Source organism: Sphingobacterium hotanense, from assembly GCF_008274825.1.
GTDB classification, from domain to species: Bacteria; Bacteroidota; Bacteroidia; order Sphingobacteriales; family Sphingobacteriaceae; genus Sphingobacterium; species Sphingobacterium hotanense.
Genome location: NZ_CP030848.1, coordinates 2,304,791 through 2,362,461, shown reverse-complemented (window position 1 = coordinate 2,362,461; position 57,671 = coordinate 2,304,791). Strand labels below are relative to the sequence as shown.

General features: G+C 40.6%; 50 protein-coding genes and 1 tRNA gene (2 of these 51 running past the window's edge). 26 read left to right on the top strand and 25 right to left on the bottom strand.

The window, feature by feature from the left end; translation table 11 throughout:
- A protein-coding gene (locus DSM08_RS09825; RefSeq protein WP_149525989.1) for a DUF6807 domain-containing protein crosses the window boundary here: on the top strand, positions 1 to 159 show its final stretch. The gene continues 906 nt to the left of window position 1, outside the view; the window shows 159 of its 1,065 coding nt (coding positions 907-1,065); the start codon falls outside the window, past its left edge; its stop codon occupies positions 157 to 159.
- Positions 160 to 163: 4 nt separating this feature from the next.
- Here the strand turns inward: DSM08_RS09825 and DSM08_RS09820 are convergent, their stop codons facing one another.
- Both DSM08_RS09820 and DSM08_RS09815 read right to left on the bottom strand, forming a co-directional pair.
- Positions 164 to 835, bottom strand: coding sequence for a class I SAM-dependent methyltransferase (locus tag DSM08_RS09820; RefSeq protein ID WP_149525988.1), 672 nt, complete (start codon positions 833 to 835; stop codon positions 164 to 166).
- Between the two features lie 124 nt (positions 836 to 959).
- Positions 960 to 1,775: an alpha/beta hydrolase gene (locus DSM08_RS09815; protein WP_149525987.1), complete on the bottom strand. Its 816-nt coding sequence runs from the start codon at positions 1,773 to 1,775 to the stop codon at positions 960 to 962.
- 168 nt (positions 1,776 to 1,943) lie between these two features.
- On the opposite strand from DSM08_RS09815, the gene DSM08_RS09810 reads away from it, so the two are divergent.
- Complete coding sequence (locus DSM08_RS09810; RefSeq protein WP_149525986.1) at positions 1,944 to 2,378, top strand: hypothetical protein; 435 nt, start codon at positions 1,944 to 1,946, stop codon at positions 2,376 to 2,378.
- Between the two features lie 813 nt (positions 2,379 to 3,191).
- On the opposite strand, the gene DSM08_RS09805 is transcribed toward DSM08_RS09810, so the two are convergent.
- A tRNA-Ser gene (locus tag DSM08_RS09805) sits at positions 3,192 to 3,276 on the bottom strand.
- Between the two features lie 386 nt (positions 3,277 to 3,662).
- Here DSM08_RS09805 and DSM08_RS09800 point away from each other — a divergent pair.
- On the top strand, positions 3,663 to 4,541 hold the full coding sequence (locus tag DSM08_RS09800; RefSeq protein ID WP_149525985.1) for an OmpA family protein: 879 nt from the start codon (positions 3,663 to 3,665) through the stop codon (positions 4,539 to 4,541).
- A gap of 479 nt (positions 4,542 to 5,020) precedes the next feature.
- On the opposite strand, the gene DSM08_RS09795 is transcribed toward DSM08_RS09800, so the two are convergent.
- The 4 genes from DSM08_RS09795 to mazG are packed head-to-tail and all read right to left on the bottom strand — an operon-like array spanning position 5,021 to position 8,527.
- Entirely contained in the window at positions 5,021 to 5,791 is a 771-nt protein-coding gene (locus DSM08_RS09795) for a sulfite exporter TauE/SafE family protein (RefSeq protein ID WP_149525984.1), read from the bottom strand.
- Positions 5,781 to 6,449 (bottom strand): HAD family hydrolase, encoded by a 669-nt coding sequence (locus DSM08_RS09790; RefSeq protein WP_149525983.1) that lies wholly within the window; start codon positions 6,447 to 6,449, stop codon positions 5,781 to 5,783. Before DSM08_RS09790 ends, DSM08_RS09795 begins: the two co-directional genes overlap by 11 nt.
- A gap of 51 nt (positions 6,450 to 6,500) precedes the next feature.
- Complete coding sequence (locus DSM08_RS09785; protein ID WP_149525982.1) at positions 6,501 to 7,670, bottom strand: serine hydrolase domain-containing protein; 1,170 nt, start codon at positions 7,668 to 7,670, stop codon at positions 6,501 to 6,503.
- A gap of 53 nt (positions 7,671 to 7,723) precedes the next feature.
- Positions 7,724 to 8,527 carry a nucleoside triphosphate pyrophosphohydrolase gene (mazG, locus tag DSM08_RS09780; protein WP_149525981.1) on the bottom strand — a complete coding sequence of 268 codons (804 nt, stop codon included), beginning with the start codon at positions 8,525 to 8,527 and terminating at the stop codon, positions 7,724 to 7,726.
- Positions 8,528 to 8,597: 70 nt separating this feature from the next.
- Here mazG and DSM08_RS09775 point away from each other — a divergent pair, with 70 nt between their 5' ends.
- Together DSM08_RS09775 and DSM08_RS09770 are read left to right on the top strand one after the other, a co-directional pair.
- Positions 8,598 to 8,906, top strand: a complete 309-nt coding sequence (locus tag DSM08_RS09775) for a hypothetical protein (RefSeq protein ID WP_187773825.1) — start codon at positions 8,598 to 8,600, stop codon at positions 8,904 to 8,906.
- A gap of 214 nt (positions 8,907 to 9,120) precedes the next feature.
- A complete protein-coding gene (locus DSM08_RS09770; RefSeq protein ID WP_149525980.1) occupies positions 9,121 to 10,062 on the top strand; it encodes a hydrogen peroxide-inducible genes activator in 942 nt (313 codons plus the stop codon).
- Between the two features lie 241 nt (positions 10,063 to 10,303).
- Here DSM08_RS09770 and DSM08_RS09765 read toward each other — a convergent pair whose 3' ends face one another.
- Positions 10,304 to 10,894: a riboflavin synthase gene (locus DSM08_RS09765; protein WP_149525979.1), complete on the bottom strand. Its 591-nt coding sequence runs from the start codon at positions 10,892 to 10,894 to the stop codon at positions 10,304 to 10,306.
- 812 nt (positions 10,895 to 11,706) lie between these two features.
- On the opposite strand from DSM08_RS09765, the gene DSM08_RS09760 reads away from it, so the two are divergent.
- Positions 11,707 to 12,042 (top strand): hypothetical protein, encoded by a 336-nt coding sequence (locus DSM08_RS09760; protein ID WP_149525978.1) that lies wholly within the window; start codon positions 11,707 to 11,709, stop codon positions 12,040 to 12,042.
- A gap of 85 nt (positions 12,043 to 12,127) precedes the next feature.
- Here DSM08_RS09760 and DSM08_RS09755 read toward each other — a convergent pair whose 3' ends face one another.
- Genes DSM08_RS09755 through DSM08_RS09745 form a run of 3 tightly spaced genes read right to left on the bottom strand, consistent with a single transcriptional unit; the run spans position 12,128 to position 18,214 of the window.
- On the bottom strand, positions 12,128 to 13,630 hold the full coding sequence (locus DSM08_RS09755; RefSeq protein ID WP_149525977.1) for a DUF4886 domain-containing protein: 1,503 nt from the start codon (positions 13,628 to 13,630) through the stop codon (positions 12,128 to 12,130).
- 29 nt (positions 13,631 to 13,659) lie between these two features.
- The gene (locus DSM08_RS09750) at positions 13,660 to 15,189 is read right to left on the bottom strand and encodes a RagB/SusD family nutrient uptake outer membrane protein (RefSeq protein WP_149525976.1); all 1,530 of its coding nucleotides are present in this window, start codon (positions 15,187 to 15,189) and stop codon (positions 13,660 to 13,662) included.
- 19 nt (positions 15,190 to 15,208) lie between these two features.
- Positions 15,209 to 18,214 (bottom strand): SusC/RagA family TonB-linked outer membrane protein, encoded by a 3,006-nt coding sequence (locus DSM08_RS09745; protein WP_149525975.1) that lies wholly within the window; start codon positions 18,212 to 18,214, stop codon positions 15,209 to 15,211.
- A 456-nt stretch (positions 18,215 to 18,670) separates the two neighbouring features.
- Between DSM08_RS09745 and DSM08_RS09740 the strand changes: the two genes are divergently transcribed.
- On the top strand, positions 18,671 to 20,260 hold the full coding sequence (locus DSM08_RS09740; RefSeq protein ID WP_317131773.1) for a Na+/H+ antiporter: 1,590 nt from the start codon (positions 18,671 to 18,673) through the stop codon (positions 20,258 to 20,260).
- A gap of 474 nt (positions 20,261 to 20,734) precedes the next feature.
- On the opposite strand, the gene DSM08_RS09735 is transcribed toward DSM08_RS09740, so the two are convergent.
- Positions 20,735 to 21,397, bottom strand: a complete 663-nt coding sequence (locus tag DSM08_RS09735; RefSeq protein ID WP_149525974.1) for a helix-turn-helix domain-containing protein — start codon at positions 21,395 to 21,397, stop codon at positions 20,735 to 20,737.
- Between the two features lie 91 nt (positions 21,398 to 21,488).
- Here DSM08_RS09735 and DSM08_RS09730 point away from each other — a divergent pair, with 91 nt between their 5' ends.
- From DSM08_RS09730 to DSM08_RS09705, 6 genes are read left to right on the top strand one after another with little or no spacing between them, the layout of a single operon-like run.
- Positions 21,489 to 21,878: a YbjN domain-containing protein gene (locus DSM08_RS09730; protein ID WP_149525973.1), complete on the top strand. Its 390-nt coding sequence runs from the start codon at positions 21,489 to 21,491 to the stop codon at positions 21,876 to 21,878.
- A gap of 5 nt (positions 21,879 to 21,883) precedes the next feature.
- Positions 21,884 to 22,573 carry a PspA/IM30 family protein gene (locus DSM08_RS09725; RefSeq protein ID WP_149525972.1) on the top strand — a complete coding sequence of 230 codons (690 nt, stop codon included), beginning with the start codon at positions 21,884 to 21,886 and terminating at the stop codon, positions 22,571 to 22,573.
- A gap of 4 nt (positions 22,574 to 22,577) precedes the next feature.
- On the top strand, positions 22,578 to 22,769 hold the full coding sequence (locus tag DSM08_RS09720) for a DUF4177 domain-containing protein (RefSeq protein ID WP_149525971.1): 192 nt from the start codon (positions 22,578 to 22,580) through the stop codon (positions 22,767 to 22,769).
- A gap of 9 nt (positions 22,770 to 22,778) precedes the next feature.
- Entirely contained in the window at positions 22,779 to 23,471 is a 693-nt protein-coding gene (locus DSM08_RS09715; RefSeq protein WP_149525970.1) for an OB-fold-containig protein, read from the top strand.
- Positions 23,472 to 23,491: 20 nt separating this feature from the next.
- Complete coding sequence (locus DSM08_RS09710; RefSeq protein ID WP_149525969.1) at positions 23,492 to 25,606, top strand: flotillin family protein; 2,115 nt, start codon at positions 23,492 to 23,494, stop codon at positions 25,604 to 25,606.
- Between the two features lie 29 nt (positions 25,607 to 25,635).
- A complete protein-coding gene (locus DSM08_RS09705) occupies positions 25,636 to 30,459 on the top strand; it encodes a DNA repair ATPase (protein WP_149525968.1) in 4,824 nt (1,607 codons plus the stop codon).
- Between the two features lie 238 nt (positions 30,460 to 30,697).
- Here DSM08_RS09705 and DSM08_RS09700 read toward each other — a convergent pair whose 3' ends face one another.
- From DSM08_RS09700 to DSM08_RS09675, 6 genes are read right to left on the bottom strand one after another with little or no spacing between them, the layout of a single operon-like run.
- Positions 30,698 to 31,939: a sulfate adenylyltransferase subunit 1 gene (locus tag DSM08_RS09700; RefSeq protein WP_149525967.1), complete on the bottom strand. Its 1,242-nt coding sequence runs from the start codon at positions 31,937 to 31,939 to the stop codon at positions 30,698 to 30,700.
- Between the two features lie 21 nt (positions 31,940 to 31,960).
- Positions 31,961 to 32,851 (bottom strand): sulfate adenylyltransferase subunit CysD, encoded by an 891-nt coding sequence (gene cysD / locus DSM08_RS09695; protein ID WP_149525966.1) that lies wholly within the window; start codon positions 32,849 to 32,851, stop codon positions 31,961 to 31,963.
- Between the two features lie 11 nt (positions 32,852 to 32,862).
- A complete protein-coding gene (locus DSM08_RS09690) occupies positions 32,863 to 33,564 on the bottom strand; it encodes a phosphoadenylyl-sulfate reductase (RefSeq protein WP_394344167.1) in 702 nt (233 codons plus the stop codon).
- The gene (locus DSM08_RS09685; protein ID WP_149525964.1) at positions 33,558 to 34,139 is read right to left on the bottom strand and encodes a precorrin-2 dehydrogenase/sirohydrochlorin ferrochelatase family protein; all 582 of its coding nucleotides are present in this window, start codon (positions 34,137 to 34,139) and stop codon (positions 33,558 to 33,560) included. Before DSM08_RS09685 ends, DSM08_RS09690 begins: the two co-directional genes overlap by 7 nt.
- 4 nt (positions 34,140 to 34,143) lie before the next feature.
- On the bottom strand, positions 34,144 to 34,914 hold the full coding sequence (cobA, locus tag DSM08_RS09680; protein ID WP_149525963.1) for a uroporphyrinogen-III C-methyltransferase: 771 nt from the start codon (positions 34,912 to 34,914) through the stop codon (positions 34,144 to 34,146).
- Between the two features lie 14 nt (positions 34,915 to 34,928).
- On the bottom strand, positions 34,929 to 37,034 hold the full coding sequence (locus DSM08_RS09675; protein WP_149525962.1) for a HEPN domain-containing protein: 2,106 nt from the start codon (positions 37,032 to 37,034) through the stop codon (positions 34,929 to 34,931).
- Between the two features lie 170 nt (positions 37,035 to 37,204).
- Between DSM08_RS09675 and DSM08_RS09670 the strand changes: the two genes are divergently transcribed.
- From DSM08_RS09670 to DSM08_RS09655, 4 genes are read left to right on the top strand one after another with little or no spacing between them, the layout of a single operon-like run.
- Positions 37,205 to 38,200, top strand: coding sequence for a PstS family phosphate ABC transporter substrate-binding protein (locus DSM08_RS09670; RefSeq protein ID WP_149525961.1), 996 nt, complete (start codon positions 37,205 to 37,207; stop codon positions 38,198 to 38,200).
- A complete protein-coding gene (gene pstC, locus DSM08_RS09665) occupies positions 38,175 to 39,062 on the top strand; it encodes a phosphate ABC transporter permease subunit PstC (RefSeq protein WP_246172197.1) in 888 nt (295 codons plus the stop codon). Before DSM08_RS09670 ends, pstC begins: the two co-directional genes overlap by 26 nt.
- 1 nt (position 39,063) lies before the next feature.
- A complete protein-coding gene (locus DSM08_RS09660) occupies positions 39,064 to 39,918 on the top strand; it encodes a PstA family ABC transporter permease (protein ID WP_149525959.1) in 855 nt (284 codons plus the stop codon).
- Positions 39,873 to 40,682, top strand: a complete 810-nt coding sequence (locus DSM08_RS09655) for a phosphate ABC transporter ATP-binding protein (RefSeq protein ID WP_149525958.1) — start codon at positions 39,873 to 39,875, stop codon at positions 40,680 to 40,682. Before DSM08_RS09660 ends, DSM08_RS09655 begins: the two co-directional genes overlap by 46 nt.
- 65 nt (positions 40,683 to 40,747) lie before the next feature.
- Here DSM08_RS09655 and DSM08_RS09650 read toward each other — a convergent pair whose 3' ends face one another.
- Together DSM08_RS09650 and DSM08_RS09645 are read right to left on the bottom strand one after the other, a co-directional pair.
- A complete protein-coding gene (locus DSM08_RS09650) occupies positions 40,748 to 42,244 on the bottom strand; it encodes a dicarboxylate/amino acid:cation symporter (RefSeq protein ID WP_149525957.1) in 1,497 nt (498 codons plus the stop codon).
- Between the two features lie 796 nt (positions 42,245 to 43,040).
- Positions 43,041 to 43,391: a 4Fe-4S dicluster domain-containing protein gene (locus DSM08_RS09645; protein ID WP_046672889.1), complete on the bottom strand. Its 351-nt coding sequence runs from the start codon at positions 43,389 to 43,391 to the stop codon at positions 43,041 to 43,043.
- A 160-nt stretch (positions 43,392 to 43,551) separates the two neighbouring features.
- Here DSM08_RS09645 and DSM08_RS09640 point away from each other — a divergent pair, with 160 nt between their 5' ends.
- The 5 genes from DSM08_RS09640 (at position 43,552) to dnaJ (ending at position 47,343) form a co-directional block, all read left to right on the top strand.
- Entirely contained in the window at positions 43,552 to 44,565 is a 1,014-nt protein-coding gene (locus DSM08_RS09640; RefSeq protein ID WP_149525956.1) for an acyl-CoA reductase, read from the top strand.
- 59 nt (positions 44,566 to 44,624) lie between these two features.
- Entirely contained in the window at positions 44,625 to 44,828 is a 204-nt protein-coding gene (locus tag DSM08_RS09635; RefSeq protein ID WP_149525955.1) for a fructose-6-phosphate aldolase, read from the top strand.
- A 6-nt stretch (positions 44,829 to 44,834) separates the two neighbouring features.
- Positions 44,835 to 45,515, top strand: coding sequence for a cell division ATP-binding protein FtsE (locus tag DSM08_RS09630; protein WP_149525954.1), 681 nt, complete (start codon positions 44,835 to 44,837; stop codon positions 45,513 to 45,515).
- A 129-nt stretch (positions 45,516 to 45,644) separates the two neighbouring features.
- The gene (locus DSM08_RS09625; protein WP_246172195.1) at positions 45,645 to 46,181 is read left to right on the top strand and encodes a nucleotide exchange factor GrpE; all 537 of its coding nucleotides are present in this window, start codon (positions 45,645 to 45,647) and stop codon (positions 46,179 to 46,181) included.
- Between the two features lie 10 nt (positions 46,182 to 46,191).
- A complete protein-coding gene (dnaJ, locus tag DSM08_RS09620; protein ID WP_149525953.1) occupies positions 46,192 to 47,343 on the top strand; it encodes a molecular chaperone DnaJ in 1,152 nt (383 codons plus the stop codon).
- 457 nt (positions 47,344 to 47,800) lie between these two features.
- Here dnaJ and kdsA read toward each other — a convergent pair whose 3' ends face one another.
- Entirely contained in the window at positions 47,801 to 48,616 is an 816-nt protein-coding gene (gene kdsA, locus DSM08_RS09615; RefSeq protein ID WP_149525952.1) for a 3-deoxy-8-phosphooctulonate synthase, read from the bottom strand.
- Positions 48,617 to 48,625: 9 nt separating this feature from the next.
- Entirely contained in the window at positions 48,626 to 50,815 is a 2,190-nt protein-coding gene (gene recQ, locus DSM08_RS09610) for a DNA helicase RecQ (RefSeq protein ID WP_149525951.1), read from the bottom strand.
- A 104-nt stretch (positions 50,816 to 50,919) separates the two neighbouring features.
- Between recQ and DSM08_RS09605 the strand changes: the two genes are divergently transcribed.
- The 4 genes from DSM08_RS09605 (at position 50,920) to DSM08_RS09590 (ending at position 54,503) form a co-directional block, all read left to right on the top strand.
- Positions 50,920 to 51,885: a KpsF/GutQ family sugar-phosphate isomerase gene (locus DSM08_RS09605; protein ID WP_149525950.1), complete on the top strand. Its 966-nt coding sequence runs from the start codon at positions 50,920 to 50,922 to the stop codon at positions 51,883 to 51,885.
- 120 nt (positions 51,886 to 52,005) lie between these two features.
- Complete coding sequence (locus tag DSM08_RS09600) at positions 52,006 to 52,380, top strand: DUF1573 domain-containing protein (protein WP_149525949.1); 375 nt, start codon at positions 52,006 to 52,008, stop codon at positions 52,378 to 52,380.
- A gap of 121 nt (positions 52,381 to 52,501) precedes the next feature.
- Positions 52,502 to 53,692 carry a pyridoxal phosphate-dependent aminotransferase gene (locus DSM08_RS09595; RefSeq protein WP_149525948.1) on the top strand — a complete coding sequence of 397 codons (1,191 nt, stop codon included), beginning with the start codon at positions 52,502 to 52,504 and terminating at the stop codon, positions 53,690 to 53,692.
- A gap of 517 nt (positions 53,693 to 54,209) precedes the next feature.
- Positions 54,210 to 54,503, top strand: a complete 294-nt coding sequence (locus DSM08_RS09590; RefSeq protein WP_149525947.1) for a hypothetical protein — start codon at positions 54,210 to 54,212, stop codon at positions 54,501 to 54,503.
- Positions 54,504 to 54,537: 34 nt separating this feature from the next.
- Here DSM08_RS09590 and cmk read toward each other — a convergent pair whose 3' ends face one another.
- The 3 genes in view from cmk to topA are tightly spaced (at most 3 nt apart) and all read right to left on the bottom strand, a layout consistent with a single transcriptional unit that may run on beyond the window.
- Positions 54,538 to 55,221: a (d)CMP kinase gene (gene cmk, locus DSM08_RS09585; RefSeq protein WP_149525946.1), complete on the bottom strand. Its 684-nt coding sequence runs from the start codon at positions 55,219 to 55,221 to the stop codon at positions 54,538 to 54,540.
- Complete coding sequence (locus DSM08_RS09580) at positions 55,221 to 55,634, bottom strand: hypothetical protein (RefSeq protein ID WP_149525945.1); 414 nt, start codon at positions 55,632 to 55,634, stop codon at positions 55,221 to 55,223. The genes cmk and DSM08_RS09580 overlap by 1 nt, the downstream gene beginning before the upstream one ends.
- Positions 55,635 to 55,637: 3 nt before the next feature.
- Positions 55,638 to 57,671, bottom strand: partial view of a type I DNA topoisomerase gene (gene topA / locus DSM08_RS09575; protein WP_149525944.1) — the 3' portion only. The gene runs 354 nt beyond the window's last position; 2,034 of the gene's 2,388 nt are visible here — the last part of the coding sequence; the start codon falls outside the window, past its right edge; its stop codon occupies positions 55,638 to 55,640.

Here is a 57,671-nt window from a genome sequence, read left to right as displayed (position 1 = left end):
CTCGGTCAAAGAGTGTTTAGCAAAGGCCAAGAAGAACTGAAATATAAACTCGCAAAAGGCGAGTCCGCAGTGTTTAAGTATCAAGTTGTGATCCATTCCGGAAGCCATCTCGACTCTCAAACTGCTGATCAGTTTTCGAGGGATTTTGCCAATCAGTAACCTTTTAGTTTTTCTTTCTTGCCGTCCAACCCATGTAGATTGTGCTCTGAAAGAACTTGGTCGGCTCTTCGAATCCGGCTTCAGTAAAAAGCTCTATTATCCTTTGTTCCGAGACATGGTGTAGCTCACGATAAATGCGGTCCAAGCGTTTAGCAATTTCATTTTGATCCATATCGGGAGGAAGCAGTTGCTCGAGGATCTCTAAATTCTTTCTGATTTCCATGTCGTTTCCTGTAATATCTAGCATGATCAATAAAGCTTTCGGCTCTAATCGGATAGAAATATCGCGAAGTAAATCCAGCTTGTCACCATCATCCTTCAGGAAGTGAAGCACCAATATCAGTGTTGCAGCATTAAATTGATGATCTATGGTCAGTTGAGAAACCAAGACTTCTTTCAGTACGATATCTTCATAGTCTTTTAACTTATGAGTGGCCTGAGCAATCATTTCTGGGGAGGGGTCAATGCCCATAATTGAGCCATTATAACCATTCTGCTTGAGTACCAAAATCTCATTTCCTGTTCCACAACCGACTGCTAATAGTTTATCATTTGTCGAATCGTTGAAAAGATGTGGGATCATATTGAGGAAAACATTATAGTTTGGTATCCAGTTCTTGACGAAACTATCGTATGCTGTTGCCCGCTCATTTTCGAATAATTCAAACTTCTCCATTTATATAAAACTTAATTCATTGTAAATACAATGTAATATTAGTTAAAATATTAATACAGTTGTTCTGTTGTGGAAAATAAAACTGTTAATGTGTGAAAAGGAATCGTGAGTATAGAATATTATCTTATCTACTAGGATTAAGTGTCCACAAAATAGCTTTCTCTTTCGTTGCTCTAAAAATAGTCGCATGGCTTTCTTTAGGTTCATCAGCATAATGCCATTGGATATTGGACGATTTCTCCTTTTCGAGAATGTCAGCTAATTGTTTCGTGAATGTTGAAATATCCTCCGCACCGGAACCGGCAAACCAGATTCTTTTTCCGTCTTCGGGAAATTTAGATAGATGATCCTTGGCCGTTCCCACCAAATAATGATTATTCCACCAAAGTGAGGGGTCAAAAGCAATGTAGTTAGTGAACATAGTTGGAGCTAGAAAAAATGTCTCCATCACAAAAAGACCCGATGCTGACTCCCCAATAATGCTTCTCTCAGAGGTTGTTCGATAGCGTTTATCGATCTCGGGGAATAGTTCCTTCGCTATAAATGCTCTAAATTTATCCGCCCCGCCTACTACAGGGGCGATCTCTTTATCTTTTTCTACTTCCGTAAATCCAGTTAGGTCTCTTCTGCGTTCGGTATTTTCGATTCCAACCAGAATCAAAGGCTCTATTTTCTCTTCTTTGACAAGTTTTGCTAAGGTATTCGCGATATGAGGAAAATCTTCCTTGATTCCGCCGTCCGCCATATACATCACCGCTAAGGAATCTTGACCGGCGTTATAGGAGTCCGGCACCCAAACATTGATCGTCCTAACTTCGCCAACCTGTGAGGAATTGATTGTGAAAGTTTCGTGAGTGGGAATAGGATCGCTGGGCGCTGTCGGACCAGAACAGCTTGTAAACAGGGTGACCATTATGAGTAATAGATAGTGTAATTTCATAATAAAAGTTTTTTGAAAATTAGTTTATTTTCAAAACGTTTCCAAAAAATGAAACGTTGACATATCCATCCTCATTTATTTTATCTTTGGAAACTGCTGGATCCATATTCAAGAAAATAATATCGCTTCAGCATTTTCGTATAATTCAAAATCTTCATAGGCGCGTAAATGATGGGTTCGAAATATTTATCAATACTCTTGTATAGTTTAATTGTATTACTTTTTCAAAACGGTTGCACCAATAAGCAGGAGGTTCAAAACAACGAGAAACAATATATTTTTATTGATGGAAGAGATACAACCCGAATTAGAATCACAACCTATCCAACTCGTTTCCATGGCGAAATGACAAGTTCCGGGCCGGGCGGTTTCTTTGTTTCTGGTGAAATTCAAGGAAATGCAAAAGGAGACACCCTAGTAGGAGATTATAACTATAGGCCATACAAATGGCGAGAGAAGAAAAGGGTGCCATTCGCGATATTGTTGAAGGATGGTAAGTATCTAGAAGGAAAGGGTAAACAACTTATTTATATGGGAATTCCATATTTTGTCGAAGGAACGATTTCTTTTGACGATCCGGAAAGGGTCTTTGTCCCTGAGTGAGGGATTGGTTCAGCCCCGCAAGCCCCATACACAACCCTGAACCTTCCAGAATCGAACCCCCGGCCGACGCAAGGTCCGAACCCTCACTACGCAAAAAATCCCTCATCTTGCGATGAAGGATTTTTCTGCGGAGAGTGAGGGATTGGTTCAGCCCCGCAATCCCCATACTCAACCCTGAACCTTCCAGAATCGAACCCCGGCCGGCGCAAGGTCCGAACCCTCACTACGCAAAAAAGCTCCAATCTTTCGATTGAAGCTTTTTCTGCGGAGAGTGAGGGATTGGTTCAGCCCCGCAATCCCCATACTCAACCCTGAACCTTCCAGAATCGAACCCCGGCCGGCGCAAGGTCCGAACCCTCACTACGCAAAAAAGCTCCAATCTTTCGATTGAAGCTTTTTCTGCGGAGAGTGAGGGGTTGGTTCAGCCCCGCAATCCCCATACTCAACCCTGAACCTTCCAGAATCGAACCCCGGCCGGCGCAAGGTCCGAACCCTCACTACGCAAAAAAGCTCCAATCTTTCGATTGAAGCTTTTTCTGCGGAGAGTGAGGGATTGGTTCAGCCCCGCAATCCCCATACTCAACCCTGAACCTTCCAGAATCGAACCCCGGCCGGCGCAAGGTCCGAACCCTCACTACGCAAAAAAGCTCCAATCTTTCGATTGAAGCTTTTTCTGCGGAGAGTGAGGGATTGGTTCAGCCCCGCAATCCCCATACTCAACCCTGAACCTTCCAGAATCGAACCCCGGCCGGCGCAAGGTCCGAACCCTCACTACGCAAAAAAGCTCCAATCTTTCGATTGAAGCTTTTTCTGCGGAGAGTGAGGGATTCGAACCCCCGAACCTGTGACAGTTAACGGTTTTCAAGACCGCCGCATTCGACCACTCTGCCAACTCTCCGCGACAAAAGTAGAAATTTTTATTCTCTCTCCAAAACTTATTTGATACCGTACTGAAAATGAGCCTGATTAATTTTTTAACCCGTTTTTTTCGCTCATTTTTTCTTGTTTTTTTCTTTATTCATGGCCTCTCTAGCATATTTTTTAATCCATTTTATGGAAAAATTTAAGGAAACTGACCCCTCGCAGAGAGTAATGCTTTCCGAATCCGGATAGGACACGGTTACAGATTAGCCTTACAATTAACCCCATTCACCTTCTGATTAACGAAAACACTGGCGTGTAACGCTGAAAACCTGTCTTTTATCGATATTAAATAAAGTGTTTGATATAAAAGGCACCGCTTTTGCTTATCTTAGACGTAATAAGAATTTAATATATCAAGTTATGATCAAACGTATAAGTATTCCATTAGTCTTGTTGAGCGTTTTATTTATCTCCTCTTGCGGGGTAAGTAAGAAAACGCACCAAGCATTAGAACAGCAACATAGGGATCTTGCTGAGCTATATCAAAAAAGTCAAGTAGATCTAGCAGAAAGTCGTTCAAGAGTAAAAAGCTTAGAGGATCAGCTAGAACAGGAACGTAAGAACAATGCTTCGCTAAAAGAGGCTCTAGCAAGATTGCAAGCTACGTTAGACAACAGTATCAGCAATACTTCCCAAGGAAATGCGAATATCTCTAAACTGGTAGACGAGATCAACGCATCCAACAAATACATTCAACATTTAGTAAATACCAAAGCGAAAAGCGACTCGCTTAATATGGTGTTGACAAACAACTTAACGCGTTCATTGAGCCGTGAAGAAATGAAGGATGTTGATGTACAAGTATTAAAAGGTGTTGTTTACATCTCTTTATCGGATAATATGCTTTACAAATCCGGTAGCTACGAAATCTCTGATAAAGCAGGAGAGACCCTATCGAAGATCGCCAAGATTATTCAAGATTACAAAGATTACGATGTGCTAATCGAGGGTAATACGGACTCCGACCCGATTAATAAAGCGAATATCCGCAACAACTGGGATTTAAGTACATTGCGTGCATCCTCTGTTGTACAAGCATTACAAAACAACTACGGAGTAGATCCTAAACGCTTAACTGCCGGTGGTCGCGGTGAATATAACCCAATCGCCAGCAACGGTACGCCAGAAGGAAAAGCTCGAAACCGTAGAACACAAATTATTATTACGCCGAAGTTAGACCAATTCATGGAATTGATCGATAAGGCACCGGAAACAAATGATGTTCCAGAAACAGAATAAATAAACAAAAAGGGCCGTTCGAAGAGAACGGCTTTTTTGTTAGTAGTTAGTATTTAGTAGTTAGTATTTAGACCTATGGCGGATATCTGATCCTGCCAATCCTAAAATCCTTTTTTTCCTGGTTCAAAACAATTTATCCTCACTTTCCTAATTCAAAATATTACATTCTTATTTTTCTAAACGGAGAAAGGAAGGATTAGTATCTACTCTGCGTTTACTCATTCCCCTTTCATAACCCTTTCAAAGCCCTTCTATAACCCTTTCAGAAGCGCTCGCAAACGGGTTAGAAAGGGGAGACAAAAGATTATAATAAATGTGATATATTATCCAGTCATATTCCGCAATCCTGCTAATCCTTGCATCCTTCCTTTGCCGGTTCAGAAAAATTTTTCTAAACCAACGATTGAAAATATGGGCAACATAAGATCGGAAATAAAGCGGTCGCAGTGCTCTAATATCTAAAATCTAATGTCTCCTATCTAAAAAACAATAAGCATCAAAGCAGATAACACCACTAGGCTTAGGATCACGATTTTAAATTCTCGTTCGGGTAGTATTTTTACGAGTTTGATTCCTATAAAGCCGCCTAGCAATATAAAGGGGATAGCTAAAAGATTAAGGACGAAGCCTTCCCAGGAAAGATTCTTCCAGACGAATAATTGGAGAGGGATTTTTGAAAAGTTGAGGATCATAATAAACCAGGCGCCGGTTGCGACCAAGGTGTATTTATCCAGTTTCTTGGAGAAGAGGTAAACAGTTAAGGTTGGGCCTGCTGCGTTGCCTATCATGGTTGAAAAACCGGTTATAAGTCCAAATAAAGGCGAGTACCACCATTTCTTGGTGAATTCTGTACTTTGGTTTATTTTGTCTTGCCGATTGCCCCAGAGCATGATTCCAACGCCTAGGATAATACAGGCGCCCATTAAAATTTTGAAGATTCGATCATCTATATAATCGCCAACGATTAGTCCGATGATCAAACCTATAGCGGCAAAGGGCAGGAGTTTTTTGACTTCCGACCAGTTGAATTGCTTTCTATAGTAAATAACAGCAACTAAATCAGCAATACACAGCAGAATGAGAACAATACCGGTAGAATATTTCGCACCAAATAGCAGGGCGAATAAGGGTACCGCCAGGGTGCCAACATTTTGGATTCCTGTTTTTGAGGTACCGATAAGCATGGCACAGAAAAAATAAAGTACCCAGCCCATCGGTGATGGTATTAATGCTAATGCATTATCCCACATAAGAATGGATCATATGGAGCACTTGTTTAGCATCGATATGTTTATAATGAGGGATATAGCTTGTACATACAGGCAGTTCCTCTTGCTTATGCGAGCTCAATACGCCTACAACCTGCATCCCCGCGTTCAAACCTGCCGTAACGCCTGAAAAAGAATCTTCGAAAACCATACAATGGTGTGGATCTACGCCCAAATTAGCTGCTGATTTCAAATAAACCTCCGGATGTGGCTTATGCAAACTGACATTCTCACTGCCTAAAGTGGATTGAAAAAATGGGCGGATCGCAAGTGCATCCAGAATAAGATCCATATTTGCGCGAGGCGCCGATGTCGCCACTCCAAGTTTAAAATCGTGTTCTTTAAGATCTGTGAGAAACTCTTGCAGATAGGGAAGGGATTTCGCCTCCGATTTATAAATCTCACGGAACAAGCCTTCTTTTTCATCTTCTAAGCTCAGCAGTTCCTCACCCAAGATCTTACGCCCGAAAAAATGGGAAAATATATAGCTGTTATGCTTGCCATACATATGCTGTTCAAACTGCTGCTCGTTGTAAGAAATCTTGTGACGATCAAAAAATACTTCAAAGGCTTTGGCGTGATATGGATTAGTATGTGCGATAACGCCATCCATATCAAAGATTGCTGCAAAATTTTTCATTGCAACAAAGGTATGAAACTTTCGGTATTTCGCTAAAAGCCGAAGTTAATCCTACTGAATACGAGACCCTAGCATCTGATAAGCCTGATCGATAAAGTTATAGAAAGAAGATTGAGGGTTATTTCGGCCAATCTTATCAATGCCATGACCGAGGCGTACGATTATCAGTTCATCTTGCGGCACCACGATTACATATTGCCCCAAATGCCCATCCATATAGAAATAACGTTTATCCTTATATTGGCCCATCCACCAACCATAGCCATACTGTGGTGACTCGGGATATCTAGGTTGTATCGATTTGGCAACATAAGCCGAATCAAGCAACTGCTGTCCGTTCCATCGACCATGGTTTAGATATAGTTTTCCAAATCTCGCAAAGTCTTTGGCGTTGCTGGCAATGCAGCAATAGGCCTTTTCAATTCCGTATTTCTCACTATCCACCTGCCAGATAGCGCTATGTTCAGCGCCCATCGGCTTCCAGAAGTAAGTGGACATCAATTCACTCAAGGTAGATTTTGTAGCGCGTTGTAAAGCGATTCCGAGCATCTGCGTATCGCCACTTTGGTATATAAACTTCAAACCAGGTTGTTTGTCAACAGGAAGTGCAGGAATGGCGCCCTGAATATCCTTATCGAAGTATAATCGGGTAGTAATGGAGAAGGGATTATAATAGCTCTCATCCCAAGTGATGCCCGAACTCATGGAGACTAAATTTTCCATAGTCAAGGCCTCAGCGAATGGACCAGCCAGTTCGGGCACAAAATCCTTCACCTTTTGCTGCAGGCTGCTCACTTTTCCTTCTTCCAGTGCTTTTCCTAAAAGAGCAGCAGTAATGCTTTTCGCCATCGAAAAGGAATTGGATTTTGAGCTGTCTGAATAGCCTCCATAGTATTCCTCGAACCAAACGCTATCTTGATGGATGATGACGTAGGCAACAGATCCCCAACGTTCGTGAATGCGTTTTAAGGAATCCGTCAGCGGGACGGAGTTGTAAGCGGTAGATTTTGCCCAAGACTGTGGGGTGCCAGCGTCGATCTTATGGTTGTCGAAATAGCGATAATCGTCGAGATAGGCGGTCTGATGACCCTGCATATAGATGACATAAACACCTTTTAATATATAATCTACCCCAAAGGCATACATAGCAATAAGCAAAACGAGAACAAGGCTAACAAGAGAGATTGCTAACCATTTAAGAAACTTGAAGAAGTAATTCATATTGGGAAACCTTGGTACGCTTAAAGTTATCAAAAAGAATGCGTAATAAGATATTATTTTACGCTTTTGGCCTCATTCCAATATACATCCATTTCCTCCAACGTCATGTCTTTCAATTCTCTACCATGCTTCTTTGCTTTCTCTTCTAAATAGCTGAAGCGGAAGATGAATTTCTTGTTCGTTTTTTCCAGCGCATTCTCCGGATTGATGCCGATATGACGGGCATAGTTTATCAAAGAAAACAGCAGATCGCCGAATTCCGATTCCGCACGTTCTTTATTTATCGCTTCCTGATTGATGTCAAATTCGGCCTTGAACTCTGCAAGTTCCTCTTCCACCTTTGCCCAAACCTCTTTTTTATCCTCCCAGTCGAAACCAACTCCCCTAACTTTGTCTTGGATTCTGTAGGCCTTTACCAATGCAGGTAGACTCTTCGGAACACCCGATAAAACCGATTTATTTCCTTCTTTGAGTTTCAAGCTTTCCCAATTCTGCTTTACGTCTTCCTCGTTTTCTACGACCGTATCGCTATAAATATGGGGATGTCTAGAAATCAACTTATCGCAGATAGCATTCAATACATCAACGATATTGAATTGTTCTTCCTCTTCAGCAATGCGAGCATAAAAAACCAAGTGCATCAATATATCACCCAATTCTTTCTTGATCTCCGGCATATCATTTTCCAAAATAGCGTCGGCCAGTTCATACATTTCTTCGATGGTCAAATGTCGCAGACTTTCCATCGTCTGTTTCTTGTCCCACGGACACTCAGCACGCAGGGTATAAAGTACTTCTAATAATCGTTCGAATGCTTCAGCGGGTGTGTTTTTAGCTGTAGGAGGGATGATCGCCATGAATATTGTGGTTTCTTTGATAAAACAATAAGTAAAGTTAGCTGTTTTTAATGTAAAGAAGATTAATACCATGGAGAAATCAACTTACAAGTACGCTTCAGCATCGGAAGCATTAAAACATCTTACGGACTCAGGCTATACAGTAGATTTTAATATCGAATTTGACGAGCTGTCTGTAGAAGCGGGAGACTATGAGATCGACTATCTATATCGTTATGAAGGCATGACAGATCCCGCTGACGAATCAACCGTATACGGAATTAGAAATATCCACAACGGGAAAAAAGGAGTTTTCGTTGCTGGTGATCTTTCCCTTATCGAAGGAAAGAAAAGAGATATTATTCTAGAGTTAGAATTGCGCTATAGAAATAAGCAATAGTCAATTCTGATAAATACTTAAGTGAGCTTAGGCATAGCATCGATTGCTGTGCCTTTGTTTTTTCAGAAATTGTCTGTCTTTAAGGGCCTTTAAGAACTTTCTTTCTTGTCTTTGTTTCAAGGCCAACATAAAAGTTGTTTTAATGTCTTATTTGAGTGTTGCAGTAGCATTTCCGTAATCACCTTCGTACATTTGTATAGTTAAAATTTATAGCATGACCCTAGTTCAATTAGAATATATTATAGCGGTGGATACCTACCGCAGTTTTGTAGCCGCTGCTGAGAAATGTTTTGTGACGCAGCCTACGCTGAGTATGCAGATTCAAAAGTTGGAGGAGTCGCTAGGGGTTAAGATTTTTGATCGAAGCAGGCAGCCGGTTGTACCGACTGAGATCGGCGAGAAAATTATTGAACAGGCGCGTACCGTGCTGACCGAAAGTAAAAAGATCGCTGAACTATTGCAGGCTGAGCGCGGAGAACTCACCGGAGATCTTCGAATTGGTGTGATTCCTACTGTTGCACCCTATTTACTGCCCAATGTGATTTCCAACTTCCTAAAGAAATATACCAAGCTAAAACTTCATATTTGGGAATATACCACCGAACAGATAATTCAAGAATTGAAACTCGGAACATTGGACTGTGGGATTCTGTCGACTCCTTTACATGAGCCCTCTATTCAAGAAACGCCGCTGTTTTATGAAACTTTTGTCGCCTACGTCTCCGAACGTAGTGGATTGTTTGGCAAGAAAGCGGTAGGACCTGATGAGCTGTCTGAGGATAAGCTATGGTTATTGAATGAAGGACACTGCATGCGTGGACAGGTGCTCAGTATCTGTAATTATAAGCATAACCATTCGCTTGAAGGTACTTTCGATTATAATACGGGAAGCGTGGAAACGCTTAAACGCATGGTTGATCTAAATGGAGGGATAACAATTCTGCCTGAGATGAGCATCGTCAGTTATAATGATGAGCAAATGCAACATATTCGTTATTTCAAGTCACCAGAACCAGTCAGAGAAATAAGCTTAGTGACTCCTCAGAATTACGTGAAGAAACATGCGATCAATACGCTGAAGAACGAGATTCTCAATATCGTTCCGGAACGATTTAAGTCTAGAAAGAAAAAAGAGGTGATGGGATTTTCGTTGTAGGGGACAAAAAATAGTACGCCAATGCGTAGAGCCGTTTTACGAAACGGCTCCCAACACAATTTTTATATGAAAGTGTCTGTTTTCAATGGCCATCAAGAACTTTCATTCCTGTTGGTGTTTCAAAGGAAACATGAAAGTTTTATATGAAAATGTATTTTTTGAATTCCAATATGCCATTTTAGATTTCTAGCTTCAGCTTTTCCAATCTATAATTTCAGACCCCTAGAATTCAGTTTCGATATTATCCTCTCAATTCCATGATACGGGTTACATATTTCCCGATAATATCAAATTCCAGATTTACTGTTTGGCCAACTTGAAGGTCTTTCATATTAGTATGTTCCAATGTAAATGGAATAATCGCTACAGAGAAACTATTTCTTTCCGAGTTTACTACTGTTAAACTTATTCCATTAACTGTAATGGATCCTTTTTCCACAGTTATATTCTTTGGTCCCGGTTCATATTCAAAAGTAAACAGCACACTGCCATCTTGCGGGTCAGCTGCGACACAGATTGCGGTTTGATCTACATGGCCTTGAACGATATGACCATCTAGTCGGCCACCGATTTGGGTACAGCGTTCTAGATTGACCGCATCACCTTCCTTGAGTAAACCTAGGTTGCTTTTTTCTAAGGTCTCTTTTATTGCAGTAACTTTATGAACTCCAGGCTCCAATTGTACAACCGTTAAACAAACGCCATTATGCGATACGCTTTGATCCACCTTTAGCTCGTCACTAATGGCAGATTCTATATAGAAATGCAGGTTTGATAATTCTGACTCTATTTTTTGAACAGTTCCAATTGTTTCAATGATTCCTGTGAACATATAACTCCTTTTTGTTTATATACAAATATACGGTATTGCTTTCTATTAGGCTAGGAGGGGGATTCTTAAAATATTTTAAAAAATCTTTGCAAAAGTGTAAATTGTACACTATCTTTGTGTCATCATAATTTAGGTTTATAATTGGTTATTAAAGGTTTTCATTCTCCCCGTTTGAAAACCTTTATCTTTTAAAATTAATAACCTGATTTCCAACTGGTTAATGTTTTTGCATTAAAGTACAGCCTTTAATTACACAAATATATTTGCGATTTTCAAAATAATTTATCTACCTTTGTCTTAGGTTTAGGTTGATTACCTCGATAAGAGGTTTTATTTAAAGCTTGAGCGGTCGCCCGATTGTCTCAAGCTTTATTTTTTTATTACAGTTTTCAATCGAAATAATCGTATTTTTTCATGAATTTATATAAACCCGCTGTTTAGACATATAGTAAGGGTTAAAATGATGTGGGTTAAAAGTTCAACTATCAATTGATTTCTCATATATGAAATGTAACATATTAATAATCACTCTTTGGATATTTACAATTGGATTGTTACTCTTGCTAGGGTTATTATTGTCCCGTATCCCATCATTCTCTTTTCCTTCGCAAATTGGTGCTGTAGTAATACTGGTTACACTTTTTATTGGTTCTGCTGCTATTGCAAAACTGTTTTAGGAAATATTCGATAATTTAAAATTCACACTCACGTTCGCTGTTATTTTATCATTAGCGTCAATTATTCTATCATATAAGGTTTATACACCCAAACTAACGATTACAGTCCCTAAAGGATTTACAGGTCGGATAACTTTGATACGATCTAACTTATCTAAAAACCTCTTAAATGTAGATAGCAACGGAATTGGATACATTCGAAACCATAATTTTAAACAGTTTGATATGAACCCAGTTGTTCTGGAGGTAGATGGGACTGATATAAGTAGTCGAGCTGTAGGGTTTATCCCTAGTGAATTCTGGGTAGACACTGTTATTCGTGCCCATCCCGAACTTAATGGTCAAAGGATGTTAAAAATCTCCTATGTGCATTTTGAGGTGGTCCCTAAAGGGCAAGAGGGGCGTCGTCAAGACTATGGAATTGATTTGACGGGTCTAGTAGATACAGCAAAACTGTATCGAGCGGATTGATATTTTACTCATCAATGCACAAAGGCTGCCTTTGTAGACAGCCTCATGCAATTGACTTTCACACTACAATATTGTTCTATCAATCTTAATTGCTTGACATCAATCGAAGCGCTGAAATGTAGAAGAATCCTGTACCATTATTATTGTTCTCGCCCGCAGTGATAGTAATGGTTATTTTTCCATTAGCATCTGGTTGTACGTCTTTTGCTACAGCAATGTTGCTGGAGTTGCTTGAGGTATTTAGTGCCACAGAAACTTCATTCAAGCCTTTACAGATGTATTTGGTTTCCCGATTATCGCTTACATTTCCACGAGCTCCGAAGAACGATAGATTGTATTTTAAATCTTTATCGAGTCCTGTAAGTTCAACTTTGGACTGAACAATACGCATGCCACCAAAGTCAGCCTTCGAGTTTCCGAAATAAGAATATTTAGAAACGTTTGCAGGCATGTTTAGTGGAGTCGTAGTCGTAGTCGGTCCATCAGCATTAACGCTGTTAAAACGCTCTGTAATGGTTGCTTTAATACCGGTATAAGAGCCCAAGCTATCTTTCAGACTCGCAGAAGTTCCGGCCAAGAATGAGCTTAACTGGTTCCAACGTTCTGAAGCGGCATTATTACCGAAGTCGATAAGCACCGCGCTTGTCAATGGTCCACCGACACCACCTTGGAAATCGGTCATCTGAGTTACTTCATAGGGTTTTAATACGGCTAAATGCGCAGCATTCTGCGCGATAGAGCTTTCGAAGGCAGAAAGTCCATCTGGCTTATAGGCCATGCCCACTGCTGACTTCTTAAACAAGGTTTCAAACCAAGTGCATGCAGCTATATAGCGACCAAATGGAATTGTTAGATGATATCCGTCGCGAGTAAAGTTGTCGCCTACAAGTGAAGTGCGCGCATTTTGGATTGCTGTTCCTGCAGGTATGATGATGTTAATAGGAGCGACGTCTTTAACCTGTTTAGATACATCCACAATCGCTTCATACATCTTCATCTGATCTTTGTCGTAGTTTGCAAAGCCTTCATGCGTGGAGTTCTGCTGATAAGCCCAAGTCTGATGATAAATGTACTGTACATTTGGATTTAATGCCTTTTCTTTGACCATATTAAATACAGTCGGAAGCGCATCTTTTATTGTCTGTAGCTGCCCAGAATTTTGACTAACTTGTTGGAAGGAAATGTAATCCCAATGCTCGTCCATTAAAGCCGTTTGTATTGAAACTTTTGGAAACACTTTCCTCGCCCCATCAGCACCTATCTTTCTATATTCGTAGGCTGCTCCGTTGTTTTCGATGTTGCGTTTGTGCAGTTCTAATGAGGCACCACCGATATAAAGATTTCCGATGATGACAGTTTTGCCGCTTTCTTTCGCTAGTTCATAGAGATGAGATTCAATCGCATCTTCCGAAAAGCTATTTCCAATAGCAAGGATACGGATGTAGCCATCGGTTGGTGCAACTAGGGAAGGGGATATATCTGCATCCGGTAATTTATTGGGATTCCCGTCTTTTTTACAGGAAAAAGCTACTGTCATCATCATGATGATCAGTAAGCTTTGTGATATTTTATAGAATAACTTATTCATGTCGTTCAAATTGATTGGTTAGAATCGGACTAGTATCCAGGATTTTGTGTTAATACTCCTTTTGTTAAGTCGATCTGTGTCTGAGGAATTGGCAATAACACATCGCGCGAGTTTTGGAAGTTAGTTTTTCCGGCAGCATGTAAAGCTGTTTGTGCTGTGCCCCAGCGCACTAAATCAAAGAAACGATCATGTTCCATTGCCAATTCGATTCTTCGCTCATGACGAATTTTATTGCGTAAGGCCGCTTGGTCGGTGTCAGTGACATCAGGCAAGACGCCTGCTGCTGCACCGCGACGCGCACGTTCTCGTACTGAATTAAGTAAAGTGCGTGCTTCATCAGTCTTTCCAAGCTCATTGGCAGATTCCGCCAGCATCAAAACTACGTCTGCATAGCGGAGAATGCGAATATTCATCCACCAGGAGCCGCGACTGATGCTATTTCTCATGGCAGGATCACTTAAGACCTTGTGGTTGTACATAGGGTTAGGTACATCCGCTGGATAAACCGGCATAGGCTCATTATACATTGAGACGTTTGTTTTACCAGCAACGCTGGAGTAAAGAATAGTCCGCGCTTTTCGCGGATCTCCTGCCTCGTAGGCCGCTTCAAGTGCAGCACTAGGTGTATTCCATCCCCAGCCTAGATTCCAGTTACCAGCACCACGAACGCCCTGTAGATTGGCATATTGGATACCGTTCTTAGTGGTCTCATCGGGGGATGCTGTACCCTGGATTTCGAAAATCGATTCTCTTCCATTTTCACCTTTTTCCGAAAAGATATCAGCATAGTTTTGAGATAGGTCATATAAACCTGAACTCTTTACTGTATTAGCTGCATCATAAGCTTGCTGCCATTTCTTCTGAGTAATATAAACCTTGGCTAATAATCCGTTCGCAGCTCCCTTCGTCGCACGACCTATAAATTTACTATCCCAGGTATCCGGAAGGTTTTGTGCCGCAAATTTAAGGTCTTCTTCAACGAATGTATAGATTTCCGCAGCACTGCTCTGCGGTATATTGTTTTGTGTTGCAGGGTCCGACGACCAAGTCTCAAATTTCGGAACTCGACCAAATAAACGTACGAGCATAAAGTAAGAGTATCCACGTAGGAACCTCGCTTCAGCAGTAGCCTGAATTTTCAATTGTTCATCTTGGCCTTCCTTTGATATACTATCGATTTGATACATCGCACGGTTGGTTTGATTCACTAATCCAAAATAACCTAACCATAGAGCGTTTGCACGTCCGCTGGTCGCTAATACCGGGAAGTTATCCATCGAGATCACGTCTGCACCACCATCGGAAGCTGTACTGCCTTTGTCAGCGTCGTCGCTACGAATACTTGTTGCATTTACAAATCCATCAACATGGACATTGTAGCTACGAAGATCATTATATGCTGCAAAGATAAATCGGTCGTAGGGCGTACCGCCCTCTGGATATGGATAAGTATCTTCTGTATATTTTCCTTGAGGCGGAGTGTCTAAAAACTTCTCACAACTACTGAAAAGAACGATTGAACATCCTATACTCAGTGCAATTTTTATATATTTTGACATCTTTAATTTTCTTAAAAAGTTAAAACGATAGGTTAACACCGAAGGAGTAAGTTGTCGGGATTGGGTAAGTTCCATTATCCGTACCCCCGGCAATCAAGCTTCCGATTGCTGCTTCCGGTGTATATCCAGTGACTTTGCTCCAGGTTTTTAAGTTCTGTACATTGACGAATAATCTAGCCTTTCTGATGAACGTTCTTGCTAAAAGATCATCGTTGAAGCTATAGCCTAACTGTACTGTTCGGATACGGAAGAAATCTCCAGGCTCCAAAAAGTAGGAGCTAAACTTGTAGTTGTTACCACGGCTATTATCTAAAATTGGCTCTACATTGCTGCTTCCAGGGCCTGTCCAAGCATTAAGACGATTAACCTCATAATTCAAGTCGGCAAAGTTTCTTGTTCTTCTTTGCGCGTAGATCTTGTTTCCTGCAACGCCATTACCTTCCAATTGTAAATCAAATCCTTTGTATCCTACGGTGAAGTTAATTCCGAAATTATGAGGTGGGAAAGGCGTACCTAGATAAGTTCTGTCTTTTTCGGTAATTGCACCATCCCCATCTATGTCGGCAAAGGCAATATCGCCAGGAGCAGATCCCGGTTGTACAGCCATATTCTCAATGTCATCGATGGTTTGGTAGATTCCTATCTGCTTGTAACCATAGAAGTATCCAATGGATTGACCCGTTTCGGTCACATTCGCTCCGTCATTTCCTAATATTCTGAAATTAACGTTATCACCGATCGAGTTGACAAAGTTTTTGTTGTAGGAATAGTTTGCATTGACACCATAGCGAAAGTCGTCCATTTGATTGTTCCATCCCATCGATACCTCGATACCACGGTTCGTAATCTCACCTAAGTTGGTGAAGTAACGATCATCCGTAGCTGGAAGCGTCAGTATGGTTAGGATATCTTTGGTCGTACGGTCATATAGGTTAATCTCCGCGTTAAATTTATTGTTGAAAGCTTTTATGTCAAGTCCTAAATCCATCCCTTGTACAATTTCCCAATGTAAATTCGGGTCAGGAATGTAATCTGCCTTCACAGAAGTATAGATATTGTCTCCAAAGATTGCAGTATTCGCATTGACTAGTCCTGGCAAGTAGACGTTATCCGGAACACCATTTTGATTTCCAAGTTTACCCCATGCAAAACGCAATTTCATGAAATTGATTTTTTCGATGTTTTCAAAGAATGCTTCTTCTGAAAGTACCCATCCTAAACCTACTGATCCGAATGTACCCCAACGATTTTTTGGAGCAAATTTCGATGACCCATCACGTCTAACCGTTGCATTCAGTAAGTATCGGTTTTTGTAAGCGTAGCTAGCGCGAGCAAAAGCACCCATTACGGTGTTTTGTGAACCTCTGCCGGAATAGCTGCCTTTAGGATTTGAATCCTGATTGATGATATCCAAATACCAGAAATCCGAGGTCGGAGGGACATTGGTTGAAGTATCGCGTCTAGAACCTTCCAAGGCCGTATTATCATTGAACACTGTCGTAAAACCACCAACAGCTGTTAAACGATGATCTTCATTAAAAGACTTGTCCCATGTAAGGGTATGGTCTTGCTGGAATCTTCTGAACTCTTCACTTTTTTGGTTGACTGATGTAAACACGCGGTCATCTTGAAAGAAAGTATCTTCGCCGCCATTCTCACCCAAATAGATGAATCTTGCAGCAAGCGGTGAATAACCACGGCTGTTATTGAAACCAAGGTCGGTATAAACCGTAGATTTCCATTTCAAGCCTTCCATGATTTTTACTTCGGCAAATAAACTCCCTACAAAACGATATCCCCTAGGCATAGAAGTACCATCCAAACGATTCAATGTTGACATTACGTTTCCTACTTGCGCACGTTGGAACGAAGGCATACCATAGAACGTATTCTCGTCGTATTGAACTCCAACAATTGGAGCCGACCAGAGCGCATTTGTAAGTGTTACATTCGTTGGGTTCATATTCCAGTATGAGCCGGAAATGTCTCCACCTATTTTAACGCGTTCCGATACTTTCAACTCTTGATTTAAGCGTGCTGTAAAACGTTCGTAATCACCGTTTCTAACAACACCTTCCTGTTTGTTATATCCTAAGCTGAAGTGGGTAGATGACTTTTCGGTGGAATTTGAAATGCTTAAGTTATTGTTTGTCGTCATGGCTGTTCTTAAGATTAAGTCCTGCCAATCCGTGTTTGCCGTATATTTTGTATAATCAAATGGTGCTTTCCCCAAGTTAACCAACTGCATATCATACAATCTTTTAAATCCCTCAGCATCAACCACTTCAATACGATCATTTACTTGATCGAATCCTACGGAACCTGAAAAGTTGATTGCCGTTCTTCCTTGAGCTGCTTTTTTAAGCGTTACTGCAATAACACCGTTAGCACCTCGTAAACCATATATGGCAATCGAAGAAGGATCTCTCAATACGTCTAGTGACTCAATATCCTGCGGCGAGATAAAGTCTATATTATCATGCAGAACTCCGTCGACCACATATAATGGATTCGAGTTATTGGTACTGTTGACACCACGAATACGCACTGTAGGCGAACCGCCTGGAGTGCCTGAGTTGGATATGGTCAAACCCGCAACTTTACCTTGTAAGGAGCTAATTGGGTTTGCATTCGGCATATTGGCAATGGCTTCGCCTTTTACCTGAGCTATAGATCCAGTCAAATCCACCTTCCTCTGCGTTCCGTATCCTACGACAACGACTTCTTCCAGTGTCTCATCAGCGCTTTGCAGAGAAATATTGAAGAAGGTTTGGTCACCAACAGGCATTGTCCTCGTGACATATCCGATAAAGGTGAATGTGATTGAATCAGTAGGGGAGGCTTCTAAAGTAAATTTACCTGCTTCATCGGTTTGCGTCGATACAGGTTTTTCTTTGAGCGCAACAGTAACCCCCGGAATAACTGTTGAGCTTTGTCCGTCTTTTACTGTTCCGGAAATTGTGGTTTGGGCATACGACATTTGTACCCCAAATACAATACATAAGAACATAAATAGATGCTTCATATGATTTGGTTTTATAGATTTATAAAAAGGTAAACAAGTAATAGTATTTCTATAACAAAGGTTGTGATGTATATGTTTGATTACAAATTATTCATTAACACATTTCTACATCAGTGATAACACTATTGCTCAAATTAACTATAGATAATTCATAATATCTTGATATTATTTGATTTACAGATAAAAAATACCTCTCAAAATGTTCTTCATAGTGTGTGATTTACACTTAATATGTCGTGTGGTAATGATGTAGTAAAACTCGCTAAAAAGTGGATATTTCTTCCTCAAAATGGATTCTACATCACACAAATATTTTTCCCTATCTAAATGTGGATGTCAGCATCTAACCACAAACGAAATAAGTTTGCTATTCGACTAGCCACGTTAGCTAAAAATATAACAGATAATAACGTATTTAGTGTCCCTATTTTTGAAAAAAACTATCACACTAACTACATGATGCATAAGCTGCTACCTTTTGTTTTGGTCCTTATCCTATTAACCGTATTCTTGACGATATGGGCTAATAAGCTGAAGATCGCCTATCCGATTTTATTGGTCGTTGCAGGTTTAACAATAAGTTTTATTCCGGGCCTCCCCATTATCAAAATCGATCCGGACTTGATATTTTTTATTTTTCTGCCTCCCTTGTTATTTGAAGCGGCCTGGGGCGTGTCTTTCAAAGAAATGAAGAAATGGTGGCGCATTATCGGAAGTTTTGCGTTTTTGGTCGTTTTCTTTACTGCGCTTCTAGTTGCCATCGTTACAAACCATATAATCCCGGGCTTTAGCATTGCCTTAGGTTTTGTTCTCGGTGGAATCGTGTCACCGCCTGACGCGGTAAGCACGGGAGCAATTACCAAGTTTGTTAAGATTCCCAAATCCACACAAGCCATTCTTGAGGGCGAGAGTTTGCTTAATGATGCTTCATCCTTGATTATTTTTCGATTCGCGTTGGTAGCTGTCGGCACGGGTCAATTCATCTGGCAGGAAGCTGCTGTTGATTTCCTTTGGATGCTATTTGGTGGCGTAGGTATTGGTTTGTTAATAGCATTGATTTTCATGTGGATACATAAGCGTTTATCAACTGATGCTCCATCTGATATCGCACTGACGTTGATCGAACCATATTTTATGTATTGGATTGCCGAGCAAGTGCATTGCTCAGGTGTTCTAGCTGTTGTCGCCGGAGGGTTATTTCTTTCTTCGAAACGACTTAGCTATTTATCCAGTAGCAGTCGAATCAAGGGATACAGTGTCTGGGAGAGCTTCGTATTCCTATTGAACGGCATGGTGTTCTTACTTATCGGGCTTGAACTTCCTGAAATTGTGGCTGGAATGCGTTCGAATGGTCTGCCATTATCAACAGCGATTGGGTATGTTGTTTTAGTTACGATCGTATTGATCGCTGCTCGTATATTATCGGCTTATGCTGGTATGTTAGCAACCATTATTTTTCGTCCGCAAGTTGCTCACCAGCAACAATTCTCAAAACGGCGCTGGACAACACCCTTATTAATGGGGTGGACCGGAATGAGGGGGGTGGTGTCGCTAGCGGCGGCTCTTGCTATCCCGCTGACCCTTCCCAATGGAGAAGCTTTTCCTTATAGAAATTTGATTCTCTTTATCACGTTTGTCGCTATTCTTTTAACCCTTGTCATACAAGGCTTAACATTGCCTTACCTAATTGAAAAGACTAAGCTTTTTGTAGGACTGGAGAATGAAGGTGAATTGGAAAGAAATACGCGGTTAAAAATGAAAACCGGCCTTAAGCAACACGTTTATGCTTTTGTAAAGGAAAAGTATGAGCAACAATATCTTGGTCATGCAGGAATGGAAAGGATATTAAAACATTGGGAGGATCAATCGAAAGTACAAGACAGTTCTTGGATGGATGAGACCAGTAGGGAGATTCTATTGGATATCTTCGCCGAACAGCGCGCATATCTGACTACCCTAAATAAAGAAGCCGAGTTTGACGAGGATATTATCAGACAGCAGATTTATCAAATTGATCTGGAGGAGGAGCGGTTGAAGTATGTGTAGATTAGATTTTAGATGTTAGATGTGAGATGTTAGAATATGGTCTAAGGATTGGGATGAGTGATAATCTATTGACTTCTTTTTCTCTGCCCTTACAGGCCCATAGCATAACCCTTTTCAAGTGGGTTTGATTGGGTTTTAAAAGGGTTATGAAAGGGCTTTACAAGGGGTTTAAGTAGAAGGAGGGTTAAGGGGATTAGTATCTTGTCGTTGAACGAGGAAAGGAAGGGTGGAAGGATATTTTGTCTTTGAACCAGGAAAGGAAGGATTTGAGGATGAACAGGATCCTGTCAATCCTTGCATCCTTCCTTTCCTGGTTCAAAACAAACTTTCCTTTCTTTCCTGGTTCAAGACAAACGTCATACAAAGAAACGTCTCCTTAAAATTGGGACGTAAGTCTAATTACTAAAAAGAAGAGCGTAGTCAGGCTAGCCCGCTACGCTCTAATGTCTTATATCTAATATCTAACGTCTAATTTTACGCAATTTTCTCATACTTTCCGTGTAGTTTCCAGAAGCAGCCCATATCTTCTACAGAGAAGCTTTGTTTTTTCCAGTCGTTGAGCAGTAAATCTATTTGTTTGTTTTTAACCTCATAGGTTCCGAAAAAATAGTCGCTGCCTTTTATATAGAAGCCAAAGTGCTTATCTAAGGTATGTAGAATATCGAGTTGTAGTTTTTCGAAAAATAAGATGCTGTTTTCTTCGAATGGAAAAGCTGCAGGATGATGAATCAGGCCGTTGTGTTCAATCGCAATAACTTGATTCTTTGTGGTTATTGGGAAATAAAACATTGGCAGATCATCAATGCTGATTTTATTATCGCTGGACTGTTGTATAGTCTCCCGGTTTAAAAAATGGACAGGGTCCATGTTTTTTATAGCAAGCTGCGCGGAATCTTCGGTAAAATGGTCTTCAAAATTCAGAATCTCATTTACGGTAAGTTTCTTTTCTAATAGGTGTGCGACGGGTATGCTAAAATATTTTGCAATCTGCAGAATCACGGAGACCTTCGGTTCTGCGCGAAATTCTTCGTAGGACGAAATATTGCCTCTCGTAAGGTTAAATAGCTCTCCAAAGGCTTGTTGACTTAAACCTTTAACACTACGTAATTTTTTAATATTCGTTCCGATTTGGGTCATTATCAAAAATATTAAATTTTTATTGCAAAATAATTTTGCATTATTTATCTTTATGCAAACATTATTAGCAAATATATAAAAATATTAGCCAATGCCATTTAACAAAGTTGAAAAATACTTATTAGACCTAGGGTTTACCGTTACATCAAAGAATAGAGAGGAGGGTTTTTTCGTCGTTGAAAGTGAAGCGGAAGGGATCAAGAATTTAATTATTGGAGTTACAGCACCAATAATCATTTTCGAACAGTATCTATTTTCTTTGAAGCGAGATAACCTTGACGTCTTTAAATCCTTGCTGAAAAAGAATCGGGATATCATTCATGGTGCTTTTGCATTGACTGAGGACGGACGCCGCGTGATTTTTAGGTACACTTTACAATCACACAACCTAGATCAAAATGAGTTCGATGCAGCGATTAATTCGCTATCGCTGTTAATGAGTGAGTATTATGCACAATTGATTGAGTTTTCAAAACAGTAGTGAAGATGAACATATTTAAGAGATTATTAAAAATAGGGCAGTCAGAAATACATTCTTTGGTTGAAAAAATGGAAGATCCTATCGCTCTGACACAAGAGGTTATCAACGACATGAAAGGACAGCTTCTAGCGACCGAAGAGATGTATATTTCAGCGCGAGCTGTTGTTATTCGCCTAGAACATTCGATTGACGATAGAAAAGCGGAAGCTATAGTTTACGAGGAGAAAGCCGAGAAAGTACTATTGATGGCTCAGAACAAAGAACTGAGTAAAGAAAAGGCGGAAAGTTTGGCAATTGAAGCACTTCGCTTGCAGAAGCAGCTTTTAGATGAATCCGAGGATTTCAAAGAACAGGCTTTGATGCATAAAAAGAAGGTCGAGGAAATTGAAGAGAAAATCGATGTACTGAAATTTAATATTGGAAAATGGAAAAAAGAACTAGATTCGCTTATTGCTAAGAAGCAAATTAATAGCGCCACTGAATTTGCTAACCGTCAGATGGCCAATATCGACAATAACAGTACCGTTGACATGTTGAAGAAGCTTCGCTCGTCTGAACAAGAGGATGAGGCTTATGCTGAGGCGATAAATGAGCTCGCAAAGTTGAAGATGAATCAAGACATTGATTATGCTTTGGAATCGGGCGATTCAGTTAAAAAAGATTTAGAAAACCTTAAAAAGAAATTAGGATTATAAAACGATGAAAAGATTCGAATACAAAACAATTAAAATTGAACCTAAGGGGTTCTGGGGTTCCAATTTAGACGCAACAGAAATCGATAAGATTCTGAATGAATTGGGACAGCAAGGTTGGGAACTTGTTTCCATGCAAGATTTATCAGTCAGCGGAAGTTCCTGGAGTTTTCACTACACATTTAAAAGAGAACATTAAACGTTCATTATGACAGAGATCTGGAACATATTATTTAATCCGCTACCCAATGCAATAATGACTTTGTTAACAGGAATGTCCCTTGTTTACTGGTTGTTTACTATGCTGCTTGGGGATGGTTTCGAGATGGGAACTGACGCTGATATACAATTTGAAGGTGCCGATGTGCAAGATGTAGATATGGATGCGGATACGCAGGCTGATTTGGAGACCGAACAACATGTTGAACCCTCATTTTTTTCGAAAGTTATGGATTTTATATATGTAGGTAAAGCGCCTATGATGGTCCTCGTCACGTTATTTAAGTTTATTAGTTGGATCGTAACGATTGCTTCGTCGCTCGTTTTGAACCTAGCGGCTTTCGGGTGGAAGTCTGTACTGATATTGATACCGGTATTTATTCTGAGTTTCTTTCTATTACATTATGTTGCCATCCCATTCGTTAAGCTTTATAAGAATGTCGGCTATGCTGGGGAAGAGGCGCATGAGTTTATAGGTCGCTTGGGCAAAATGCGTTCAACGATTCAGGGTGAACAGCTAGGAGCAATAGAAGTCGTTATCAACTTAGATGTTATCCGACTGAATGTCAAGAGTAAGGATGGCTCTTTGTTAAGTTATGGTGACGATGTAATCGTGACGAATCAAGACCCAAACAAGAAGTTTTATATAGTGCAAAAAGATATCAATTTAAACAATATTTAACCAAATCAATACTTTAATATATGAGCAACACACTGTTATTTTTGGAGGGTATCACCGGCGTAGTCCTTATCGCTATAGGTGCTATCGTATTTATCATCTTTGCGTTCTTCGTCGTGCTAAGCATGTTCTACAAGAAGATTCCGCAAGGCAAAGCAATTGTACGTTCGGGCGTTGGTGGAACAAAAGTAGCTTTCAACAAAGGGATGTATGTGATTCCTGTTTTCCATAAAATGGAGATTATGGACATCTCGGTTAAGAAAATTGAAATTAATCGTATGCAGGGCGATGGCTTGATCTGTAAGGATAATATCCGTGCAGACATCAAAGTCGCATTCTTCGTACGCGTAAATAAATCTGTTGACGACGTCATCAACGTTGCTCAGAACTTAGGCTGTGACCGAGCTTCTGATCCTGAAACGTTAAAAAGTATTTTCGAGGCAAAGTTTTCGGAAGCACTGAAGACTGTAGGAAAGAAATTTGATTTCACTGAATTGTATGAGGCGCGTCGTGAATTCCGCGATGAGATTTTAAATATCATCGGTACAGATTTGAATGGTTATATTTTGGATGACTGTGCGATTGATTACTTGGAGCAGACGGAGCTTAAGTTCCTGAGCACAGAGAATATATTGGATTCAGAGGGTATCAAGAAGATCACGGAATTGACGGCGAAGCAAAATATGAATGCTAACCTAATTCGCCGCGAAGAGGAGAAAGTGATCAAGAAACAGAACGTTGAAGCGAGAGAAGCGATTCTGGAGCTGGAGCGACAATTGGCTGAGAAGGAGGAAAGACAGCGCCGCGAGGTAGATAATATTAAAGCGCGCGAAGAGGCTGAGATTGTGAAGGTACGTGAGGAAGAACGCTTAAAGGCTGAAACTGTTCGTATCTCTACGGAAGAATCATTGGCAATTCAGGAGGAGAATAAGCTTCGTCAGATCATAATTGCAGAGAAGAGCAAACTTCGTACGGATGCTGTGGAGACAGAACGTGTAGAAAAAGATAGAGCATTGGAAGCAACAGAGCGCGAGCGTATTGTTGCTTTAGCACAGATTGATAAGCAACGTTCCATTGAATCGGAGCAAAAAAGCATACAAGGCGTTATCAAAGAGCGCGTTCAATTGGAGAAAGGTGTTATTGAAGAGCAACAAGCGGTTCGCGATATTGAAGTGTTCCGTGAGGTTGAGCGTAAGAAGCAGGCTGGCGTTATTGCTGCATCTCAAGAAGCAGAAGAGCGTTTGATTGCAACTGTGAAAGCGGCTGAAGCAGCGAAGATCGCTGCTGAACAAGAAGCAGAAAAAAAGGTTATTGACGCAGAGGCTGCGCGCAAGATTGCTGAAAAGAAAGCGCAAGAGCTCTTGATTGAAGCGGAAGCTAAGAAAGAGGCTTCGGCGAAAGAAGCGGAGGCTCGTAAGATTATTGCCGAGGCCCAAGCGAAAGAAGAAGCGGCAATCGGCTTGTCTGAAGCTGAAGTAATGGTTGCGAAGGCTGAAGCACAGGAGATTCAAGGTAGCAAGGAAGCGGCAGTGATCGAGAAAAAAGCAGAAGCAATGCGCAAGGAAGGTCTTGCAGAAGCGGAAGTTGTTCGTGAGAAAGCTTTAGCGGAGGCTAAGGGTATCGAAGAGAAAGCGGCGGCCATGAAACAATTGGATGGCGTTGGAAAAGAGCACGAAGAGTTCAAACTGCAATTGCAGAAAGAGCGCGATATAGATTTAGCTCATATCAATATACAGAAGGATATTGCTACAGCGCAATCTGCTGTATTGTCTGAAGCATTGAAATCGGCGAAGATTGACATTGTTGGTGGTGAAACAATGTTCTTTGAGAATATTGTACGCCAGGTGTCTAACAGTAAAGGGTTTGATCACTTGATCAATAACTCTACTCATGCAACAGCGATCAAGGATGCACTATTGGGAGGAGAGGGGAATGGCGATTTAGCGGCAAAAGTGAGAAGCCTAGCTGACAAATACGGTATTTCTTCGAACGATATTAAAAACCTAACGGTCTCTGCAGCATTGATTAAATTACAACAGGCTGCGACGGCATCCGATGATGAGGAGGATACAGGTTTTATCAATTCACTGATCGGCATGGCAAAAAACTTAGGATTGTCTAACAAGAAATTAGGATAGTATTTGTTTAAGAAGGAAAACGAATAAGGATGACAGAAAATAAAGAGTCTTTAGACGCTGCAGCATACGATATCATTCAGAAGCGATTACAGGCGCAAAAAGATGACTTAACGAAGCGTTTGCAAGAATTAAATACCGCCCGCAAGGAGGTGTTTAATTCTACAAACTTCGTGCTGAAAGCGAATCAGCGTATTACAACGGAGAATAGCTGTGTCGCTCGCGGAATTATTGCGTTGGATAATGTCTGTATCTTTGGATATAACGTGCATATCGGACTCCGTACGGAAATTAAGTTAGAAGATGTATTTAGTGTTTTCCTATATGAAGAAGGACAATTTGTCCCACAATCGTTGGACCTGATTAAAGATCCTAACTTCATTACCGATTACCAGAACCTTTATAAGTATTACCGCGATTCTATCTTTTCGAAATTCCGTCGAACGGAGAATTACTTGTATATGATTTTTCAGACAAGTAAGAATCCGGAGGATCTAAAAGCTTTTAAGTGGTTGATCAAAGATGGAAAGCTTTATTATGAAAACGATAGAAGCATTCATGAGGTAAAAACTCCTGCCCAATTTGAGTTTGAATGGACAAAAACAGGGCTTGAGGATAGACGCTTAGGAAAATTCCCCCACATCTCTATCTTAGATAAAGTCTTTATTGAGGCGCTTCATGGCGACATCACTTTTAAAATTGAGAACAACACAGATTCTGGACAGGGAATTTATTCAGAGAAAGTTTCCAATACGGATCAACAGCTGGACGATGCTGAATACTACTTTGCGGATTTAGGAAACTTAATCGCCATACGCATAAAGCCTTATCAGGAGGATTTTAGAGCCTATATCTTCAATCAGCGAACGAAGGAAGTTGTTAATCTGAAGTCTTTGAATGAGTCGGCAGTGCTTCTTCCAGACAACCAGGGTGTCATTTTCTCAAACGGCTATTATCTACAGAATGGTACTTCGAAGATATTCGATAATACGCTTTCCAATGTCACATTCTTAAAGAAATTGCAGTCGCCAAACGGCGAAGATTATCTTTACGTCTATACACAGACATCTTCGAATACCTACATCTTGATGTCATACAACATCATTCAGCAGACGGTTGAAACACCGATTATCTGCAATGGCTTTACGATCTTCAAGAATGGCAATCTGATTTACTTTAGAACGGAAGCAGAGGCGACGCGACATCACCAAGTTCAGATTTGGGATACGCCTTATATGGCGGTACTGAAAGAAAACGAGGAACGAAAAGATGATCCGCTTTTTAAGGTTGGGAATAAACAGATTGTGCAAGCCATGGCTGAAGCACAGGAAATTATACAGCTGATAGGGAAGGAGGATAGTTATGAAGGGCTTTATGAGGATATTCTCCAAAAATCCAGAGCCTTACAGGATAGCTACTTTTGGATTAACGATACTTCTCTAAAAGCATTAGGAGCTCCTCTTGGCCAGATCGAACAGATCGCCAACACAGCGATTGATGAATTTGTGAAGGTCCAAGCACAGCGAAAGCATGCTGTTGAATTGTTAGAGCTAAGTAAAAAGCATCTTAGCGAACTTGAGTTTAGCATTAATAGCACGGTTGTAGAACATCTGGATCAGCTTGTTCATCAGTTATCTGACACCCGCAGATTGCAGGGTGAGCTCATTGATATTAAGAATGTTCGATACATTGATGTTGAAGAAGTTGATAAGCTGCTCCTTAAAATTGAAGAAATCAATAAGAGTCTATCTGAGAAAACAGTTAATTACTTGCTTCAAGATGATGCTTTTACTGTATATGAGGAGAAGGTCATTGATCAAAAGCGTAACGTAGAAGGGATTGAGAAAGTCTTTGATGCAAAACCAATAGAAGAGAATATCGTAGAAATTTCATCAGCGCTTGAGCTATTGATTGATATTTTAAACAGCCTAAAAATAAGTGATGCGACGCAGACAACGAAAATCGTTGAGAAGATATCTTTGATATTTGCTTCGTTGAATGAGATCAGAGCTCAATTAACGCGGAAAATAGCCTCATTGAAAAGCACAGAGGCAGTCGCGGAATTCTCTGCGCAATTGACTCTTCTAGAACAGTCGGTTGCAAATTACTTGGAATTATCGACGACGGAACTTAAAGTTGATGAGTATTACACCAAAATAATCGTTCAACTGGAAGAGCTGGAGAGTAAATTCTCAGAGTTCGATGAATTTGTCCTGAAGATCGCTGATAAGCGTGATGAAGTAATAAAGGCATTCAATTCCCGCCGAGAACAGCTGGTCGAACAAGTCAATAAACGAAGTTCCTCATTAGAGCAGATTGGACTTCGGGTGTTAAAGAATATCGAAAATAAGTCTAAGACATTTAACTCGCGAGAGGATATTCAGAGCTTTTATGCTTCTGATTTAATGATAGACAAGATTCGGCAGCTCGTTGCTGAATTAAAAGATCTTTCAGATGTTTCTAAAGCTGAGAATCTGGAGAACCTTTTAAAAAAATCGCAAGAAGATGCGCTAAGAATTCTGAGAGATAAAACGGAGCTTTATGTTGATGGCGATAATATTATCGCTCTCGGTAAGCATAAGTTTACAGTCAATAAGCAACCGCTGAGTCTTACACTTATTCGACGAAATAATGAATTATACTATCATCTGACAGGTACTAGTTTCTTTCAGAAGGTTAAAAGTTCAGAGATATTAGCATATCAGGACATTTGGGAACAAGAACTGGTTTCAGAAAATAATGAGGTTTATCGAGCGGAATACTTAGCTTATCAAACTTTACTGGCCTCTCGTGGACAATCGAATTTCAATGCGGAGCAATTTATTAATCAGACGGTAGAGCAGAATTACACCGAAAATTATATTAAAGGAGTTCATAATGTTGATGCATTAGCGATATACCTCTGCCTTGCAGAGATTGACAATAAGCTTGACTTGTTGCGATTTGATTCCCAAACGAGAGCTATCGCTCAGCTGTTTTGGCATGAATTGGAAGTGGATACGCGGGATAAGTTAGCGGCTTTAGTTCAAGCGACAGCCGCTGTTATGCGGACATTTCCCAATTCCAAAAGGAGCGAGGAAGTTATTAAGCAAATCAGCAAATCATTTCATCAATGGCCATCATCATTGCATCTTGAGGGCGTGAGTCCATCAAATATTTCCAACTATATTTTCCAAACCTTTTCGAAGTATAAGCGATTTACACTAAGTGAGACTGCTGATCATTTTCGTCAAGAATTCTTAAGATTACTCGAAAAGAAAAAAGTCTTGAAGGATTATGAACAGGATATCAATCAAGAACGTTTTAAGAACGAAGATCGCTATTTGTTGATTACGAATTGGTTATATGGATATGTAGAGCAAGAAGAGAAAGCAGAAGATTATGGAAGATATATTGAAGAAACCGCTGCAGCTTTACTCTTTCCTAAAGATGATTATGAGTTGATCTTTGCCAATGATCGACTGATTGTCGATGATTTAAAGGGAAATCACCCTAGTATAACTGAAGGGCGTATTGATGTTCAATACCATTCTTTTATTGCTAAATTAAAGGATTTCGTGGAGAATAAGATTCCTCGCTTGCAGTCCTTTACTAAACTGAAAGAAGAACTTAATAAAAACTATGTAAAAGAGTTAAAAGTCAATGAATTAGAACCAAAAGTATTGACTTCTTTTGTGCGAAATAAGTTGATAAATGAGGTTTATTTTCCATTGATTGGCAGTAATTTAGCAAAACAGATAGGGGAGGCTGGAGACAATAAAAGGACGGCTCGGATGGGGATGTTGTTATTGATTTCTCCTCCAGGATATGGAAAGACGACCTTGATGGAATACCTAGCCAAAACCATTGGATTTCACTTCGTCAAAATCAATGGACCGACGATTGGGCATTCGATTACATCGATCGATCCATCAGAAGCTAAGACATCTGGAGAACGCGAAGAATTGAAGAAGATCAACTTAGCATTTGAGATGTCTGATAATGTTATGCTTTATCTAGATGATATACAGCATTTAAACGCCGAATTTTTACAGAAATTCATTTCTTTGGCTGACGGTCAGCGAAAAATCGACGGTATTTTTGATGGCGAAAGCAAGACATATGACCTTAGAGGAAAGCGTTTCTGCGTAATTATGGCGGGAAATCCATATACTGAAAGCGGTTCTAAATTTAAAATTCCAGACATGCTCACCAATAGAGCTGATGTCTATAATCTTGGGGATGTGATAGGAGATACCGAACATCTTTTCAATCTGAGTCTGATTGAAAATGCAGCAATTGAAAATGTACATCTTGAGAAGATAGCAAGTAAATCATTTAATGATTTCTATGCGCTAATTGATTATGTAACAACAGGAACAGATCAGTTACCAACACTAGAAGGCAACTATCAAAAACAAAAAATTGACGACTGTATCGCTGTATTGAAGCATATCTTGAAGATTAGAAATATCGTCGTGAAGGTGAATGAAAATTATATACAAAGCGCTGCTATACAAGATAATTACCGCACAGAACCTGCATTTAAACTTCAAGGTTCTTATCGAAATATGAACAAGCTCGTAGCTCAGGTGGTGCCGATGATGAATGATCAAGAAATTCAGCAATTAATTATGTTGCATTATGAAAATGAGTCTCAGACCTTGACAGCTGATACGGAAAGCAACATGTTGAAGCTAAAGGAACTTGCAGGACTAATGTCTGATCAAGAGAAAGCCCGCTGGGAAGAAATAAAAACAATCTTCAGAAAAAATAACAAGCATAACGGCTTAGCAAAAGATGATATGATGTTTGCGCAGCTGTTAGAATTCAATGAAAACCTAGAAGGAATTATTAAGGCAATTCGTGGGAATTAGTAATTAAAAACATCTGGGCAGTAAGTTTTGTGTGTACTGCTCAGATTTCATAATTTGTTAAAACGTGTTATTGTTTTGTCTGCTTTATAATACGTAAGTTTATAGTGTTAAACGACAATATAAACCTGGATATCGCCAAAGACCTTACTTTATTATTTCATTATATTATTGTATCATAATTTATATTATGTTAAATAGTAGTATGCAAGGGAGCTTCTGATAAAGCCCCCTGCCATTATTATGCAGATTGTATAATCGCTGCAGCGACAGTAATATTCGTTCGTGGATCAATTATAATAGCTCTTGCGTTCTCTGGAAAATCTTCCTGTCTATCAAAAACTATATCTTCAGCAGATCTAATCTGTACACGTCCGATATCATTCAAACGAATTGATTCATTATAAATCTGATCTTGCGTATGAACGTCGTATTTAAATAAAATCTCAGGAATTTTAATTTTAGTGACTTTTGCGTGTGTTTGCAACAAATAAACTTGGTTTGTATCCAGTTCTTTGTTTTCAAACCATGAGATATTTGCTTCTACGTTTCTTTCTGTTAGAGATGGATTGGCTGCACTCACAATCATATCACCACGGGAAATATCAACATCATCGCTCAAATGGATGATTACTGAGGCCCCATTTTGAGCTTCATCCAGCTTTTCCTCGTTAAATTCGATTGCAGCGACTCTAGAGCGGCTTCCGCTCGGAAGAATGATCACCTCCTCTCCTGTTTTTAACCCCTCTCCTAATACCCTACCGGCATAGCCCCTATAGTCATGTAAATCAGCACTTTGAGGACGAACAACCCATTGTACGGGAAATCTCCAGCCTTTATTTTCCTTTGTTTCTATATTAACCTCTTCTAGATATTCTAATAATGAAGGTCCTGTGTACCAATTCATTCTATTAGAACGATTAACAATATTATCTCCTTTTAAAGCGGAAACCGGAATAAAATCAACATCATCTAATTTAAGCTTCGCTGCAAGCTGCAAGTAATCATTCTTGATATTTTCGTAGACTGCCAACTCGTAGTCCATCATATCCATTTTGTTCACACAAACGAGTACTTTCTTTAAGCCTAATAACTTCGCTAAAAAGGAATGTCTCTTAGTCTGTTCGATTACACCTTTTCTAGCGTCGATCAGGATGATTATTAAGTCGGAATTACTAGCGCCAGTAACCATATTCCGTGTGTACTGTATATGTCCGGGTGCATCGGCGATAATGAATTTACGTTTCTCCGTTTGGAAATATTTATACGCTACATCAATCGTAATACCTTGCTCGCGCTCTGCTTTTAGGCCATCCGTTAGAATTGCTAAATCCACAGTACCATCATCGTTTTTGCGATTAGCTTTCTGTATTGCCTCCAACTGATCATCTAAAATCGAATTGGTATCATATAAAAGCCGTCCGATCAGCGTGCTTTTGCCGTCGTCTACAGATCCGGCGGTAATAAATTTTATAATGTTCATCTGTTGTCTTCGTTTAATTGATTAAAAATAGCCTTGTTTCTTGCGTTCCTCCATTGCAGCTTCCGACACCTTATCATCCATACGAGCACCACGCTCGCTGACCGTAGAAGCTTTAATCTCAGCAATGATGTCATCTAGTTCCACGGCGATAGAGTCTACTGCAGCTGTACAGGTCATATCGCCTACCGTTCTAAATCTCACTGATTTATGCTCGACGATATCTTGATCATCAATTTGTAAAACTGGATCTGCAGCCATCCATTGTCCATTCCGAAAAACAACATCACGCTCATGGCTAAAGTAAATCGACGGCAAGGCAATATTCTCACGTTTAATGTAATTCCAAACATCTAGTTCAGTCCAGTTAGAAATCGGGAATACTCGGACATTCTCGCCGCGTTGGATCTTGCCGTTAAATATGTTCCAAAGCTCAGGACGCTGCCTTTTCGGATCCCATTGCCCAAATTCGTCCCGAACGGAAAAGATACGCTCTTTCGCTCTCGCTTTTTCTTCGTCTCGACGCGCTCCGCCAATACAAGCATCAAAACCATATTGCTCTATGGTATCTAATAATGTCACTGTCTGTAGGGCATTCCGGCTAGCATTTTTACCACGTTGCTCCACAACCTTTCCAGCATCAATGCTATCCTGAACGTGTCCTACGATCAGTTTTTCACCAATCTGCTCCACCAGCCAATCTCTATACTCTATTGTTTCGGGGAAATTATGCCCGGTATCAATATGTACGAGTGGAAAAGGAAATTTACCCGGTCTAAATGCTTTCTTTGCCAGGTGTACTAGCGTTATCGAGTCTTTCCCGCCAGAGAATAGCAAAGCTGGCTTTTCGAATTGCCCGGCAACCTCACGCAATATATAAATGGCTTCCGCCTCTAGATGATCTAAGTAATCCATACATTAATCTATTATTTACTTGTAACATGTAACCCACACTCTTTCTTGCTTTTATCTTCCCACCACCAGCGGCCTGCACGGAAATCCTCCCCTGCAGCTATCGCCCTGGTACAGGGCTGGCAACCGATGCTCGGGAACCCTTTGTCATGTAAAGGATTATAAGGCACAAAATTGACTTTTAAGAACGTCTCGACCATTTCCAGGGTCCAGTTGAACAATGGATGAACCTTGATAATCTGATTACCCTCATCCCACTCGATGAATTCCATGTGATCTCGGTTTTCCGACTGTTCTGCCCGTATACCGGTAATCCATACCTTGTATCCCTTGATCGCACGTTTCAAAGGTTCAATCTTCCGGATAAAACAACATTCCTTTCGATTTTCCGTCGACTCATAGAAGCTCGACGGTCCTTTGGTACTGATCAATTCTTCCACCGCTTCTGTTCTCGGATAATAAGCCTGTATCGGAAGCTTGTAGATATCCAACGTTCTGTTCCATACATAATAAGTCTCCGGAAACAAACGACCTGTATCGAGGGTAAAAACACGAGTCGTAGCATTTATCTCCGATAGCAAATGTGTAATGACCTGATCCTCTATTCCAAATGACGTCGAAAAGATCGCTTCCTCTCCAAACCGCGCATTGACATAGGTCAGAATCTCCCGAGCGTCCAAACCTGCTAAATCGCTCTTTAATTGTTCTATCATGATCCTGCTCCTTTCAATAATGATTCGGTATGCGCGTTCAAGACGGTCACTTTTCTTTGGAAATCGCCCTTTAAGCTATTTCTATAAGAAGCCATGAGATTCAATGTTTCATCAATTTCCTCTGGCAATAATTCATTTAAAAATTCTTTTAGGCGCTTCGCTATGGTGGGTGATTTGCCGTTGGTGGAAATCCCTATCTTCAGGTTTCCTTTCTGCACGACAGACCCGAGGTAGAAATCGCATAAATCAGGCTTGTCAGCCACATTGACCAACAGATGTCTTGACTTAGCGAGCTGTTTAACTTCCTCATTAAATTCCGGATTGTTTGTGGCCATAATCAGCAAGTCCATACCGTCAAGATCACGTTCTTGAAATTCGCGTATTTCTAAGGATAGTAATTCATTTGAATTTACCAAGGCAACTATCTCGTCGATCACATCACGCGCTATAATCTTAACTTTTGCATTTGGAGAATTGCTAAGCAGCGCTTGCAGCTTTTCCAAGCCTACAGGTCCTCCACCGATAAGCAACGTGTTGATTTGGTCCAACTTAACGTAAATAGGAAATAATGTATTCATCGCACTATACGTTTTGAATGCTTGCTAATTCAAGTTTTACTGCTTCAAATTCCTGATGCTTTGCAACGACTTCTCCTAGTACGATGATCGCCGGAACTCCAACCAAACTACGCTCAGCGTCCTGTATAATGCTGTTTATTCGGCCTAATACAACCCTTTCGTTTGGTAAAGATCCATTCTGAATTAAGGCGATAGGTAAATTACCTTTGCCCTCAGATTGATACAGCGCAACAATCTCTCGCAGCTTCGAAAAACCCATCAAAACAACAACCGTTGCATTGGTCTGTACAGCAGTGTACAAATCGTTCGATAGACGGCCATCGCTAGTGGAGCCTGTAATTACCCAAAAAGACTCTGAGATACCCCTATAAGTCAATGGGATTTGCTGAAGACCCGTTAACCCAACTGATGAGGAGATGCCGGGCACTACTGCCGTTTCTATATCAAATTGTCGAACAAAATCCAATTCTTCGCCACCTCGTCCGAATACAAAAGGATCACCGCCCTTTAATCGAACGACATGCCCATGAGTCAGCGCATAATCAACTAACAGCTGATTTATATGGTCTTGTGAAGTCGATAATCGCTCCGCACGTTTCCCTACATATATTTTTGTGCAATCTTTGCTCGCGTACTCCAGCAAGCTCTCATTCACTAAAGCATCATATAAAATCACATCCGCAGACGCTATAGCACGTATTCCTTTCAAAGTGATGAGATCAGGATCTCCCGGCCCTGCGCCTACTAAAGTTACTTTTGGTTTAATTTCTTTCATTCTTCCCTCCTGTTTTATTGACTAACCGCCTTTAATTCTTCCCTACGTTCCGCTCCTTCTAAGCCAAAAGCGGTGGCCTGCAAAAGGTATGCTTCTGCAAATTCCTTAGAGGGCTCATATTTATTGATTTGTAAAACACGCTCACTGAAGCTAGTCGGAAAACTAAATAAGCCTTCGTTTACATAGTGCGTATCAAACTCCTGTATAACTGCTGCTTGTGTTGAAGAATTTATTCCTTTATCTAACAATAAAGCCTTGGCTGTCCATACAAACGAACTGTAAGCATGATAGATGGCATCTGCATATTGTCCTTTCTCCAACGCGAGTCTAGAGAGATCCAATTTCTCTTCCGCTTCCAACAACAGGGTTGCAACCAAGTCAATAATAACACCGGCACATTCGCCCACGCCGATTGCAGTCGCAAAGGTTTCCTCATGTCCCCAGTCGATGTGCTCATCGGGGGTCAATGTCGTTAAATCAGCCAGCGGCTTCAGTAATCTATAGAAATAGTCTTTCGTCTGCTGATCATAATAATCATGAAAGTTCTGCTCAGCTGATTTATTGGCTTTAAAGTCGGTCAACAACAGATCTACAACTTGCAAAACACGCTTCGTAGGCACTTTGATAACACGCTCTGCTACACGACCTTTTCCATCGCCAATTGTACCTCCGGCTAACATCACTTGCGCTGCAGGAATCACTGCACCGCCAGCCTTTACAGAGCTCCCATGGAAGCCAATATGAGCAAGACCATGTTGTCCGCATGAATTCATACAGCCTGAAATCTTAATCTTTAATTGCTGTTCAAAAACGAAGTCGGTATGAAACTCATGGATATAGTTTTCCAATACTCTTGCCATTTCCGTTGAGTTTGAAATCCCTAGGTTACAAGTATCTGTTCCCGGACAAGTGGTGATATCCGCCGTACTGTTATGCCCTGGTTTTGAAAAACCTAAGCTAGCCAGCACATTGTAAATATGAGCCAGAGATTCCTGGCGAGCATACTTGAAGAGTAAATTCTGATCTTGAGTTATGCGGATATCATCCGCAATGTGCCCACGAAGCCCGGCAACCAATACACGTGCTTTCTCTGTTGAAATATCGCCCGTCTGAATATTAGCATATACGCCATAATATCCTTTCTGCTTTTGCTCGAAAACATTAGTCTGTTTCCATATTTCAAAACCGATCTGGTCGATCGCTTCTACTTCGGTTACTTCCTCAGTTGGAGCTGCAGGTTGCTGAATCAAATTTCGATCAACCTTTACCTGGGTGTTCTTAATCGCGGTCTTTTCTTCTTCAATAAGCGCTAAGACGCTCTTTAAGCCTAGCTTTTGTATGAGATATTTAAAACGAGCCTTATTGCGGTTATTGCGTTCTCCATGTCGGTCGAACACGCGTAGAGTTGCTTCTATATAAGGAATGAAATCATCATCAGCTAAGAAATCAAAGATCTCATAGGCTAGAATAGGTTGAGCTCCCAATCCACCACCAAGCATCACTTTGAAACCACGTTGTTCTTCGCCATTTACCACCCTGATTTTAGGGATAAAGCCGAAATCGTGTATGTATGAAAATGCAGAATCCTTATCTGACGACGAGAAAGACATCTTGATCTTTCGTCCCATCTCCGCACAAACAGGATTCCTTAGGAAATATTCAAATGTTTTTTGCGCGTATGGCGACACATCAAACAACTCGTCTGGGTCAATACCGGCTGTCGCTGAAGCCGTTACATTACGAACCGTGTTTCCACAAGCCTCGCGCAATGTAATATCATCTTCCGCTAACTTTGCCCATAGTTCCGGTGTTTTATCTAAGCTAACGAAGTGTAATTGTATATCTTGGCGGGTAGTTAAGTGTAAATTCTTGCTTGCATACTCATCAGAGATATCAGCGATCTTAAGCAGTTGCTTGAAAGTAACCTTGCCAAAAGGAAGTTTGATACGCACCATCTGCACACCCGGCTGACGTTGACCATATACTCCCCTAGCTAATCTTAAAGAACGGAATTTCTCATCTGGGATCTCCCCCTTCTGAAAACTCCTAATCTTTCTCTCCAGCTCGATTATCTCTTGCTCAACGACTGGATTCTCTAATTCCGTACGAAAACTCTGCATCTTTAACCTAGTTAGTATTATTAATAATTCAATAACATCTACCTTATATTATAGTATTCTTAAGGTTCGATGGACAAATGTATAAATTTTCTGTAAAAATAATATATAATATCTAGTGATTTAGTATATATTTGTAGAAATAATTTCAAAACGTAATTTTAAAGACGCTCATGAAGCTAAATAAATCATTGTCTATCAGTTTATTAACAACACTTTTGTTGAGCAGTTGCGCACCGAAAGTTTCTGAGGGCTATGATTCGGAGCGCGGATATGTTGGTAATATTTCTATATCTGGAGCCTTCGCACTCTACCCATTAGCGGTATTATGGAGCGAAGATTTCAAGAAAGAAAACCCGGACGTACGTTTCAATATCTCTGCTGGTGGAGCGGGTAAAGGAATTGCAGATGTCTTGACCAACATGGTCGATATCGGATTGGTTTCTCGCGATCTGCATGCACAGGAGCTGGAAAAAGGAGCTTACCCGGTCCTTGTTGCAAATGATGCTGTTATTGGTACTGTTAATAGCGAGCACCCCAATTATAAGCTGATCAAAGAACGCGGGTTTACTCAGGAGGAATTAAAACACATCTTTCTAGGAGGTTATTATAAATTATGGTCGGATATCGATTCCCGCTTTGTTCAAGAGCCGTTGGAAGTATATGTTCGTTCAGATGCCGCCGGAGCAGCAGAAACATGGGCTAAGTTCTTTAAAGCCAATCAGGAAGATCTAAAAGGCATTGGAATATTCGGCGACCCCGGACTTGCTCAAGCTATCAAAGACAACAAACTGGCTATCGGATTCAACAACATCAATTATGTCTACGACTTAAAATCAAAGAAAGCCAGCGCGCAGATTGCTGCCCTGCCGATAGACTTAAACCAAAACGGGAAGATCGATCCGGATGAAAACTTCTATGATAGCATCGATCAACTGACCAACGCTGTCGCGCAACAGAAATATCCGTCTCCACCTGCACGCGAACTGATGTTCGTCGTTCGTAATGATCAACAGACAAGGCTATTGAAAGCATTTATAGAATTTGTATTACAGGAAAAGCAGCAGGCTTATCTATTGGAGAATGGATATGTGCCTTTGGAAAAAGACGTTATAGCACAACAATTACAAAAATTAAGCATTGGTGATAAACAGATTAGTAAAAGATAAGATAGCGCAGCGGGTGTCGGCGGGATTATTAGGGATCACCAGCTTGGTCATTGTACTCATCGTCGTTGGCTTAGTATGGAAAGCAACCCCACTTCTAACAGAGTTCTCGCTATGGGATGTACTGACCGAAAGCGTGTGGGCTCCGTTAAAAGGGCAATTTGGCTTCCTTTCTTTTATCCTCGGCACCATCTGGGTTACCTTGTTATCCTTATTAATTGCAGTCCCTTTGTGTATTCTCGCGTCAGTCTATTTAGTCGAATATGCATCTGACCGATTGCGCAATATGGTGCTTCCATTAGTGAATGTGCTGGCAGCAATCCCACCGGTATTATATGGAGTTTGGGGGGTATTATTTGTAGTTCCTCTTTTAGGAACTTATATAGCGCCAATATTTGGTATCAGCACGACCGGCTATTCTGTTTTTGCCGGTGGTATTGTACTGGCGGTCATGATCTTTCCGATTATGGTCAGCATCATGGTTGAAGTATTGAATACTATTCCGTACGAGCTACGTGCTGTTTCCCTTAGCCTTGGTGCGACTCGTTGGGAAACAATCAAGCATGTTGTACTGAAGAAAGCTAAGCCTGGAATATTTGCGGCAGTGGTATTGGCCATTTCCCGGGCGTTTGGTGAAACGGTCGCCGTATTGATGGTCTGTGGTAATATCCCGCAAATCCCAAAATCAATCTTTGACGCCGGTTATCCCATTCCTGCTTTAATAGCGAATAATTTTGGAGAAATGATGTCTATTCCTTTATACGATTCGGCATTGATGTTTGCAGCGCTATTGCTCTTTGTCATCATTTTCGGCTTTAACCTGATTTCAAGATTAATCTTAAATAAACTGGAGGCAAAGTATTAAGATGAGAACTGTAAAATCTAGACTGTTTCAAGAGAAGCTTGCCAAAATGTTTATGCAGCTTTCCGGTATCATTATCACCGGCTCCTTATTTTTCATCGTAGGAACAATCCTTTACAAAGGCTTGCCCTACCTGTCCTGGGACATGATTAGCAAAGTACCACAGGGAGGATTTTATATCGGAAAAGAAGGCGGAATTCTAAACGCTATCTTGGGTTCGCTGTACTTGGCTAGTGCTTCGACTTTGTTAGCGACGTTAATCGGAATACCCATCGCGCTTTATTTGAATATCTATGTCAAGAAAGGTTCTTCCTTAGCGCGAAGTGCCAAGCTATTGTTCGATGTGTTGTTCGGTATTCCCTCCATTGTTTATGGCGCCATAGCGTTTAGCATTATGGTGTTCCTTGGTATTAGAGCATCTTTGCTTGGGGGTATTATCACCATAACTTTGTTGACTATCCCCATCGTAGTGAGAACTTTGGATGAGCTGATCTCTACCATTCCTCAAGATCTGAGACATGTCACGGCTTCCCTTGGAGCAACGCGCTGGGAAACAGCACGTGTCATGATCAAATATATAAAGCCGGGGCTATTTACAGCAGTTTTATTGGCATTTGGGCGCGCTATTGGCGATGTTGCCGGCGTCTTGTTGACTACCGGCTTCAGCGATAACTTACCTAAATACATCGATGAGCCAACTGCGACACTGCCACTGGCTATATTCTTCCAGCTTAGCAGTCCTATTCCGGAAGTCCAAGGCCGTGCCTATGCCTCTGCTTTAGTATTAACTATTATCATCTTAATCATCGTTCTATGCTCACATATCCTAGCGTCGAAGCAGAAAAAGCACAAGATTTAAGCCGTATCGTCCTTCCAAAGATTCAGATCAAGGATTTGAACGTAACGGTAGAAGGAAAACAGATTCTGAAGAATATCAGTCTGGATATTCCGAATAACTCGATAACCTCCATTATAGGTCCCTCGGGTTGCGGGAAGACGACGCTATTGAAGACTTTGAACCGACTGCTAGACGATCAAAAAGATGTAGAGGTAACAGGTTCTGTACTGGTGAACAACGAGGATATTTATGCTCCAGGCGCAGAAGTGACGCATATTCGTAAGAAAATGGGCCTGCTTTCGCAGAAGCCTTTTCCATTGCCGATGTCGATATTTGATAATATCGCTTATGGTCCAAAAATTCATGGTATTCGGGACAAAAATACTTTAAAAGCGATTGTTGAGCAACAGTTGGTGAATGTGGGATTATGGGATGAAGTGAAAGATCGTTTGGATGCCTCTGCGACACGTTTATCTATCGGGCAGCAACAGCGCCTTTGTTTAGCGCGTGGACTTGCTGTGGAGCCTGAAATTATCTTAGGCGACGAATCTACCTCCGCCTTGGACCCTATTTCAACACAAACGATAGAAAATCTGTTGATTCAACTTAAAGAAGATTATACGATCGTCTTGGTTACCCATATCCTTCGCCAGGCGCGCAGGGTGTCAGACTATATACTTTTCTTATACAATGGTGAAATCGTGGAATTTGGGAAAACGGAGGATGTGCTGTTGAATCCACAAAATGAAATTACCAAACAATACGTGAAGGGCTATATATCTTAATTTGGCAATTAATAATTCATATATTCAAAACGAAGGGGATGCTCGAATGAACATCCCCTCTCTATTTAAGATCTTGTTTCGTTTTCAGGTCCTTCTTCGATGACCTCCGCAATTTCCTTGATTCCGTCTTCGTCGGAATCCACGCGGAACGGAGCCGCTTCATCAAATTCCCCTTCCCATTTCGCTACAACAACCGTCGCTAAACAGTTACCAATAACGTTCACCGACGTTCTTGCCATATCCATTAATTCGTCGATACCTAAGATCGCTGCGATAACAAACACTGGCAAACCAAACTGATCTGCTGTTGCGATCAATACGATCAACGAAGCTCTAGGAACAGCTGCCACCCCTTTTGAAGTAATCATCAGGGTAAAGGCAATTGCTAATTGCTGTCCGAAGGAAAGATCAATTCCCGCTGCTTGCGCCACGAAGATTGATGCTAAAGAAAGGTAAAGCGAAGTTCCGTCGAGGTTAAAGCTATATCCCGTCGGAATAACAAAGGATACGATGCGACGCGGAACACCAAATTTCTCCATCGCACTCATCGCTTTTGGAAGCGCAGCATCCGAACTCGTCGTTGCAAAGGCAATGGAAACCGGCTCTTTAATAGCGTTAACAAATTGTTTTATAGGAACTTTTAAGTATAACGCAACTGGCAATAAAACCACCAGTAAGAACATGATCAAGGCAAGGTAAAGTGTTGCCAAAAGCATAAAGAGGTTTTTCAGGATGTCCACCCCTAGGTGTCCAACCGTATAGGCCATCGCTGCGCCCACACCAATAGGTGCGAAGAGCATCACCAGATTGGTGAATTTGAACATGGCTTCGGATAGACTTTCCGTAAAATCGACCAGCGGCTTTCGCTTTTTTTCCTCCACCATCGCTAAACCGATACCGAAGATAACTGCAAAAACCACAATCTGTAATACCTTATTCTCATAAATGGACTTTACAATATTCTCCGGGAATGTATCTCTAAAGAAGGTTGTAAACTTAAACAGCCAATGTGCACTTTCGTCGATATGCTCTAACGCTACTTTATCCGCCTCAGAAACCGCCGATGTTGTTGGAAGTTCTTCGTGCGGCATGTGCTCGATATCAATACCAACACCTGCTTGTGTTAAGTTGATGGCTGCCAATCCGATGAAGATCGCACAAGTCGTAGCCAAGAAGAAGTATAGCATGGATTTCCAAGCCATACGCCCAACCTGCTTTAAATCGGAGTGTCCGGCAATACCAAATACTAATGTCGAGAATAGAATTGGTCCAACAATAGTCTTCACGAGCTTGATAAACCCTTGACTTAAAGGTTGCAAGGCACGCGCAGCATTTGGTAAATCAAGACCGATAAAGATACCCAATATCATACAGGTCAAAATCCATGTTGTTAGATTTCGACGAACCAAGGCATTCAAAACCAATACAGCCGCCGTAACCCAACGGACCACAACCATAACAGTAGCCGGAACAGCAACAGTGTTAAATTCGTATAGTAGAGTGATAATAGAGGCTAACGCAATGGTTATTAGTAGAATATATCCCGTTGTTTTTTTAGACATGTAGTTAATTTAGGGGTTATGTTATTCGTTATTTTCAATTTTCCGCCTGACAAAAATAAAAAAATAGCACTGTAAAGCAAATAATTTAGGGAAATGGAGGGCGCAGCTTGAGAGGATGAGATTTCTAAGTAGCTGAGGTATAGTTTGTTTTGAACTGTTGATTAAACAGGAAGGGAAGTTTGTTTTGATTCTTTGTTTTAAAGTGTTTTGAACCAGGGAAAGAAGGATATAGGGATTGGCAGGATGTCTTGTCCGGATGTTTGTCTTGAACCAGGAAAGGAAGGATTTAAGGATTGGCAGGATCATGCGGAAAGGAAAAATTGTCTTGAACCAAGAAAGGAAGGATTTAAAGATTTACAGGATCCTGTTCATCCTCATACTTTCTTTCTTGGTTCAAAACAAAAGCAACAATTAAGCTGCCGAATAATTCATCATCCACTCCTTAGCCAATCACTCCCATATCACTCCCATATCAAAACCCTTTTGAAGCGGCTTTGATTGGGTTATGCATTGGGTTATAAAGGGGTTTGAAAGGGCTTTAAGCAAAACGAGTTCATTAGCAAATATTAAGCAGTTAGACTAGATCCTGCCAATCCCTAAATCCTTCCTTTCCTGGTTCAAAGACAAACTTCGCTTTCTAAACCAACGGTCAAAGACAAGCTCTCCTTTCTAAACCAATTACTCACACAAACTCTCCTTTCTAAACCAAATTCTAAAAGACAACATTTATCACCAACTACTAAAAAACAAAAAAGCCTGTCGTTCGACAGGCTTTTTTGTTTTTTTATTTAAATGCTTATTCAGCGTGTAACCAAGCTTTCTTAGCTAGTAGTTCGTCGTTAGATTCGCGAACGTCTTCGTCGTCTACACAACAATCTACCGGACATACTGCAGCACATTGCGGTTCATCATGGAATCCCACACACTCTGTACATTTATCTGATACAATATAATAGACTTCGTTGGAGATTGCTTCTTGCGATTCGTTTGCGTCTAATGTAACGCCATCGCCGAAATCAATAACACCATCCAAAGCAGTACCATCCGAAAACTTCCAAGTTACTCCAGCATCATAAATTGCGTTGTTTGGGCATTCTGGTTCGCAAGCCCCACAATTTATACATTCGTCAGTAATTTTAATTGCCATTTATGTCCTTACAATAAAATAATAAACTAATTTTGCACTTGTCAAAGTTAACATTAAATATATACTCGATAAAAATAAAGTATATCAATTTAATAGTAATTGACTTTTATGTGGCAAATATAAGACAAAAATAGTAGAGAATAATTCTAAATAGTAAGTTTTGGTACGAGAACAACGCATTCAAGCATTCAGTCAGTTAGGTTCCTTTTTAGCATCGGATGATGCAGCAATTCAAGCAGTTTTAGATCGTGTTGAGCGCTTAAATCCTTGGTACACCTCTCGATACGTAGCACAGCAATTTAAGGCTTTCGGCGCGCAGCTGACGGAGGCAAATTTGAATGCTTGGCTAGCTGATTTTCCGGATCAGGAAACCGATAAGATGGTAGGCTTGGTGCTTGCTGGAAACCTTCCGCTTGTAGGCTTTCATGATATCCTATGTGTGCTGATTACTGGCTTTAAAGCACAGATTAAGACCTCGTCGGACGATGCGGGTCTAACGAAGTTTGTTTTGGATAAGTTGGTCGAGATTGAGCCGGCATTCGCTGCTCGTTTTGCCATCGTTGATATCCTGAAAGATTTTGATTTGGTAATCGCTACGGGAAGCAATAATTCTGCTCGTTACTTTGAACACTATTTCGGTAAAAAACCACATATTATCCGTAAGAACAGAAATTCCATCGCTGTGTTGTCAGGCGAGGAAACTGACGAGCAATTGAAGGCTCTTGGCCATGATATCTTTGATTTCTTTGGTTTGGGCTGTCGTTCGGTTTCCAAAGTTTTTATTCCGGAGAACTATGATGTGGCGAAGTTCTTTGAAGCTGTGGAGTCATTCAACTGGATCAAAGATCATTTCAAATACAACAACAACTACGATTTCAATAAGTCGATCTACCTGATCAATAAGAATCAACATTTCGATAATGGCTTTTTGCTGTTGAAGGAAGATGAAAGTATGGCTTCTCCCCTTGCGGTCGTTCACTATGAACGCTATAGCTCGCTAGATCAGGTTGAAACGTATATCAATAAGCATGAATTGGATATTCAGTGCGTTACATCAGCGGTTGATCTGAATGTAGGTTCGCCTGTATTTCCGCTAGGATCTAGTCAGTGTCCCGCACTCGATGATTATGCGGATGGGGTGAATACGTTGGAATTCTTACGTGCGAACCAATAAAAGCTAAATTGTAGCGTTAATATAACTGTGTATTAATAAAAAATTATAATTTTGTTTACATGTATGTTATCAAAGTAAAGGGTGTTGCGAAGATTCCGGATTATGTTCAATTGCGTGATGATGCATTTACCCTATTAGCATACTTTCGAGTAGATCGACCTGATAAATCCCTTGATAAAATTGGCCTTGGTGATAAATTGGATTATATCATGGATGTAGTTCGCGAATTGCCATTTGGTCAGATAAAAAAAATTGACTTATAGAAAGATATGAGAGAAAATACGGTTATTAAACTTAAGAACGTCGATATATACCAACAGAAGCACCTGGTACTATCTAATGTAAACTTAGATATTGCTCAGGGCGAATTTCTTTACTTGATCGGTCAGTCTGGCTCAGGTAAAAGTAGTTTATTGAAAATTATTTACGGTGATCTTTATATCGCTAATGGCGAAGGCATGGTTGCTGGATTTGATTTGAAGAAGCTTCATGAAAACGATGTTCCCTTCTTGCGCAGAAAACTAGGTATTGTCTTTCAGGATTTTCACTTATTGAACGACCGTACGATTGAGAAGAACTTAGAATTTGCACTTCGTGCTACAGGCTGGAAGGAAAAAGGCTTAATCGAGAACCGCATGCTTGATGTGTTGGAGAAAGTAGGTCTACGTTCGAAATTAAAGAAAATGCCACATGAACTTTCCGGTGGTGAGCAGCAACGTGTAGTTATTGCTAGAGCATTGTTGAATAACCCAGAGATTATTTTGGCCGATGAGCCTACGGGTAACTTAGACCCTGCTACATCGGAAGAGATTGTATTGTTACTTCGCGATATCGCATCTTCAGGAACAGCAGTCTTGATGGCTACGCACGATTATCAAATTATTAAAAATATGCCTGCACGCATTATCCGTACCTCGGATGGTGGTTTGCATGACAATGTCAGCATCTAAAAACTGACATTAATCTGAATAATCCGACATTTTGCAAGTGTAAACATATAAAACACTGACAGGCTGTCGGATTTTTTTTATTGGCAAAAAAATTGATTGAACCAGATTTAAGAATATAATTTAACGGTGATGATGAACGAAAACGAAAATATTCAAGACGAAAACTTAAATTCAGAAGAAACAGATTCGACGACAAACGTTGAGAGCCCTGAAGTTGACGAAGTAGAAAGCCTAAACAACAAATTGGCAGAGTCTAATGACAGATATACACGTTTAGTTGCGGAGTTTGACAACTATAAAAAGCGCACATCCAAAGAGAAGCTTGATTTAATGCAATCGGCAGGAAAAGATGTGTTAGTGAAATTATTACCTGTGTTAGATGACTTCGATCGTGCGATGTCTTTTATGAAAGATATTCCGAATGACGACAGCGTAAAGCAAGGCGTTGACCTAGTAAATACCAAGTTCCGCAAAACGATGGAACAATTAGGTCTAAAAGAAATGGATGTGATCGGGCAGCCATTTGATCCCGAATATCAGGAAGCTATTACTTCTATCCCTGCACCTAGCGACGATTTAAAAAATAAAGTAATCGATGTGATTGAGAAAGGTTATTTCTTAAATGACAGTGTATTACGTTTTGCAAAAGTTGTAGTAGGTCAATAAGAAAAATAAAATGTCAAAGAGAGATTATTACGATGTCCTAGGTGTTTCCCGCACTGCCGAAGTGACGGAGATTAAGAGTGCCTATCGTAAATTAGCTATTAAATATCACCCAGATAAGAATCCGGGCGATAAGGAAGCGGAAGATAAATTTAAGGAAGCTGCTGAAGCTTACGAGATATTAAGCAATTCGGAAAAGCGCGCGCGTTATGATCAGTTTGGTCATGCGGGTAATTCTGCTGCTGGCGGTTATGGTGGCGGCGGCATGAACATGGAAGATATCTTTAGCCAGTTTGGTGATATCTTCGGTGGTGGCAATCCGTTTGAAAGTTTCTTCGGTGGTGGTGGCGGAGGCCGTGGTGGTCGTCGTGTACAACGTGGAAGTAACTTACGTATTAAAGTAAAATTGACCCTAGAGGAGATTGCGAAAGGCGTCGAGAAAAAGGTTAAAGTAAATAAGCAAGTTGTTTGTCATACCTGTAGCGGTACTGGCGCAAAAGATAAAAGCTCTTACCATACCTGTAACACTTGTGGTGGTAGTGGTTCTGTTCGTCGTGTGACGAATACGATCTTAGGTCAGATGCAAACAACAAGCACCTGCCCTACTTGTAATGGTGAAGGCGTTGAGATTACTGCGAAGTGTACAACCTGTAAAGGCGAAGGCTTAGAGCGCGGTGAAGAAACGATCTCCATCAACATCCCTGCAGGTGTAAGCGAAGGCATGCAATTGTCGATGAGCGGCAAAGGTAATGCTGCCCCTCGCGGTGGCATCCCTGGTGATTTGATTATCTTGGTTGAAGAAGTTCCGCATGAGACCTTGAAGCGCGATGGCATCAATGTAATTTATGATCTATACATCAATTTTGCAGATGCAGCTTTAGGAACAAGCGTGGAAATCCCAACAATCGACGGTAAAGCAAAGATCAAAATCGACCCAGGAACTCAAGGTGGTAAAATCCTTCGCTTAAAAGGGAAAGGATTGCCGGAAGTGAATTCATACCACAAAGGCGACCAATTGGTTTACGTGAATGTATGGACCCCGAAAACTGTTTCCAAAGAGGAAAAAGAATTGTTAGAGAAATTGAAAGGCTCAGCAAACTTTAAACCTCAACCGGGTAAAAGTGAGAAGTCCTTCTTCGAACGTATCAAAGAGTATTTTGAATAATAGATGTTAGATTTTAGATATTAGATATTAAAAAGGCGCCGACTAGGCGCTTTTTTTGTGGATTTTGGGTAGGGTTGTTGGTTGGTGGTATGGGGATTATGTCGAGCGGATTGTCTTGAACCAGGAAAGGAAGGATTCAAGGATTGTCAGGATTGGGGGTGCCTTTTTAGATTGTCTTTGAACCAGGAAAGGAAGGATTTGAGGATTGTCAGGATCGGGTTTGTTTTCAATATAAAGGTTTATTGTCTTGAATCAGGAAAGGAAGGATTTGGGGATTTACAGGATCCTGCTCATCTTTTTCATCCTTCCTTTCTTGGTTCAAAACAACAAATAATCATTATCCGCTAAAGTTCTTAATACTAACTACAAACTACTAACTACTAAAAAAAGAGCGTAGTCAGAATAGCCCGCTACGCTCTAATGTCTAATATCTAAAATCTAATATCTAATATCTAGATTAAATTATTGCTTGTCTCACGCGGATCAGGTTCTCCATTAATCCTTCTAATAGATCGAGGTGCAACATATTTGCGCCGTCGGATTTCGCGTTTGCAGGATCTGGGTGCGTTTCGATGAATAGTCCATCGGCACCTACAGCGATAGCTGCTTTGGCGATAGTTTCGATTAGTTCCGGTTTGCCGCCGGTTACTCCTGTTGACTGATTAGGTTGTTGTAGAGAATGCGTACAATCCATTACCGTTGGGACATTGAAATTGCGCATAGTAGGAATTCCCCGAAAATCGACGATCAAGTCTTGGTATCCGAAGGTATTGCCACGATCGGTTAAGAATACTTTGTCATTTCCGGAATCTTTAACCTTATCTACAGCAAACTTCATAGATTCCGCAGCGAGGAACTGTCCTTTTTTGATGTTCACCACCTTACCGGTTTGTGCCGCTGCAACTAAAAGCTCCGTTTGACGGCATAAGAAAGCTGGAATCTGTAGTACATCTACGTATGCGGCAGCCATTGCGGCTTCGTGGCTTTCATGAATATCTGTGACTGTAGGAACACCGAAGGTCTTTCCTACTTTTTCAAGAATTTTTAAAGCTTTTTCATCGCCGATACCGGTAAATGAGTCCACTCTTGAGCGGTTTGCTTTGCGATATGAGCCTTTGAAGATATAAGGGATATTGAATTTATCTGTAATCGTAACGATACGTTCAGCAATGCGAAGGGCGATATCCTCACCTTCGATTGCACATGGGCCTGCCATTAAAAAGAAAGCATCAGAGTCGCCATTCTTAATATTTGGCAAATAAGTATTGATCATATTGTATTATTAATTTCCTAGTTCTGATATAAATTTGATGCGCATGAGTTGAATATCCTCAAAAGAATAATCCTCCTCTCCTAGTTCATTCAATGCGCTATCGATGCTATCGTTCTCTGCAGATTTGAAGTAATCATAAACCTCATCCTGACGGTCTGGATCGATCATCTCATCGACAAAGTATCCGATATTGAGTTTCGTACCGGAGTTGACAATAGATTCGACCTCTTTCAGCATATCCTCATAGCTAATGCCTTTGGATGATGCAATATCCTCCAAACTGATCTTTCTATCGATATTCTGAATGATAGAAACCTTCAATGCGGACTTATTAGCCGTGCTCTTGATCACCAAGTCCTGAGGTCTGTCGATATCGTTGTCTTCTACATATTTCTTGATCAACTCAACGAAAGGAGCACCAAACTTCATTGCTTTCCCAGATCCTACGCCCTGAATTTTCTTCAGCTCTTCCGTAGAAATAGGATAATGAGTACACATTTCGTCTAACGAAGGGTCTTGAAAGATAACAAAAGGCGGAAGAGACTTCTGCTTCGCAATCTTCTTGCGAAGATCCTTCAGCATCTTCAATAATTCGGCATCCAGCGTGCTAATATGTCCAGCAGCGTCATCCGAGCTATCTCCGCTCGCTTTTTCCATCGGACGATTGATGATGTACTTAATCGGGTAAGGGTTGCTTATATATTTTTTGCCGGCCTCTGTCAATTGAAGGAGTCCGTAGTGATCGATATCTTTTTTGATAAAGCCCGAAAACTCCGCTTGGCGGATTAGCGAATTCCAATAATTCACCCCAAGTTCTTTACCGGATCCGAATAGAGGATGTGTATCATGCTTATAAGAAGAAATAGGCTGATTGTTCTGACCAATCATGACATTGATGATATGCTGATCATCAAATTTGTCGCCTTGCTCTTTAATGAAGTTCAAGACCTGCAATAGAGATGCCTCGGCTTCAAAATAAGTTTTCTGCGAACGGCAGTTATCACACATGTTGTTACATCCTGTTTCGTCGAATTTCTCGCCGAAATAGTGTAAAATCTGCTTTCTGCGACAAACTGCGGATTCCGAATAGTCGATCACTTCCTTTAGGATCTGAGTACCAATCTCCTTTTCAGAGACCGGTTTGTCTTTCATGAACTTCGTCAATTTCTCGACGTCCTTTTCCGAATAGAATGCCAAACAAAAGCCATCGCCTCCATCACGTCCAGCGCGTCCTGTTTCCTGATAATAGCCTTCCATAGACTTTGGAATATCATGGTGGATTACATAACGAACGTCTGGTTTGTCGATTCCCATACCGAAGGCTATCGTTGCTACAATAACCTCGATATCTTCCATCAGGAACTTGTCCTGTGTCTCAGCTCGCGTTTTTGCATCCAGTCCCGCATGGTACGGTAGAGCTTTGATGCCGTTGATATTCAACACCTCAGCAATCTCCTCTACCTTCTTACGACTTAGACAATAGACGATTCCGGCCTTACCGGTATTATTCTTTATGAAGCGAACGATTTCCTTAATGACGTCTTGTTTCGGACGAACCTCATAGTAGAGATTCGTTCTGTTGAACGAAGACTTAAATAAGTGAGCATCATTCATCTGTAAGTTCTTGCGAATATCAGATTGCACCTTAGGTGTTGCAGTGGCTGTCAGCGCGATAATAGGGATGTTGTCTCCTACCTCATTGATGACTTGTCGGATTTTACGATACTCCGGACGGAAATCATGTCCCCACTCCGAAATACAATGCGCTTCATCGACAGCGACGAAGGACACGGTAATACTCCGTAGAAATGCAACATTGTCCTCCTTGGCTAAGGATTCCGGTGCAACATATAACAATTTGGTCTTACCATCTGTTACATCCTGTTTTACACGTAGAATCTCATTCTTAGTTAATGAGGAGTTCAGAAAGTGTGCAATGCTGTCTCGACCACCGAAGGCTCTCAGCTGGTCTACTTGATTTTTCATAAGGGCAATCAATGGGGAGATAACAATAGCTGTTCCCTCGCTCATTAATGCTGGTAGTTGATAGCAGATGGACTTGCCACCGCCTGTCGGCATAATAACAAAGGTATCTTTCTTGTTTAGCACATTTGTGATAATGGCTTCTTGATCTCCTTTGAAATTATCAAACCCAAAAAAATCCTGTAAATTGTCAAATAGTGATTTTTCTATTTCCATTCACCTAGCGATGTTAAATTAGATGACTTTACAACATTAGGAATACGCCCTAAATAGTGTATTTTTGTGATGTAAATTGAAGAATAAAAATAAGTAAATTTTACGTGAAAAACAATACAGATATCAAAAAGGTTGCCGTGAACACCTTTGAGTTAGAGGCGAAAAATATCCTTGCATTATCAGAAAGAATTGATGATGATTTTGTTAAGGTTGTTGAGTCAATTCTTAGTTTAAATGGCCGAGTAATCATTACAGGAATTGGTAAGAGCGCTATTATTGCACAAAAGATTGTCGCAACACTAAATTCCACCGGAACACCGTCTATTTTCATGCATGCTGCCGATGCCATACATGGAGATTTAGGAATAATTCAAAAAGAGGATTTGATCATTGCGATCTCCAAAAGTGGTAATACTCCAGAGATTAAAGTGCTTGTGCCATTCTTGAAACAGACAAATAATAAGCTTGTCGCGATCGTTGGAAATCGGAACTCTTTCCTTGCCGAACAAGCTGATTTTATCTTGGATACAACGATTACGCGTGAGGCTTGCCCGAATAACCTAGCCCCTACTACAAGTACGACGGTTCAGCTTGCCATGGGTGATGCAATCGCTGTAGCTTTGCAAACGGAAAGACAATTCTCTGATCGCGATTTCGCGAAATACCATCCAGGCGGTGCTTTAGGAAAGCAGCTTTACTTACGCGTTGGCGACTTATCCGATCATAATGGCCTGCCAATCGTAGAGCCTACGAAAGACATCCGCAACGTCATTATATCTATCACGAAGTTTCGTTTGGGCGCAACGGTTGTGTTGGATGATGATAAAATATTGGGAATTATCACCGATGGTGATATTCGCCGTATGCTTGAAAAGCATGAGGATATCTCAAAGTTAACGGCTAAGGATATCATGAGCTTAAACCCCAAGACTATCGACAGAAATGAACTGGCAGTAAATGCATTACATACTATGCGACAATTCAGCATCTCTCAATTGGTCGTGACGAACGAAGGAAAATACGCTGGAATTATCCATATTCAGGATATTCTGAAGGAAGGAATTATTTAAACTTTTTGTAATATTATTGTTGATTTAAGCAAATAAGCATGCTATAGACTGGTTTTTCATAAAATTGGTCTTAGATTTGAGTATTACAAGTAAATAAAAACAACTAAACAAATTGAAGCAATGAAAAAAATTACAAGTATATGTGCGGTGGTAATTGCGTTTATTAGTTTAACAGCAATGACATTATTGACAGCTGAATTTAAGTTCGAAAAAGAAACGCATGACTTTGGAAAGATTCCAGCAGGCAAACCAGTTTCTTTCGAATACAAGTTCAACAATGCTGGCGATGAGCCAATCATTATTGCTGACGTTCAACCTACTTGTGGATGTTCGGTAGCAGAGTTTACAAAGAGTCCGGTGAAACCAGGTGAAGCAGGAACAATTAAAGTAACGTTCAATGCTGAAACCAAGGGACCATTTACGAAGTCTTTCATTGTGAAATCAAATACAAAGACTCCCGTTAAGACTTTGACGATAAAAGGTATAGTAGAATAAAACAATATCTAGAATATTATTTAGCGAAGCCATTCTTTAAACAGAATGGCTTTGTTATTTATAGCCTTTCCTTCGAAGATTATTCGTAAATTTGACGCAGTCAAAACGAAAACAAATTATAATGCCAACAATTTCTCAAAAGGGCATACAAATGCCTGCATCACCCATTAGAAAGCTTACACCATTTGCCGATCAGGCTAAAAGAGATGGAAAAAAGATCTATCATCTAAATATTGGTCAGCCAGATATCGAAACTCCTGAAGTGATGTTAAACGCCTTGAAGAACATTGACTTCAAAGTATGGGCGTATACTGCTTCTGAAGGGACTTTATCCTATCGCACGAAGTTGGCTGAATACTATAACAAACTTAATTATAACATCACCCCTAGCGATATCTTGGTTACTAACGGTGGTTCTGAAGCAATCACAATTGCGATGCAAGCTTGCTTAAATCCTGGTGAAGAGGTAATCATCCCAGAACCATTCTATGCAAACTATAATGGTTTTGCGTGCTCTGCAGATATCATTGTAAAGCCGATTATGTCTTATATTGACAATGGATTCGCACTGCCGTCCATCGCTGAATTTGAGAAAGTAATTACCGAGAAAACGAAAGCTATTGCGATCTGTAATCCAAATAACCCAACTGGATACCTTTATTCACGTGATGAATTGGAAGCATTACGCGAGTTATGTTTGAAGTATGACCTTTACCTATTCTCGGATGAGGCATATCGAGAATTCTGTTATGACGGTCGTGAGTTCTTGTCACCAATGCATTTGGAAGGTGTGGAACAGAATGTTGTTGTATTTGATACCGTTTCTAAACGTTATTCAGCATGCGGTGCTCGTATCGGATGTATCATCACTAAACACAAAGAGTTGTATCAAACATGTCTGAAGTTTGCTCAGGCACGCTTAAGTCCTTCTTTAGAAGGTCAAATTGCTGGCGAAGCTGCTGTAGATACTCCGGATAGCTATTTCGAAGCGGTATCAAAAGAATATACAGCAAGAAGAGATGTATTAGTAAATGGACTGAACAATATTGACGGTGTATTCTGTCCTAATCCAGGTGGTGCTTTTTACGTTGTTGCTAAGCTACCAATCGACAACGCGGATAAGTTCTGTCAATGGATGTTGGAGAAATTCGATTATAACAATGAGACTGTTATGATGGCACCGGCAACCGGTTTCTATTCTACACCGGGCGCCGGCCAGAACGAAGTTCGACTTGCTTATGTGTTAAACCAAGATGATCTAAAAAAAGCATTGGTTTGTCTGGAAGAAGGCTTGAAAGCATATAATGCATAAGAATTAGATATAAGATATTAGACATTAGATTTAAGACCCTGAAAGGGGTCTTTTTTTTTTGCTATACATTGAGATAATGGTTTCTAGTTTTTCCAAGTTAGTAAAGAGATGGAGTAAATAACAACAGACTAGCAGATCGAGGAATTGTAATGGACTTTGCAAAGATCCTGTTAATCTTATAATCCTTCCTTTCTTGGTTCAAACATCTTCCCTTCCTGTTTAAACAGAAGGCTCAAATCGACTAACGTCTTACATCTTTCGCAACTGCAAAGTGAATTCTCTTTTTGATCCAATACTTAATTTCTGATTTTTGCATAATCCACATAGGCGAAATCCTTTCAGCTGCATTACAACTTTTCCTTTACCCATCTTTATCTTGCTCTGATTATACATACAGCATAAACATAACCAATCCGATACCGTCACTTTCAATTCTTAAAAAACGTTAAAACGAAAGTTCTTAAAACAAAATCCCTTAAGGCACGTTTATATTATATAAACTAATGAAGTAGAATTTATGGATAAATTGAAGAAATTTGACTTAATGGAGAAAATATCCAGGGAATTGGAGGACATTAGAAATAGTCAACAAGCGGTTTTGGAAAAGATTGCAAAAGTAGAGATCGACAATATTGAATTAGGCGATAAGACTATTGAGAAGAAGATCCCTGAAATTTATCAGCGAACTGCTGATAACTCCGAGGCTATCCGAGAGATATTGGAAGCATTTCAAACTAAAACCGATGATTTTGGTGAGAAAAACAATATTGACAAGCTTCGTGAACAAAACGAAATTGACAATATGAAATAGAAAAAAAGCTGGCTTAATCATAAGCCAGCTTTTTTTATGCTGTTTGCATTCGTTTGTTGACCAAGTCAACAACGAAAGCCAATTGTTCTTCCTGATTTAACTCGCTGTTGTCTAATACTACAGCATCTTCCGCCTGTCTTAGTGGGCTTTCCTCTCTTGTGCTGTCAATATGGTCACGATGGGATAAATTCTCTTTTACTTCTTCCATGGTGATGATCTCCCCCTTTGCTGTCAATTCTGCAAATCTTCGTTCAGCACGAACTTGAGGACTCGCTGTCATAAAGACCTTCAAATCGGCATTAGGAAATACGGTGGTTCCGATATCACGACCGTCCATCACAATATTGCGCTTTGCTCCTAAGGCTTGCTGTTGCTTCACCATCGCATGGCGAACGGCTTTAATTGCGCTAACCTCACTTACATACTCTGACACCTCCATGGTCCGAATGGCATCAGATACATCTTCACCATTAAGAAGCACTTGCGTTTTATCAGCTAAAGGAACTAAATCAATATGAATGTTTTCTATCGCTGTTTGGATAGCGATATCATCGCTAAGGCTGACATTATTGCGTTGGAAATAAAGTGTTACGGCGCGGTACATTGCACCACTATCAACAAACACAAAGTTCAATTTCTTCGCTAAAGCTTTTGCAACGGTACTTTTACCACATGATGAGAATCCATCAATTGCAATCACGAAGTTGCCATTTTTCATTAGTTTGTTCCTCCGATCATTACGCCAGGCTTATTAACCAATGGAATCTTTATCAGATTCTCATCAACAATACTGTCCGGCAGGAAAATATATTTTTTATCATAGATAACACCATCGATATAATAGCTCAGCCAATACTCATTGGTTAAACCAAAAACCTGTATATCAATAGCTTCAATCTTTTGCGATGAGTGAGCATCCATATCTCCGATAAAGTGACGCAATGTTGTAGTAATCACCTTACGGCCATCCTTTTCACCATAGCCTTTGGAAGATACCAATACGTTTTGAATGGCTTTATCCTTCTCGTTGATCAGATACACATTCCAAACCTTAGATCCAGGTGCTTCAGACTCTAATACCACAGCAATCGAGATATCTTCAACGATGTTTAAAGGTAAGTCTTTTTTCATGGCTTACTTCTTTTTAGCTTTCGCTGCTGGCTTAGCAGCTTTCGCCGTTTTAGTGGTTTTAGTCGCTCGGGTCGTTTTCTTCGCAGTCCCGCCTTTGCTATCTTCTTCAGCCCACTTCAACACATCTTCGTAAGTAATCTTTTCTACTTCCGTTCCTTTCGGAATCTTTAAGTTCTGCTTACCAAAACGCACGAATGGTCCCCATCTACCGTTCTCAATCTTTGCTTCAGGATTCTCGTCGAAAACTCTGATAATCTTATCTTTATCTTTCTGACGTTTCTCTTTAATAATCTCTACAGCCTGCTCTTCCGTAACGTCTAGCGGATCCACGCCTTTAGGTAAAGAATAGAAGCTACTGTTGTGGCGAATATAAGGTCCAAAACGGCCGATTGCAACCGTCATTTCCTTCTCTTCGAACTCTCCAACCTTCTTAGGAAGATTGAATAAATCCATCGCTTCCTCGAACGTAATCGTTTCGATCATCTGACCTTTGCGCAAAGAAGCAAAGCGAGGCTTCTCTTCATCATCGGCAGAACCAATCTGCACTAATGGACCGAATCGGCCGACACGTACAGATACAGGCTTACCAGAAGCAGGATCGACACCAAGCTCACGTTCATGCGTCGCTCTGTCTGCATTTTCCAGTGTATCTTGAACCTCGGTATGGAAAGGACCATAGAAATTTGACAGCATATCTGTCCATTCCTTATATCCTTGAGCAATTTCGTCAAACTCTTTCTCTACCGTAGCAGTGAAATTGTAATCGACAATATCATTAAAATGTTGAACTAAGAAATCATTTACCAGCACACCGATATCAGTTGGAAATAATTTACTGCGCTCAGCACCTGTAATTTCTGTTTTCTTGGTACTAGAAACTTGACCGTTCTCTAAACTGATCACTTCATACACACGCTCCTTACCATCACGGTCTTCTTTGACGACATATCCTCTATTCTGTATAGTCGAAATAGTCGGTGCGTAGGTAGAAGGACGTCCGATTCCAAGTTCTTCCAGTTTCTTCACCAAAGAAGCCTCCGTGAAGCGAGCAGAAGGACGAGAAAAACGCTCTGTCGCTTGCATATTCTTCAATTGCAAGTCCTGACCAGTTGTCAATGGAGGTAGTAATTTGTTTTCAGAATCGCCATCATCCAATCCATCCTGATCGTCGTCGGTCGATTCCATGTACACTTTCAAAAAGCCATCAAACTTCAATACCTCTCCGGTGGCAACGAAGTCTTCTTTACGAGTAGACACATCGATCTTCGCTGTTGTCTTCTCAAATTCTGCTTCGCTCATTTGCGAAGCAATTGATCTTTTCCAGATCAACTCATAAAGACGTCGTTCAGAATTGTCGCCGTCAATCGAGTGTTCATTAAAATATGTAGGACGAATTGCCTCGTGCGCCTCTTGAGCACCCGCGCTCTTCGTACGGTATTGTCTTTGTTTATGGTATTGGTCGCCATATGCACTTACAATCTCCGCTCTAGCGGCCTGTAATGCCGTATCAGAGAGATTAACAGAGTCCGTACGCATATAAGTAATACGTCCAGCCTCGTAAAGGCGTTGTGCGACCTGCATGGTGCGAGCCACCGAAAAACCAAGCTTTCTACTCGCTTCCTGTTGCAAGGTAGACGTAGTAAAAGGCGCTGCAGGAGTTCTTTTCGAAGGTTTCGTCTCTAAACTACCAACAGTAAAACTGGCTTCAACGCAATCTTTTAAAAACTTCTCTGCATCCGCAGACGTCTGGAAACGCTGTGGTAATTCCGCTTTGAATTGCTCACGGGCTTTCCCTGTATTAAAAATCGCGACTACTTTATAAGATGCTTCTGCTTCAAATCTATTAATCTCGCGCTCGCGCTCAACGATCAATCGAACAGCAACAGATTGAACGCGACCGGCTGACAAGGAAGGTTTCACTTTTCTCCATAATACCGGTGAAAGCTCAAAACCCACTAATCTATCCAATACACGACGTGCTTGCTGTGCATTTACTAAGTTGAAATCTATTTTTCTAGGCGTCTCTATCGCTTTTAA

Excerpts from the sequence above, each read along its gene's own strand:
- DSM08_RS09820 (WP_149525988.1), bottom strand. The coding sequence starts at position 835 with ATGGAGAAGTTTGAATTATTCGAAAATGAGCGGGCAACAGCATACGAT.
- DSM08_RS09815 (WP_149525987.1), bottom strand. The coding sequence starts at position 1,775 with ATGAAATTACACTATCTATTACTCATAATGGTCACCCTGTTTACAAGC.
- DSM08_RS09810 (WP_149525986.1), top strand. The coding sequence starts at position 1,944 with ATGATGGGTTCGAAATATTTATCAATACTCTTGTATAGTTTAATTGTA.
- DSM08_RS09800 (WP_149525985.1), top strand. The coding sequence starts at position 3,663 with ATGATCAAACGTATAAGTATTCCATTAGTCTTGTTGAGCGTTTTATTT.
- DSM08_RS09795 (WP_149525984.1), bottom strand. The coding sequence starts at position 5,791 with ATGTGGGATAATGCATTAGCATTAATACCATCACCGATGGGCTGGGTA.
- DSM08_RS09790 (WP_149525983.1), bottom strand. The coding sequence starts at position 6,449 with ATGAAAAATTTTGCAGCAATCTTTGATATGGATGGCGTTATCGCACAT.
- DSM08_RS09785 (WP_149525982.1), bottom strand. The coding sequence starts at position 7,670 with ATGAATTACTTCTTCAAGTTTCTTAAATGGTTAGCAATCTCTCTTGTT.
- mazG (WP_149525981.1), bottom strand. The coding sequence starts at position 8,527 with ATGGCGATCATCCCTCCTACAGCTAAAAACACACCCGCTGAAGCATTC.
- DSM08_RS09775 (WP_187773825.1), top strand. The coding sequence starts at position 8,598 with ATGGAGAAATCAACTTACAAGTACGCTTCAGCATCGGAAGCATTAAAA.
- DSM08_RS09770 (WP_149525980.1), top strand. The coding sequence starts at position 9,121 with ATGACCCTAGTTCAATTAGAATATATTATAGCGGTGGATACCTACCGC.
- DSM08_RS09765 (WP_149525979.1), bottom strand. The coding sequence starts at position 10,894 with ATGTTCACAGGAATCATTGAAACAATTGGAACTGTTCAAAAAATAGAG.
- DSM08_RS09755 (WP_149525977.1), bottom strand. The coding sequence starts at position 13,630 with ATGAATAAGTTATTCTATAAAATATCACAAAGCTTACTGATCATCATG.
- DSM08_RS09750 (WP_149525976.1), bottom strand. The coding sequence starts at position 15,189 with ATGTCAAAATATATAAAAATTGCACTGAGTATAGGATGTTCAATCGTT.
- DSM08_RS09745 (WP_149525975.1), bottom strand. The coding sequence starts at position 18,214 with ATGAAGCATCTATTTATGTTCTTATGTATTGTATTTGGGGTACAAATG.
- DSM08_RS09740 (WP_317131773.1), top strand. The coding sequence starts at position 18,671 with ATGATGCATAAGCTGCTACCTTTTGTTTTGGTCCTTATCCTATTAACC.
- DSM08_RS09735 (WP_149525974.1), bottom strand. The coding sequence starts at position 21,397 with ATGACCCAAATCGGAACGAATATTAAAAAATTACGTAGTGTTAAAGGT.
- DSM08_RS09730 (WP_149525973.1), top strand. The coding sequence starts at position 21,489 with ATGCCATTTAACAAAGTTGAAAAATACTTATTAGACCTAGGGTTTACC.
- DSM08_RS09725 (WP_149525972.1), top strand. The coding sequence starts at position 21,884 with ATGAACATATTTAAGAGATTATTAAAAATAGGGCAGTCAGAAATACAT.
- DSM08_RS09720 (WP_149525971.1), top strand. The coding sequence starts at position 22,578 with ATGAAAAGATTCGAATACAAAACAATTAAAATTGAACCTAAGGGGTTC.
- DSM08_RS09715 (WP_149525970.1), top strand. The coding sequence starts at position 22,779 with ATGACAGAGATCTGGAACATATTATTTAATCCGCTACCCAATGCAATA.
- DSM08_RS09710 (WP_149525969.1), top strand. The coding sequence starts at position 23,492 with ATGAGCAACACACTGTTATTTTTGGAGGGTATCACCGGCGTAGTCCTT.
- DSM08_RS09705 (WP_149525968.1), top strand. The coding sequence starts at position 25,636 with ATGACAGAAAATAAAGAGTCTTTAGACGCTGCAGCATACGATATCATT.
- DSM08_RS09700 (WP_149525967.1), bottom strand. The coding sequence starts at position 31,939 with ATGAACATTATAAAATTTATTACCGCCGGATCTGTAGACGACGGCAAA.
- cysD (WP_149525966.1), bottom strand. The coding sequence starts at position 32,851 with ATGGATTACTTAGATCATCTAGAGGCGGAAGCCATTTATATATTGCGT.
- DSM08_RS09685 (WP_149525964.1), bottom strand. The coding sequence starts at position 34,139 with ATGAATACATTATTTCCTATTTACGTTAAGTTGGACCAAATCAACACG.
- cobA (WP_149525963.1), bottom strand. The coding sequence starts at position 34,914 with ATGAAAGAAATTAAACCAAAAGTAACTTTAGTAGGCGCAGGGCCGGGA.
- DSM08_RS09675 (WP_149525962.1), bottom strand. The coding sequence starts at position 37,034 with ATGCAGAGTTTTCGTACGGAATTAGAGAATCCAGTCGTTGAGCAAGAG.
- DSM08_RS09670 (WP_149525961.1), top strand. The coding sequence starts at position 37,205 with ATGAAGCTAAATAAATCATTGTCTATCAGTTTATTAACAACACTTTTG.
- DSM08_RS09660 (WP_149525959.1), top strand. The coding sequence starts at position 39,064 with ATGAGAACTGTAAAATCTAGACTGTTTCAAGAGAAGCTTGCCAAAATG.
- DSM08_RS09655 (WP_149525958.1), top strand. The coding sequence starts at position 39,873 with ATGCTCACATATCCTAGCGTCGAAGCAGAAAAAGCACAAGATTTAAGC.
- DSM08_RS09650 (WP_149525957.1), bottom strand. The coding sequence starts at position 42,244 with ATGTCTAAAAAAACAACGGGATATATTCTACTAATAACCATTGCGTTA.
- DSM08_RS09645 (WP_046672889.1), bottom strand. The coding sequence starts at position 43,391 with ATGGCAATTAAAATTACTGACGAATGTATAAATTGTGGGGCTTGCGAA.
- DSM08_RS09635 (WP_149525955.1), top strand. The coding sequence starts at position 44,625 with ATGTATGTTATCAAAGTAAAGGGTGTTGCGAAGATTCCGGATTATGTT.
- DSM08_RS09630 (WP_149525954.1), top strand. The coding sequence starts at position 44,835 with ATGAGAGAAAATACGGTTATTAAACTTAAGAACGTCGATATATACCAA.
- DSM08_RS09625 (WP_246172195.1), top strand. The coding sequence starts at position 45,645 with ATGATGAACGAAAACGAAAATATTCAAGACGAAAACTTAAATTCAGAA.
- dnaJ (WP_149525953.1), top strand. The coding sequence starts at position 46,192 with ATGTCAAAGAGAGATTATTACGATGTCCTAGGTGTTTCCCGCACTGCC.
- kdsA (WP_149525952.1), bottom strand. The coding sequence starts at position 48,616 with ATGATCAATACTTATTTGCCAAATATTAAGAATGGCGACTCTGATGCT.
- recQ (WP_149525951.1), bottom strand. The coding sequence starts at position 50,815 with ATGGAAATAGAAAAATCACTATTTGACAATTTACAGGATTTTTTTGGG.
- DSM08_RS09600 (WP_149525949.1), top strand. The coding sequence starts at position 52,006 with ATGAAAAAAATTACAAGTATATGTGCGGTGGTAATTGCGTTTATTAGT.
- DSM08_RS09595 (WP_149525948.1), top strand. The coding sequence starts at position 52,502 with ATGCCAACAATTTCTCAAAAGGGCATACAAATGCCTGCATCACCCATT.
- DSM08_RS09590 (WP_149525947.1), top strand. The coding sequence starts at position 54,210 with ATGGATAAATTGAAGAAATTTGACTTAATGGAGAAAATATCCAGGGAA.
- cmk (WP_149525946.1), bottom strand. The coding sequence starts at position 55,221 with ATGAAAAATGGCAACTTCGTGATTGCAATTGATGGATTCTCATCATGT.
- DSM08_RS09580 (WP_149525945.1), bottom strand. The coding sequence starts at position 55,634 with ATGAAAAAAGACTTACCTTTAAACATCGTTGAAGATATCTCGATTGCT.